The sequence below is a fragment of the Dyadobacter sp. HNCC25DJ186 genome, assembly GCF_056895235.1.
Window position 1 is genome coordinate 1 of record NZ_JBXHAS010000012.1, and the last position, 57,671, is coordinate 57,671.

At 42.8% G+C, this 57,671-nt stretch carries 46 protein-coding genes and 4 pseudogenes (1 of these 50 running past the window's edge); 23 read left to right on the forward strand and 27 right to left on the reverse strand.

Annotated features, from left to right (window positions below; genetic code table 11):
- On the forward strand, window positions 1-1,180 hold a 1,180-nt coding region (locus tag AC1XUO_RS25120; protein WP_483332595.1), incomplete at its 5' end, for a sensor histidine kinase.
- Window positions 1,181-1,505: 325 nt separating this feature from the next.
- On the opposite strand, the gene AC1XUO_RS25125 is transcribed toward AC1XUO_RS25120, so the two are convergent.
- The 3 genes from AC1XUO_RS25125 to AC1XUO_RS25135 all read right to left on the reverse strand — a co-directional run bounded on the left by AC1XUO_RS25125 (window position 1,506) and on the right by AC1XUO_RS25135 (window position 5,056).
- Window positions 1,506-1,682 carry a hypothetical protein gene (locus AC1XUO_RS25125; RefSeq protein ID WP_483332596.1) on the reverse strand — a complete coding sequence of 59 codons (177 nt, stop codon included), beginning with the start codon at window positions 1,680-1,682 and terminating at the stop codon, window positions 1,506-1,508.
- A 629-nt stretch (window positions 1,683-2,311) separates the two neighbouring features.
- The gene (locus AC1XUO_RS25130) at window positions 2,312-4,024 is read right to left on the reverse strand and encodes a S8 family serine peptidase (RefSeq protein WP_483332597.1); all 1,713 of its coding nucleotides are present in this window, start codon (window positions 4,022-4,024) and stop codon (window positions 2,312-2,314) included.
- Window positions 4,025-4,090: 66 nt separating this feature from the next.
- The gene (locus AC1XUO_RS25135) at window positions 4,091-5,056 is read right to left on the reverse strand and encodes a phage tail protein (RefSeq protein WP_483332598.1); all 966 of its coding nucleotides are present in this window, start codon (window positions 5,054-5,056) and stop codon (window positions 4,091-4,093) included.
- Window positions 5,057-5,200: 144 nt separating this feature from the next.
- Here AC1XUO_RS25135 and AC1XUO_RS25140 point away from each other — a divergent pair, with 144 nt between their 5' ends.
- The 8 genes and pseudogenes from AC1XUO_RS25140 to AC1XUO_RS25175 form a co-directional block, all read left to right on the forward strand.
- Window positions 5,201-5,962: a T9SS type A sorting domain-containing protein gene (locus AC1XUO_RS25140; protein WP_483332599.1), complete on the forward strand. Its 762-nt coding sequence runs from the start codon at window positions 5,201-5,203 to the stop codon at window positions 5,960-5,962.
- A gap of 795 nt (window positions 5,963-6,757) precedes the next feature.
- Window positions 6,758-7,876 carry a PAS domain-containing sensor histidine kinase gene (locus tag AC1XUO_RS25145; RefSeq protein ID WP_483332600.1) on the forward strand — a complete coding sequence of 373 codons (1,119 nt, stop codon included), beginning with the start codon at window positions 6,758-6,760 and terminating at the stop codon, window positions 7,874-7,876.
- 242 nt (window positions 7,877-8,118) lie between these two features.
- Window positions 8,119-8,430 (forward strand): hypothetical protein, encoded by a 312-nt coding sequence (locus tag AC1XUO_RS25150; protein WP_483332601.1) that lies wholly within the window; start codon window positions 8,119-8,121, stop codon window positions 8,428-8,430.
- A gap of 700 nt (window positions 8,431-9,130) precedes the next feature.
- Complete coding sequence (locus tag AC1XUO_RS25155) at window positions 9,131-9,295, forward strand: helix-turn-helix transcriptional regulator (RefSeq protein ID WP_483332752.1); 165 nt, start codon at window positions 9,131-9,133, stop codon at window positions 9,293-9,295.
- 194 nt (window positions 9,296-9,489) lie between these two features.
- Window positions 9,490-12,525, forward strand: a complete 3,036-nt coding sequence (locus AC1XUO_RS25160; RefSeq protein WP_483332602.1) for an ATP-binding protein — start codon at window positions 9,490-9,492, stop codon at window positions 12,523-12,525.
- Window positions 12,526-13,000: 475 nt separating this feature from the next.
- A complete protein-coding gene (locus AC1XUO_RS25165; protein WP_483332603.1) occupies window positions 13,001-13,450 on the forward strand; it encodes a response regulator in 450 nt (149 codons plus the stop codon).
- Window positions 13,451-13,585: 135 nt separating this feature from the next.
- Window positions 13,586-14,005: a response regulator gene (locus AC1XUO_RS25170; protein ID WP_483332604.1), complete on the forward strand. Its 420-nt coding sequence runs from the start codon at window positions 13,586-13,588 to the stop codon at window positions 14,003-14,005.
- A gap of 457 nt (window positions 14,006-14,462) precedes the next feature.
- Window positions 14,463-14,651, forward strand: a pseudogene (locus tag AC1XUO_RS25175) (transposase); the annotation flags it as partial.
- Between the two features lie 576 nt (window positions 14,652-15,227).
- On the opposite strand, the gene AC1XUO_RS25180 reads toward AC1XUO_RS25175, so the two are convergent.
- The 12 genes and pseudogenes from AC1XUO_RS25180 to AC1XUO_RS25235 form a co-directional block, all read right to left on the reverse strand.
- Window positions 15,228-19,022, reverse strand: coding sequence for an ATP-binding protein (locus AC1XUO_RS25180; RefSeq protein ID WP_483332605.1), 3,795 nt, complete (start codon window positions 19,020-19,022; stop codon window positions 15,228-15,230).
- A 261-nt stretch (window positions 19,023-19,283) separates the two neighbouring features.
- Window positions 19,284-19,409 (reverse strand): annotated as a pseudogene (locus AC1XUO_RS25185) (transposase domain-containing protein); the annotation flags it as partial.
- Between the two features lie 52 nt (window positions 19,410-19,461).
- Entirely contained in the window at window positions 19,462-20,136 is a 675-nt protein-coding gene (locus AC1XUO_RS25190) for an ABC transporter ATP-binding protein (protein ID WP_149243587.1), read from the reverse strand.
- A 26-nt stretch (window positions 20,137-20,162) separates the two neighbouring features.
- Window positions 20,163-21,407: an ABC transporter permease gene (locus AC1XUO_RS25195; protein WP_483332606.1), complete on the reverse strand. Its 1,245-nt coding sequence runs from the start codon at window positions 21,405-21,407 to the stop codon at window positions 20,163-20,165.
- Window positions 21,408-21,437: 30 nt separating this feature from the next.
- Window positions 21,438-22,535, reverse strand: a complete 1,098-nt coding sequence (locus AC1XUO_RS25200) for an efflux RND transporter periplasmic adaptor subunit (protein ID WP_483332607.1) — start codon at window positions 22,533-22,535, stop codon at window positions 21,438-21,440.
- A 2-nt stretch (window positions 22,536-22,537) separates the two neighbouring features.
- Entirely contained in the window at window positions 22,538-23,947 is a 1,410-nt protein-coding gene (locus AC1XUO_RS25205) for a TolC family protein (protein ID WP_483332608.1), read from the reverse strand.
- Window positions 23,929-24,306, reverse strand: a complete 378-nt coding sequence (locus tag AC1XUO_RS25210; RefSeq protein ID WP_483332609.1) for a DUF2147 domain-containing protein — start codon at window positions 24,304-24,306, stop codon at window positions 23,929-23,931. The genes AC1XUO_RS25205 and AC1XUO_RS25210 overlap by 19 nt, the downstream gene beginning before the upstream one ends.
- Before the next feature lie 196 nt (window positions 24,307-24,502).
- On the reverse strand, window positions 24,503-25,309 hold the full coding sequence (locus tag AC1XUO_RS25215; protein WP_483332610.1) for a DUF4249 domain-containing protein: 807 nt from the start codon (window positions 25,307-25,309) through the stop codon (window positions 24,503-24,505).
- Between the two features lie 8 nt (window positions 25,310-25,317).
- Window positions 25,318-27,642 carry a TonB-dependent receptor gene (locus tag AC1XUO_RS25220; RefSeq protein WP_483332611.1) on the reverse strand — a complete coding sequence of 775 codons (2,325 nt, stop codon included), beginning with the start codon at window positions 27,640-27,642 and terminating at the stop codon, window positions 25,318-25,320.
- Between the two features lie 54 nt (window positions 27,643-27,696).
- Complete coding sequence (locus AC1XUO_RS25225; RefSeq protein WP_483332612.1) at window positions 27,697-28,116, reverse strand: DUF6515 family protein; 420 nt, start codon at window positions 28,114-28,116, stop codon at window positions 27,697-27,699.
- A gap of 223 nt (window positions 28,117-28,339) precedes the next feature.
- Window positions 28,340-29,125, reverse strand: a complete 786-nt coding sequence (locus tag AC1XUO_RS25230; protein WP_483332613.1) for a LytR/AlgR family response regulator transcription factor — start codon at window positions 29,123-29,125, stop codon at window positions 28,340-28,342.
- Window positions 29,122-30,126: a sensor histidine kinase gene (locus AC1XUO_RS25235; protein WP_483332614.1), complete on the reverse strand. Its 1,005-nt coding sequence runs from the start codon at window positions 30,124-30,126 to the stop codon at window positions 29,122-29,124. The genes AC1XUO_RS25230 and AC1XUO_RS25235 overlap by 4 nt, the downstream gene beginning before the upstream one ends.
- A 223-nt stretch (window positions 30,127-30,349) precedes the next feature.
- Here AC1XUO_RS25235 and AC1XUO_RS25240 point away from each other — a divergent pair.
- Window positions 30,350-30,565 (forward strand): annotated as a pseudogene (locus tag AC1XUO_RS25240) (integrase core domain-containing protein); the annotation flags it as partial.
- Between the two features lie 350 nt (window positions 30,566-30,915).
- On the opposite strand, the gene AC1XUO_RS25245 reads toward AC1XUO_RS25240, so the two are convergent.
- The 7 genes from AC1XUO_RS25245 to AC1XUO_RS25275 form a co-directional block, all read right to left on the reverse strand.
- Window positions 30,916-31,167 carry a helix-turn-helix transcriptional regulator gene (locus AC1XUO_RS25245; protein ID WP_483332753.1) on the reverse strand — a complete coding sequence of 84 codons (252 nt, stop codon included), beginning with the start codon at window positions 31,165-31,167 and terminating at the stop codon, window positions 30,916-30,918.
- Between the two features lie 420 nt (window positions 31,168-31,587).
- Window positions 31,588-32,130, reverse strand: a complete 543-nt coding sequence (locus AC1XUO_RS25250) for a recombinase family protein (protein WP_483332615.1) — start codon at window positions 32,128-32,130, stop codon at window positions 31,588-31,590.
- 306 nt (window positions 32,131-32,436) lie between these two features.
- Window positions 32,437-33,069, reverse strand: a complete 633-nt coding sequence (locus AC1XUO_RS25255) for a YdeI/OmpD-associated family protein (protein WP_483332616.1) — start codon at window positions 33,067-33,069, stop codon at window positions 32,437-32,439.
- A complete protein-coding gene (locus AC1XUO_RS25260; protein ID WP_483332617.1) occupies window positions 33,053-33,448 on the reverse strand; it encodes a DoxX family protein in 396 nt (131 codons plus the stop codon). The genes AC1XUO_RS25255 and AC1XUO_RS25260 overlap by 17 nt, the downstream gene beginning before the upstream one ends.
- A gap of 5 nt (window positions 33,449-33,453) precedes the next feature.
- Window positions 33,454-33,918 carry an SRPBCC family protein gene (locus AC1XUO_RS25265; protein WP_483332618.1) on the reverse strand — a complete coding sequence of 155 codons (465 nt, stop codon included), beginning with the start codon at window positions 33,916-33,918 and terminating at the stop codon, window positions 33,454-33,456.
- A 1-nt stretch (window position 33,919) separates the two neighbouring features.
- Entirely contained in the window at window positions 33,920-34,240 is a 321-nt protein-coding gene (locus AC1XUO_RS25270) for an ArsR/SmtB family transcription factor (RefSeq protein WP_483332619.1), read from the reverse strand.
- A 290-nt stretch (window positions 34,241-34,530) separates the two neighbouring features.
- Entirely contained in the window at window positions 34,531-34,935 is a 405-nt protein-coding gene (locus AC1XUO_RS25275; RefSeq protein ID WP_483332620.1) for a DoxX family protein, read from the reverse strand.
- Window positions 34,936-35,045: 110 nt separating this feature from the next.
- Here AC1XUO_RS25275 and AC1XUO_RS25280 point away from each other — a divergent pair, with 110 nt between their 5' ends.
- Entirely contained in the window at window positions 35,046-35,384 is a 339-nt protein-coding gene (locus tag AC1XUO_RS25280) for a winged helix-turn-helix transcriptional regulator (protein WP_483332621.1), read from the forward strand.
- A 129-nt stretch (window positions 35,385-35,513) separates the two neighbouring features.
- Here the strand turns inward: AC1XUO_RS25280 and AC1XUO_RS25285 are convergent, their stop codons facing one another.
- On the reverse strand, window positions 35,514-36,089 hold the full coding sequence (locus AC1XUO_RS25285) for a recombinase family protein (RefSeq protein WP_483332622.1): 576 nt from the start codon (window positions 36,087-36,089) through the stop codon (window positions 35,514-35,516).
- A 172-nt stretch (window positions 36,090-36,261) separates the two neighbouring features.
- On the opposite strand from AC1XUO_RS25285, the gene AC1XUO_RS25290 reads away from it, so the two are divergent.
- The 3 genes and pseudogenes from AC1XUO_RS25290 (at window position 36,262) to AC1XUO_RS25300 (ending at window position 39,137) form a co-directional block, all read left to right on the forward strand.
- A complete protein-coding gene (locus AC1XUO_RS25290) occupies window positions 36,262-37,185 on the forward strand; it encodes a DUF4158 domain-containing protein (RefSeq protein ID WP_483332623.1) in 924 nt (307 codons plus the stop codon).
- Window positions 37,179-37,673, forward strand: a complete 495-nt coding sequence (locus AC1XUO_RS25295) for a hypothetical protein (RefSeq protein ID WP_483332624.1) — start codon at window positions 37,179-37,181, stop codon at window positions 37,671-37,673. The genes AC1XUO_RS25290 and AC1XUO_RS25295 overlap by 7 nt, the downstream gene beginning before the upstream one ends.
- A gap of 355 nt (window positions 37,674-38,028) precedes the next feature.
- Window positions 38,029-39,137, forward strand: a pseudogene (locus AC1XUO_RS25300) (Tn3 family transposase).
- Window positions 39,138-40,285: 1,148 nt separating this feature from the next.
- Here AC1XUO_RS25300 and AC1XUO_RS25305 read toward each other — a convergent pair.
- The 4 genes from AC1XUO_RS25305 to AC1XUO_RS25320 form a co-directional block, all read right to left on the reverse strand.
- A complete protein-coding gene (locus AC1XUO_RS25305) occupies window positions 40,286-41,386 on the reverse strand; it encodes a T9SS type A sorting domain-containing protein (protein WP_483332625.1) in 1,101 nt (366 codons plus the stop codon).
- A 17-nt stretch (window positions 41,387-41,403) separates the two neighbouring features.
- Window positions 41,404-43,974: a DUF6923 family protein gene (locus AC1XUO_RS25310; protein ID WP_483332626.1), complete on the reverse strand. Its 2,571-nt coding sequence runs from the start codon at window positions 43,972-43,974 to the stop codon at window positions 41,404-41,406.
- 204 nt (window positions 43,975-44,178) lie between these two features.
- The gene (locus AC1XUO_RS25315) at window positions 44,179-44,478 is read right to left on the reverse strand and encodes a hypothetical protein (protein WP_483332627.1); all 300 of its coding nucleotides are present in this window, start codon (window positions 44,476-44,478) and stop codon (window positions 44,179-44,181) included.
- A gap of 98 nt (window positions 44,479-44,576) precedes the next feature.
- Window positions 44,577-45,197: a LuxR C-terminal-related transcriptional regulator gene (locus AC1XUO_RS25320; RefSeq protein ID WP_483332628.1), complete on the reverse strand. Its 621-nt coding sequence runs from the start codon at window positions 45,195-45,197 to the stop codon at window positions 44,577-44,579.
- Between the two features lie 308 nt (window positions 45,198-45,505).
- On the opposite strand from AC1XUO_RS25320, the gene AC1XUO_RS25325 reads away from it, so the two are divergent.
- The 9 genes from AC1XUO_RS25325 to AC1XUO_RS25365 form a co-directional block, all read left to right on the forward strand.
- Window positions 45,506-46,171: a LuxR C-terminal-related transcriptional regulator gene (locus AC1XUO_RS25325; protein ID WP_483332629.1), complete on the forward strand. Its 666-nt coding sequence runs from the start codon at window positions 45,506-45,508 to the stop codon at window positions 46,169-46,171.
- Between the two features lie 56 nt (window positions 46,172-46,227).
- Window positions 46,228-48,339 (forward strand): sensor histidine kinase, encoded by a 2,112-nt coding sequence (locus AC1XUO_RS25330; protein WP_483332630.1) that lies wholly within the window; start codon window positions 46,228-46,230, stop codon window positions 48,337-48,339.
- A gap of 650 nt (window positions 48,340-48,989) precedes the next feature.
- Window positions 48,990-49,703, forward strand: a complete 714-nt coding sequence (locus tag AC1XUO_RS25335; protein ID WP_483332631.1) for a DUF4198 domain-containing protein — start codon at window positions 48,990-48,992, stop codon at window positions 49,701-49,703.
- Between the two features lie 93 nt (window positions 49,704-49,796).
- Entirely contained in the window at window positions 49,797-52,163 is a 2,367-nt protein-coding gene (locus AC1XUO_RS25340) for a TonB-dependent siderophore receptor (protein ID WP_483332632.1), read from the forward strand.
- Window positions 52,164-52,174: 11 nt separating this feature from the next.
- Entirely contained in the window at window positions 52,175-54,520 is a 2,346-nt protein-coding gene (locus tag AC1XUO_RS25345; protein ID WP_483332633.1) for a TonB-dependent siderophore receptor, read from the forward strand.
- Between the two features lie 6 nt (window positions 54,521-54,526).
- Entirely contained in the window at window positions 54,527-55,762 is a 1,236-nt protein-coding gene (locus tag AC1XUO_RS25350; protein WP_483332634.1) for a PepSY-associated TM helix domain-containing protein, read from the forward strand.
- Window positions 55,763-55,786: 24 nt separating this feature from the next.
- On the forward strand, window positions 55,787-56,098 hold the full coding sequence (locus tag AC1XUO_RS25355) for a hypothetical protein (protein ID WP_483332635.1): 312 nt from the start codon (window positions 55,787-55,789) through the stop codon (window positions 56,096-56,098).
- Window positions 56,088-56,369 carry a hypothetical protein gene (locus tag AC1XUO_RS25360; RefSeq protein WP_483332636.1) on the forward strand — a complete coding sequence of 94 codons (282 nt, stop codon included), beginning with the start codon at window positions 56,088-56,090 and terminating at the stop codon, window positions 56,367-56,369. Before AC1XUO_RS25355 ends, AC1XUO_RS25360 begins: the two co-directional genes overlap by 11 nt.
- A protein-coding gene (locus AC1XUO_RS25365; RefSeq protein WP_483332637.1) for a PepSY-associated TM helix domain-containing protein crosses the window boundary here: on the forward strand, window positions 56,369-57,671 show its 5' portion. It continues 257 nt past the right edge of the window; 1,303 of the gene's 1,560 nt are visible here — the first part of the coding sequence; the start codon lies at window positions 56,369-56,371; its stop codon lies beyond the right edge, outside the window. Before AC1XUO_RS25360 ends, AC1XUO_RS25365 begins: the two co-directional genes overlap by 1 nt.

Consider the following 57,671-nt stretch of genomic DNA (forward strand, 5'->3'; position numbering starts at 1 on the left):
TTACGAATTAAAGAGCTATCAGCAGGCCCGTGACTATGCCACCAGGAGTTTTGTATTGATGAAAGAGCTGAAGGCCGACTGGGATACGGAGCGGGCGGCGAATATTCTTTCAAAATGTTATGCAGCATTAAAAAATTACCAGCAAGCATACGAGTACCAGACGATTGCCCGCGCTTACAGCGATCGCATTCTGAACGAGAAAAAAGAAAAGGAAATTAACTATCTGCACTTGCAGGACAAAAAATCTGAGCATGCAGATCTGCTCCTTGAAAATGGAAAAAGCAGGCAGGTGATCAGAAACAACCGGATTGTAATCTCGCTTACGGCCCTTTTTTCCCTGCTGCTTATCTCGGCCTTGTGCTTTGTGGGCCGGAATGTCATCCGAAAAAATGCATTGAATGTGGAGCTGAAACATAGAAATGATGAAATACGGATACAAAAAGAGGAAATTCAAATGCAGCGCGAAGAGCTTATTTCCCTCAATAAAACAAAGGACCGCATATTTTCTGTCATTGGCCATGACCTTCGAAGTCCTTTCGCTTCGGTGCGGCAGATGTTAGAATTGATCAGAAGTGGTGATTTGAGCGAAGAGATGCAGGAAATTTTATTTGAAGATTTCCAACGGCAGATCGTTCTGGTCTCAGAGCTGATCGATAATCTGCTGCTCTGGGCAAGCAGCCAGCAGAACGGCGCGACGATCACATTTGACAAAATCAACCTGACCGAAGCGGCAGATAAAATACTGGCACTATACAAACCTGCTTTTGAACAAAAACAACTGACGGTGATACACGTCAACCCGGAGGATATCAGAATTGAGGCCGATGAAAACCACGTCAGAATGATTCTCCAGAATATTATCAGCAATGCCATCAAATTTACGCCCCGAAATGGGACGGTCAGCCTTTTTTATACGCGTAAAAATGACTTTGCAGCTATCCATATCCAGGATAACGGAACGGGCATGTCTGAGAAAAAATTGGGAGCACTTTTCAGGTCGTCCGGAGCAGCAATTACCGAACGGGGTACAGATATGGAACCCGGAACCGGACTGGGCCTGCTGCTGATCAAACAATTTGTGGAAGAAAATGAAGGAAGGATCGAAGTGAAAAGCGAAAAAGACAAAGGGTCTGAGTTTATTGTATATTTTAAAGCGAGCTCAAAAACCGTCGCAGGCTGAGTAAAACGAATTATGTCCGTGTGTGGCAAAAATCCATCACGTCAATTCGAACCCTTTTATTAAAAGATGCGCGGTTACTTTTACGGCTGGAAGAACTCAGGATCTTGCGCTAAAACTGATGAAAGTCAGCAGAGAAAATCAAACTACATAACCAGCACAGCCGCTCACTGTATGCTGCCACTGCGAAGATCAGCTATGGCTTCGTTCGCTTGTTCCAGATTGTATAAAGTCATCTGGGTTATAATTTTCACCTTTAAGACCAACGTTAAAAATTCCTTGGCACCCTGGCGAGTCAGGTTGGCAACGTAGCTTATTGTCCTTTCTCTCAGAGAATTTCGTAGGAAAATGAAGGGATATCGCTCATAGAGATTCCGCTGCAAACCACGCTCCCACCCTTATCCACATGCAGAATTGCTTTGGGGGTCAGCTCAACGGCCTGGGCAAAAATAATGGAATTATCCAGCGGTATAGTAAACTGGCAACTGGATTCCAGACCAAACATACAAGCTCGATCGTAAAGTTTTGCGCAATTAAAACACCGTCCGCTCAGAACGCGCAAAATGCTTTTCTTATCATCATTAGTGACCTGTGAGAGAGGCAGTAGCACCTCATTCGAGTCAATCATTTTAACAATCGTGCTAAAAAGCCCGCCTATGGCAGATCTGTAAAACGTCCTATCCTTTCATACACATAAAAAAATATGAAAAAACTAATGACAAAACCTGTAAATTCATCTGCCGGGTTTTATTGAAACTTGCAAAGACACCACCGCTTTAGAATTTGAAGGTATCAACAAGCTAGGACCCAACACTAAATCGCAGGCGATTAATCAAAAACTAAAAATAAAATTCCATCATTTCTGTTCAATCCTTTAATCCCGATAAGCTGCGACTCCGCTAAGACCTGCTTCAAATACATTGCACTTTCAAAGCCTTCTGCGGATATATTATAGATTTTCTCCGCCCTTTGATGGTGAATTTTTGCTGCGTATATCCGAAGCATATTGGCCATCCTGCCGGTCAGGTTAGATACCTATAAGGATGCCCTTAATACATCCATTAAATAGTTAAAAAAACAAAAAAACATCCGCACCATCACCGACCTGAAAATGCAAAGGAATTTTCGCCAGCCCTATTGCACCACGCCCGGGCTGGACTCAGTAGCTTGGTAATTTATTTTAAAACCCTTGTCATGATTATTCCTGCCGGTAATAAACCAGACCAGTACCTGGTTTCCGTCAATCACCAGAGAAGGCGGAAGCTGATGTCCGCTGAACCGCGCCATCATATTTTCCTGCTGGGTCCCGTTGCCTTTAAAAATAAGAACATTGTCCTTTATATTTTCAAGCGCAAACTGAGTAAAGTCAAGCCGAACATTTTTCCCCCGTGCAACGGTGATCTGCCACTTACAGCTGCAATTACCGGTATAATTGGCCTCACCACTGCCATCTTCGAAGGTTCCGGTGCTATCATTGAGTGCTATAATTTCACGGCAATAGAGCGTGGCAGAATCTTTTGCAATCGTATAGTACTTCAGCAGTATTGGACTGGCAGGTAATTTGCCATCCAGATTAATACTTAAATTGCCACTTGGAATCCGAAGTTCATCAGGAAATTCACCAAAGGGAATTTTTTTTATCGTTTCCTTATCAATGTCTGTAAAGTCCAAAAATTGAGAAGTGAGATTTCGGGTGTCACCATTCAACGAGAAAACCATTTCCACGTCTTTCCTAGCCATATCAAATTTCCAGCCTGATACACCCTCCTTTTTACTGATCAGCACAGATCCCTTTGCCCTTTCCGGGTCAAAATAACCCGTCATTTTTTTATTTTTTTCAGACAAGTAATCAACCACACGGCTCATATCAGGTACGCCGCTGCCGAGCTTGCCCAGGTAATCCGGGTTGGCTTTGTCGATATTGGTGGCCGTATTTTGCAGTAGCGCCATGATTTCTTCGGGCGACATTCTCGGGCTTAATGCTTTAATAACAGCTGCACAGCCTGTTACCAAAGCTACCGCCGCTGAGGTTTTTTCCAGATACATATACAGCGAATCGTTAGCAGCATAAGGCGCCAAAACAGTCTGCCCAACAGCCGACAGATCAACTTCTCTGCTGTAATTCGAAGAAGGCAATTTTATAAAACTGGTATCGACGGCCGCGACCAAGTGTACACCTGGCAAACCGCCGGGTTTCTGCACGGTTTCAGAGGAAAAATTACCCGAGGATCCCAGAATGAGAATACCTTTTTGTCTGGCCAGCTCAAAATAAGCCAGATATTTTTGATCAAAACTTCCACCGCTCCACGGAAGGCAGATGATATCGGCTCCCATATCAACCGCATATTTCAATCCTTCATAGCCCAGATCATAATTTCCCATGCTGGATTCGTCTGAAATCACTTTAATGGGTAAAATACGCAGGTTCTTTCTTGCGCGTTCTTTCCCCAGGGTCTGTTCTGCGGTGCGGATGATCACACCGGCAATCATACTGCCGTGCAGAAAATTGGCACTGGCTTTATCTGCCGGAAGACTTACCTTGCCGTCACCATCCGCTATATCCCAGCCTTGAAAGTCATCTGTGTATCCATTCAGATCATCATCTTTCAGATTATTTCTGATCTCTTTTACGTTGGTAAAATAATATCCTGACAGGGCATTGTGCGTAAGACTGAATGCATCATCAATAACAGCCACCAGTACAGGTTTGACAGTCGATTTCTGGCTGACAATCCTGGGATGTAACTGTGTATAGGCCTTTGTGCCCGCAGCAAAATATTGTTGGCTGGTCTGGGCACTGACCGATGAGGCTAGCAGCAGAACCAGCAGGTATAAATTTTTGCACATGAAGAAAATGTAAAAATGCTTGCTGCCGTCGAAATCAAACAGACAGCATAAAATCTTGACGGATGATCAGGGTGCTGTAAATGTGACAACCGCCGAATGACTGTGACTCGGCATATTTCCTGTTAATAACGTTATACTTTCCTTACCACCCGATTCGCCTATTTCGTAACGATTCAAATATGGACCCTGGCCGTAGTGTATGGCAGAACGCCCACGGAGATCGGGAAGTGCAAAAGTATTAATCCCATTTCCACCGTAGGTAGCACCTATGACAGCGTATAAGACAGTGTTTTGTTGTAGGTTTAGCAATCTTCCATCACAGAAGGCAAAACCATTCACCTCAAAATTACCTGCAAACAACATCACTTCGCCATAAAAGGGATCGGCTCCATTTCTTGATGGATAAATACCGTATAACGAAATCTGATAGTTCATTGCCAAAAAAGGATTTCTTATCGAAAATGGCTGGTTTCCACCCGATGACCCGGAAGTTACCGATATTGCCTTGTTGACCCAGGAAGTGCCTTCCCATACTTTCACATGATTCAGCCCGGCAAGGCCGTCCGTCAGTTTCACCTGATCGTTTTCAATGGTGATACCGCTGCCTCCGGTTAACGGCTTGGTGAGTGATTCTGCTGTTTTGGCTTGCAGTGCATAAGGGACGCTGTGCAGCTCCGAAGTGCTGTAAGGTAGATAGCTGGTTCCACCCTGCAAGTCCAGTGCAATTTGAATATAATAAGGTTTTAATGTCCAGTCGATAGCGGTGTAAGTTCCGCTCGTAGCAGTTCCGGTACCAATGGCAAAACTGATCAGCCCGTTTGCATTACTGGAAAGGGAGAAGGTTTCGCTATATGCTACGGTTCCAGATGCGCTGCCCTGAAGAATGGTGACTTTTACACCTATGGCCGTATTTGCCACGAGCTGGTCTGTGCTACTCCGTACAACGGCCTGGTAATTAATTGCATCTGGGGCCTGAGCGAACAGGTTCGCACCGACCAAAAGAAGTAATACAACTAAGGAAAGATTTTTCATGTAATTGAGTGGCGGTATTAGATGGATCAAGAGACTTATGCGAAAGCATAGATATTACTTCGCAAATGTTCGCATTTATAATCTACATTTACGCATTATTCTACATTATTTTCAGAATTATTTCTACTCTTAATAAATCCGTCCATGAAAAAAGCCTTTACCCTCAAAGCTGTTTTTTTAACAAGCAATCTTATTTCCCAGGCATTTGCACAAAATAGTATCAACTCAGACGGTGGAATGGGTACATCAGCAGAAGGTAATACACTCAGTTATTCCATCGGCCAGGTGTTCGACCAGGCCTATAAAGTTTCGGGCATCTCTCTGATCGAGGGCGTTCATCAGCCATCTGAAATCAGCCTTCCATTGCCTGTTACCCTGATCTATTTCAAAGCGGCATTGACAACTGAAAATCAGGTTCAGCTTTCGTGGAGTACTGCTTCGGAGACCAATAATGATTTTTTTACCGTCGAGCGCTCCGCTAACGCAAAGAAATTTTACAGCATAAAAACAGTGGCGGGCAATGGAGATAAAAGTCAAACCTCAAATTACCAGATCACAGATGCAGAACCACTTGCGGGGATTTCTTATTACCGACTGAAACAAACGGATAAGGACCAAACTTTTGCTTATTCAAAAATTGCTTCGATAAAATTAAATGATTTATCAAGAATAGTTTCGACGTACCCCAATCCAGCGACGGACCAAATCATGATAAGGCTGACAAAAGCCCCTTCCAAAAACTGCGGGTACCAACTATTTTATTTGGATGGGAAATTACTTCAGGCTGGAGACATTAAGGAAAACATCACGGTAGTTAATATTTCTCACTTAGCCAAGGGTATGTATTTGTTGAAAATAAAAGAAACAAACTATGATGTTCAGACTTACAAGATTGTAAAAATGTAATAATAATAAACTGTCATCTTTTTGCATAATAACAGCTCGGTTCTAAACTCTCGGACCCTTTATAGTCTCGTCCTGACTTAACTTTACGCATCTCTCTAATAGATTTCCATTCCAATAACAACCAAATTATTCACCGGAATACTGGGTGGTTTACGAAGGAACAACAGTCAGAATGTCTCACGAACCATTGTGCGGCCTGAAAAGGAACACGCAGAAAAAATAGAAATTGTAGTACTTATGTTGCAAATAAATTTTCGATGGCACAATATTTGTAGAATTACATTTAACACACTATAAGCTACTTTAAATTTGATAGTAAATCCCAATTTTGTCTGCTGAAAGTTGATAATTCAATCCAAAATTCGAATAACCGTTCTTTCTAGGTTTAGAGGTTAGAATTTGATAGAAATTTCTTCCATCAAGTCAATTATCAGAATATTTGGTTATCAGATCAAGATTGATTTTTACATAGTCGTTTACCTCAATAAGGTGTGGAAATTGAATCGTATACTGATCCTGGTAATATAAGTTTGTTTCATCTATCTTGATTAATCTATTACACTGCCGCACACACTATTATTTTGTACAATGTCCTTGTTGCGCATATTTTAAAGTTGATAGATTTCCCTTCAAAGGTTGAACGCATTGAATACTGAAAAACTTGTATTCGACTAACTAAGCAAGTTAGGAGTCTACGGACTTGGTTTCGACAGTCCATGCCAAATGCAGCCCAGCCGCATTGAAAGTTATTACTTTACCGGACCAATGCTACGTATATAGTTTATCAAAAATAAAATGATCCAAACCAAAAACGTTGATGAGAATCTGAATATGAGCGAACCAAAGAGAACGGAAACTTCCTATTTAAAAACTATAATTGAAAACAATTCATTCTACATCGTCAAGACAGATTTAGAAGGTAAATATACATACGTAAATCCTTTTTATTGTAAGCAGCTTGGTATAACGGCAGAACATTTTTTAGGAAAGCAGTCATTAAATTTAATTGTGCCAGGGGATCACCAGCAATTCATTTCGACGGTAAGTCAATGTTTAGACGATCCATGTAAGTCCCATTTTGTAATGTTAAGAATATCTACTCCCAGCAGGATCATTTCAACTCAGTGGGAGTTTAAATTACTTTTGGATGAAAATAAAACACTGATGGAGCTTTTATGCATTGGTCATGATATAACAATTTTGATAATAGAACAGCAAGAATTACAAAAATTATTGAATGTAACCGCCGAATTAAGCAAACGTCTTATCAATTTTATCTACATCGTCTCGCATAAGATCCGATCTCATGCAGCAAACATTACCGGCATTATTAACGTTAGCGACGATATTAACGACAGTAGGTTGGTATTAAAAATGCTAAAAGAAAGTAGTGACAGTCTTAATCAAACACTTAATGATTTAAACGAGGTCATATCTGTTCAATCTAAAATAAAACTCCCTCTTGAAAAAATAAATATCTATCAGGAAATCAACAGGATATTTAATAGCGTTGGGCAGCAACTATGTTTTTCTCCAGCGAGTATAGCTTACCATTTTGACAGATCGTGTGAGCTGACTACAAACCCGGCCTATTTCGAAAGTATTTTATTAAATTTAATCACCAACGCAAGAAAGTACATGTCTCCTCAAAGGCCTCTTTCAATAGAAATTGTGATTGAGAAGCAAGAACATTTTTTGGTTCTAACCTTTCAGGATAATGGTATGGGAATAGACATGGATAAACACCGAAATGATTTATTTTGTCCGTACAAAACTTTTCATCAAGATAAGGAAGCCAGAGGGCTCGGATTATATTTACTTAAAAACCAGATCGAAGCAATGAAAGGAAGAATCGAGATTGAAAGTTCGGTGAACAAAGGCACCTGCTTCAAATTGTTTTTCCAAATTTTATAAATAAATATATGATCTAAAAAAGTCCTCAGACCGAGATCTGGAAAAAGTAAATTAATGTCCTAATAAATTTTTATTATTTTATATAAATGGTGGATTTTCAGAAAAAGCAAAGATTGAATCCGTCACATTTCATAATTATTAATGATGACAAATTTAGTAATCCGATAGCCAAATTCAGTGTATAGAAATATAACCCCGAAGATGAGGTCTAAGTTTATACTGATCCAGAAGTTACTTTCACTATGCTCTTTGAAAATAGACCCTCGGAGTTAGAGTATACCAAAAAAGTTCAATTGCTGGATATAAATTTTCCACTACTCAGCGGATGGAATGTATTGGGCAAACTGACAGATCACGGAAAAGAACTCGGTCAACGCTTCCACCGTCACAATGCTTTCAACCATAATCATATCGTGATGAACTTCACCGAGCAAAGAATCATCCCTTCTATGTTTTTTATCCAAGCCACTAAACCCGAAGGAGTGGTAAAGTATTTGAATTCAGCTCAGGCAAACATTCAGATTCATTTTTTACAGCTAATGGACAAAATATAAAAGAATAGACTAATCACTCTCATTCCATAAGATCGATGGCATGAGCTAAGCTAATTATTACATACGAGAAATAACTTCCACCAGTAACGAAAATATTATTTATACAGTTAACTGTTGACGCAAAAATAATTTGACACAATTAAACAGATCAAATTCTAAACCACTGAATTGATCCCTTTTTTCTGAGCATGATTAAGATTTTATTTATTGAAAACAGTTACGTAATTAGAATTGGCTTAAAAAGTATTATTGAAGACCGCTTCGGCCTGCTAATATCCTTTCAAAGCATATCTTCAATTGGCAAAAGCCATCCCGATTTAAAAACAGATTATTTCGATCTCGTTATCATAGGCTCGATTGCAGGAATGAAAACGACACAAACACAAATTATTAAAAGATGACATAGCGGAATACGTATCTTGATATTTGATCAAGACATGCTTTGCTCGAATGCCATGAATTTCCTTTTATGCGGAGCGCACTGTTTTTTGACTTAGAGTGCTGGGTGCGGAGAAATTGCAGCTTCTGTCACATCGGTTCTGGCCGGTAGCAATATTTATCTCACGTAATGTTACCGCAAATGGCACATCAAACACTGATAGAAAATATCAGATTGAGCCAAAAAAATATGGGCAATTCCAAATCCTGGTCTACGATTTATAAATTAAGCAGCCGCTAAGTCAAAATCGCCGGAGGTATCATTCAAGATCAATCTTCCTCTACAATTGCAATCTCATTAGGCATTGCCAATTCAACTTTGTCAACACATAAGTCGATAATTTTTAAAAAACTGGAGATAGAAACACTGGCAGAATTGGTTAACAAATATTATTATGATTTCAGTAACATTATTGTTAAACCTTAAAATTTAGCTAATATACACTTCATTACTTGGCCAAGTAATGAAGTGTATATTATGTGAAAAATATTTAATGCGCCTTGTAAGTATGCTTCAAAAGTATATTAACTTCACAGGCAACAAATACATCCTGTCGAACCAAGAATTTGATAGTTTTCTAACTCTGACAGTATTTTACTTATATTCTCTACCCCTCATAAATGAATATTCCCATCATTCGTAACTTACAAATTAGTTTTGGCGTTTCCCTGCTGATTCTAATTCTTACTGGCTCTGCATCCTTTTTTAGCAATAACCTTCTGATTGAAAGCTCCGCATTAGTCGACAAAAGCAATAACGTCGTCCGCAATTGCGATCTGTTGTTATCCGAAATTAAAGACGCTGAAACCGGACAAAGAGGATATTTACTGACCCGTAATGAAAATTTCCTTTCACCGTACTACAAAAGTCTGATCGAATCAGCAAAACTATTGGAGCGATCTAAAATACTGGCATCGAATGATCCTGTTGAACTCGGGCTGATAATCAATCTTGAACGACTGGTGATAAGAAAACAACAGCTGTTAAAAGAAGGAATTATATCTTCCCAAACAAAGGATATGACAAATATGCATGCGCTGGACCAGGGAAAAGCTGTTATGGATAGCATTCGTACTGCAATATCGCTGATTCAGCATCAGGAGCAGGCATCACTAATTAAAGCAATTGCTAACAAAAGACGCCTTTCAGCAGCCAGTCCACTTCTTATTCTCGGCGCTGGGCTAATCTCGATATTCATCTCGCTGTTCTTCTATATAAAAATTCGAAAAAACGTTGCTAAAACTTACATACTGCAAACAAAACTAAGGGCAAGCAATCTTGAGACCGCGAACCGCATCAAGGAAATCAATGATATTACAACACAAATCAGTCAGGGTAGGTACGCAATAAGAATAGATCAAAAGCAAGATGAGAACTTAAATCAACTGGCATCCTCGCTAAATAGACTGGCAGATCAGCTGCAGAATTCTTTTGAAACTCTAGTGGAAAATGACTGGCTTCAAACAAAATTGATTGAGCTGAACCAGGTCATGCAAGGAGGAAAAGCACTTCATGAACTTTCTGAGGTTCTTGTTAAATTTCTTTTCGAAGCAACCAAGAGTCATTCGATTGCCATTTACTTGTTAGAAAATGATACACTCGAACTTGCCGCTTTTACAGGAGCTTCTAATCCTTCAAAAACCATTCGCATCGGTGAAGGTCTGGTAGGTACATGCGCCAGAACAGGTCAAAAAATCATTATCAATGATATCACTGAAAACCAGACTATTGTCAGTCATGCCCTTGGAAATTTAAGGCTATCTTCCATTTTATTGATTCCTGTCACCCATGAAGGGGAAGTAATCGGCGTGATTGAATTTGGCTCGCTAAATGGCTATGATACTCGCAGTAAGACATTTCTTTCAGATTGTGGCGGTCCAATTGGTGTTGCGATAAGTAGCGCACAAAACCGTCAGCTTGTCTATAACCTGCTTACCGAATCACAGGAGCAGAAAGAAGAATTGGAAGTCCAAACAGAAGAACTCCGGTTGCAAGCAGAAGAGTTAATCGAAAAGAGTAACCAACAAGAATTTCTAAATGCTGAGTTGGCCAACCAAAAAGAAAGGGAACAAATCGCAAGAATAGAAGCCGAGCAATCACGGATTGATGCAGAAAAGGCCAGCAAAACAGCCTCTAATTTCCTGGCGGTTATGAGTCATGAAATCAGAACACCCATGAACGGAGTTTTAGGAATGGCAGCGCTGTTAGCCGACACCCCGCTGAATGAGGAGCAGCAGGAGTATGTCAATATTATCAATACCAGTGGAAATGCATTGATTGCTATTATCAACGATATTCTTGACTTTTCTAAGATGCGCTCGGATCAAATGACAATTGAAAAGGAGAAGTTTAATCTTATAAATTGCCTGGAAGACGTAATTGATTTGTTTAGCAGCAAAGCGGCAGACCTTAACGTTGAGCTTTTATTGGGAATTGATGAGCATGTGCCGGAAACTGTAACCGGCGATAGCTTAAGATTGCGACAAGTTCTGATTAATCTGATCAATAACGCCCTGAAGTTTACAAGTAAAGGAGAAGTTGTGCTGCGTGTCAAAGTCGTCAGGCATCAGAAAAATCTTTGTTCGATAGAATTTAACGTAACTGACACAGGAATTGGCATACCCAATGAAAGAATAGAAGAATTATTTGACGCCTTTACCCAGCTCGATTCAGCCACTACAAGAAAATATGGTGGAACTGGGTTGGGACTGGCGATAAGTAAAAAACTTGTGACTTTAATGGGTGGCAAAATTTCTGTCAGCAGCCAGGAAGGAATTGGAACTGTTTTTAGTTTTACGTTACCTTATAGCGAAGCATGCACGCCTCCAGTTAAATTATCACAAGTAAGGGGAAAAAGGATATTACTGGCGGAAGACAATCTTGTTGCATCAGACATCTTGTCAAGCCAGTTGCAAGCATTCGGTTTCCATGTATCACCCATATTTTCCGCGGATGAATTATTTGCAACGCTTACAGAACAGCACAAGCCCGATCTGTTAATTACGAAACCCAGACTCGGTAATGCAATGATGCTCGAAGTTTTGAGCCGGCATGATATAGGCATACCGATTCTCATATCAACAAAAATCGGCGACCTAAGTGTTACCAAGCAAGCTGAACATCTCAATTACCGGGTGTTGAGAATACCAGCCAGAAAGGCAAATTTGTTCGAAATCCTCGAGACGGTTCTCGGAAATAATAAACAATTTAAATCATCTGGTTTACTTCCAAATGAGCCTAAATGGATTGAATCTTTGCCTGTCAAAAGCAAGATTTCAATCCTTTTAGCAGAAGACAACCTGATCAATCAAAAGTTATCAATTTCGGTTCTTGCAAAAATTGGATTCAATGCAGACCTGGCCATTACAGGAAAAGAGGTAATTGATAAAATGCATTTAAAAAATTACGATATCATTTTAATGGACGTCCTAATGCCGGTGATGGACGGCATGGAAGCAACGCGCCGCATTCGTAAAGAGTTTTCTCAACAGCCCCAAATTATTGCGATGACTGCTAATGTTCTTGAAGAGGATCGTAAAGCATGCCTTGAAGCCGGTATGAACTATTTTTTATCCAAGCCGTTTAAAATAGTTGAGCTGCAGCATGCCCTTGAACAAGCTATTCTAAAAATTGCCAGTGCGCGCACTTCCATTTAATGATTTTACCAGGTAAACGTTTCCGTTATTTTTTTTCCAGTTATTGAAACTTTCGAATGCGTTGCACCTGGATCAGGATAACCACGCTATATAACTTATGTGCCTCTGATGACTGTCATCCGGGTTGGCGGTAAATCGACTAGAACAAAAGCAAGCCGGTTGTAATAGTTATACAACAAATGAGCATTTGCAATCTGCTCAGAAATCGGGATTGTACCTAATTTTTACTATTAGACAACAAATATGATCTCTGTATATATTCCCCTTTTACAGCAACAATTTCCCTAAAACGAGATTGAAAATTAAAATTGCACCAAGTGTGATACACAAACAAACTAATCATCATAAGTTTTATCCTATCCACCACGAAACAATTGTACTCCTGATGATGGTACGGCTCAATTATAATGCGTGAATCGTGGTGTACTTACTAACTTTGAATTTTATATAATGTTTTTATATCTAAATGGTATAAATGTTTTTATATGATATTAAAAAAACTATGAATAAATCAGGGCCCATAATAATTATTGATGATGATTTAGACGATCAATTTTTGTATCAAGAAGTATTTGAAAAACTAAATTTTGAAAATGAAATATTGTTTTTTGACGATTGCGAAAATGCGATTAGTTTTTTTGAACAAACGGAAAAATATCCTTTTCTGATCATATCTGATATCAACATGCCCAAAATGAACGGGCTGGAATTAAGGGAAATACTGGCAGTGAGTACTAAACCGAGATTTAGATGTGTTCCTTGTATATTTTTTACCACATCAGCAAGCAGTAAAATGCTTAGTGATGCCTATGGGACTTCGGTCCAGGGATTTTTTAAAAAACAGCCATCCCTGGATGAAATGGAAAAAATTATTTTTTCAATAATTCAGTATTGGACTCATTGCGAGACACATACCGACAAATAACACCAAACACTTATGCCACAATTATGCCTTCGAAGAATGGCAAGCTCAAATTCTAAGTCTTGCGAAATTAATTTAACTGCATGATGATCGACAACTTTTAGTACATTTGTTTAGTTTCCAACTTACAAAACTTAGATGTCCCTAAAAGGTCCGATTATTTTAATTGATGATGATGAGGACGACCAGCATCTGATGAAGTGCATGTTGGAAGATCTTAACATTGATAATTCGTTACGCTTATTTGAAAATGGTGAAAAAGCTTTGGGTTATTTACTGACAACTGCTGAAAAACCGTTTTTAATTCTTTGCGACATGAATATGCCAGTGATGAACGGTCTTGAACTACGAAATCAGATTGATACGGATCCTTATCTAAAACATAAATCTATCCCATTTATATTCTTGAGCACTTCCTGCGATCAAACGTTAGTTACCAAAGCATATGAGGGGACGATACAGGGATTTTTTAAAAAGCAGAATGAATATTTATTAGGAAAAAAAAATCTTGATGCGATCATCCGTTATTGGCAAAGTTGTTTACACCCAAACAAATGAATTGCATTGATTCGGGTTCATTTATATCCAAAATAGCTATTCTTATTGTTACGTTGTATATTTCGGAGATGCTGACCACGTACCTGGCATACTGACCCCCTTAATTTAGGTTTTGATCTGAGAGATTCTGACGGGCTGACAATTTTACCGGTTTTCTTAAACTTTGACCTTTTAGTTCGATCCGGTATGAGGTATGAACTAATCGATCTAATATCTCGTCGACATTATGCTAATGTTAACATAATGCGGATGCTATCATGGACAGACTGTCAGTTTCTGTCCACAGAATAGCACTTACCGGAAAATCTTTGAGAAAGAAAAAAAATCATTAAGTTTAATAAAATATCACTCTCGCTTAGTGCGATCCAAGTCGGTTTACTGGAGTACTTTGCTCAGGAATAATCGACGTATTTTGCCCAGGAATCTTGGCGTACTTTCATAGGAATATCTAGGATTAGCAATTCAATCGGGAATCAAAGAAATAGCAGGGTTTGCCAGAGGATTAGAAGCTGATTACATCGCTGTTCAAAACGCTTTCGATTTACCTTGGAGCAATGGTCCCGTTGAAGGTAGCGTTAACAAGTTAAAAACTCTAAAACGTCAAATGTATGGCAGAGCAGGCTTCGATCTTTTAAAAAGAGATTGATACTTGATTTTGGTTAACCACCAAAAGCGGGGAAGAACCAACATACTCCGGTATATCCAGCTCCATATTCTCCAGGATATGCCCCAATAAAGCTTTGCATTCCGGCGTAAATAAATCTAAACCTCCCCGATATCCGCGGGATTCTTCCGGTTGTACCGGGACAAATCGCAAACATCATAGTAAAACAAATGGTAGACAGAAATTTGGAATTTGGCGCATCTTCATATGCAAATCCGGAAATTTAAATGGCGGCTTCCGACTGGATGAATCGCAACATTTACAGACGCATGGAAGTGTGCTTTCCTATTTTTAGTCAAATCTAAAAAAAAGCTGCGGCTAGAAATGATTGATATACAGTGGGCAGATACACAGCAAGATCGTTGTTGTTGATGACAGTTAGGAATATTACTTTAACTGATAAAATTGCCGTCGTTGATGGATAGTATTTTTTGCACTTTTATCCGGCAAGAATATGAATAGCTGGTAATCATGTCATTTATAAACACCTGTACATCTCTCACCCAAAAAGGCTTTTCAAACGTATTCACATTTGTGCGTTGAATGCCACAATCGCCATTATTGTAGAGGAAGGTAGACATCAAAGCTTGACCCAAGCCCCTTTTGACTTTCTGCTCTTATAAAACCCGCGTGGTTTTCAACAATCCTTTTACAGATCGATAGGCCGATGCCGGTGCCCGGAAAATCATTCTGGGAATGAAGTCGCTGAAATATAATGAAAATGCGGTCTGTAAACTGCTGGTCAAAACCAATTCCATAGTCTTTAAAAGTAATCTTTGCATACCGGGTATTTCGTTTTAAGAACAAATAATCGCCTTGATCGAAGCCCACGCTTTGGTAATGGATCTCCAGGCGTGGGTTTTCACCAGAAAACTTAATTGCGTTCCCTATCAAGTTGTAGAAGAGTTGATTCATTTGAGAAGGCACGGCAGGCAGTGTAGGTAGCGCTTCGGCAATGATTTGGGTATTGGTTTCGTGGATAAGTTGCTCAAAATCTTCTTTGATAAGGCTTATGATGGTGTTCAGATCTACGAGCTCAAAAACAGCCTTCTCGACCCGCAAACCCGCAAAGCTTAGCAGGTCCCGGATCAGGTTGGACATCCTTTCAGCAGAAGACGTGACCTTTTTAATATAATCAAAAGTCGTTGTATCTGATTCGGCTACCCGGTTTTTGACCAAGCCTGAAAATATCTGGATTTTCCTTAGCGGTTCCTGCAAATCATGGCTGGTCACATGGGCAAACTGTTCGAGTTCTTGATTGGATTTAACAAGCTGCTGATTGATTACTTCGAGTTCTGCCGTACGCAGAGAAACCCGGCTTTCAAGGGTTTCTTCCAAGGTTTTCTGGTCATGAATGTCGGTGCTAGACCCGACCCAGTTTTCGATCATCCCCGATTGGCTTCGCTGAGCAATACCGCGGCTTAGATGCCACCGGTAAACTCCATCATGCCTGCGAATACGATGCTCATAGATAAAGTCTTCACCTGACTGCAGGGCTTTTTCCCATGCAACCAAACTGGCCTGCTGTTCATCAGGATGCACCAGAATGATCAGGCCTTTTGCAATTAATTCTTTCCAGCTGAGACCGGAATACTTATATATAAAATCGTTATAAAAATTTTTGCCACCAGTCTTGTCGATTCTCCACACTAGCTGTGGCATCGTATTAGCAAGCATTTTAAACCTTTGCTCACTTTCACGAACCAGCTCCAGGGCCGTTATCATCTCGGTCACATCGTTGGCTACAATCATCACGCCACTGATCAAACCGGTCAGGTCGTGCAGCGGCTCCAGGGCCAAGTTAACAATTAGCTTCGAAACATTTCCGTGACGTGCTACTTCCAGTGTCCATTCTCGTAATAAGCGCCGATTGCCGGTCTCAAAAACATCTTTGACGATTATCTCCAGTCCGTCGCCAGGTGACTTTTTAAATGCCTGGTCAAACGGTAGGCCGCTGACTTGTAAGCTCGTTTTGCCCCAATACCTGAGCATCATCGAATTGGCTACCTCAATGACCAGCTGTGGGCCTCTGAATATAGCAATAGCAACCGGCGCATGCATGAAGATACTTCTCAGTTCTGCTTCGGTTTTTCTTGTAAGCTGATTGATCTTTATTAGGGAATCTACTTTTGAAAGCAATTCCTTTGCTGAAAAAGGCTTAACCAGGTAATCGTCTGCACCCCAGCCTAATCCTTCTACCCGCGATTCTCCCCCTGCCCTGGCCGACAATAAAATTACCGGTATGCGGCCGCCAGGCAGTACCCGCACCTGTTGCAGGAGCTGCTGACCATCCATTACCGGCATCATCACATCACTTATAATTACATCGGGCCTCGCTGATAATATTTTAGCAAGGGCATCCTGGCCATGGATGGCAAAATCTACACTAAAGTACGGCGAAAGCAGCTTTCCAAGGTAAGAACGCATATCAGCATTGTCATCTGCGATGAGCACCTTGACATGTTGCTGGATTTCAAAGTCTGGAATATGCTGCTGCACTGCTCCACTTTCAGGCGCATGCTGAGCCTGTCCTGCATCATCCATTTCAAGCAGGCTCATTGCTTCCCGGATAAAGGTATCCTGCTGCAAAGAACTTATTTGTCTTGATGACTGGACAATCTGCTCTTTTGGTAGATGGTCTTTACCTAACGGCACTTTAACGGTAAAGGTGCTCCCTTCCCCAAAAGTACTTTCGACGTTAATCTGCCCATGGTGCAGATTTACCAGCTCGGCAACAAGGGAAAGCCCGATCCCGGTGCCCTCATGGGTACGGCCGTTTGAATTTTCAACCCTGTGAAACCGCTCGAACATATGCGGTAATTCATCTTTCTGGATGCCTACGCCTGTATCGCTCACCTTCAATACGGCAAATCCGGCATGGAAATGCAAACCAACCGTAATGCTCCCGCTTAAAGTGTATTTAAAAGCATTTGACAACAAATTCAACACAATCTTTTCCCACATGTCCGTATCCACATAAACATCTGGGCCGTGCTGGTTAATATCAAGGACCAGCTCCATACCTGCACTTTCGATAACCGAACGAAAATTGGAAGTCAGGTCAGCCGTTAGTGAGCCGAGCTCGACGCACTGAAAGGAAGCTTTCACGCGTCCTGCCTCAATCCGGCTGAAATCAAGCAGGTTGTTGACCAGCTTTAAGAGCCGTTGGGCATTGCGGTGCATAGAATCACGGTCCTCTTTGCTCAGCTTACCTTCAAGGTGAGGATTGTCGGCTACTCGCTGCAAGGGCCCCAGGATCAAAGTCAGCGGGGTACGGAATTCATGGCTGACATTGCTAAAGAATGCCGTTTTAGCCCGGTCGATCTCTGCAAGCTGATGGGCCCGTTTCTGTTGCTGCTGATAAGCGTCAACATTCGAAAAAGCGGTAGAGACCGTGTTGGCAAATAATTCAAAAAAGTTTTGGTACTGCTGGTCCAGCGAGCGCGCTGAGCTGACACCAACAATTAGATACCCACTTGCTTTGTCATTTCCCGTAATCAGGATCGGGAAGATAAGCGCGGTATGCGGTGCCTGTTGAAAGGGTCCACTTTGAAAATCGCCAAACCGCTCAGTCAGTCCATCGATCTGGACTGCTCGTGGATTATCTGTTGAGAGCTGGAAAAGTGGCCAGCAATTATCATCATCAGAATCCATTTCAATCACAGCAAATTCCATGAGCCCATCTATAATGCCCGAAGAAACTTTAAGGAAAGCCTGATGCGTACTTTGATTTACATCGTATAGCTGCATAAACGGAACATCATAGCTAAACAGGGATTGTACCTGATTTAACTTTTCATAAATTTCATCGTTCGTTTTCGCATTACCCGTCTGGATAGCAAGGTCGCGGAGCACCTGGGTGCGGCGTGAACTCAGGATCTGTTCAGTCGTTTCGGTGATCGGGTGAAAGATCCCGCCCACGTTTCCGGATTCATCCCGGATCGGCGCGAATGAAAAAGTAATAAATGCTTCCTCGATATAGCCATATCGGTCTAAAAGCATTTGCTGGTCTTTGATATAGGTGCCTTCTCCTGCCAGTCCCCGGTCAAAGGCCGCCCCAACAACTGGCAAGGCTGTTTCCCAGCAAATTTTAAAATTTTGACCCATAGACTCGGGGTGCTTTGCCCCACAAATTGGTCGGTAACTATCATTGTATATTTGGATCAGCTCGTCTCCCCAGGCAATTAAAATAGGAAATGTTGAAGAAAGGCAAAGGCTTACACTTGTTCTCAGGCTCTGCGGCCATTGGCTTATTGGTCCAAGGGCTGTTTTTGACCAATCCATCGAGCGGATCAGAGCACCCATTTGCCCGCCACCCGATAAAAATTGCTCATCATTTTCTGTTGAATGCATTACTAAAAGATCCTGTAGGAGAGTTTTACCGACAACCAACTAAGCGCCTTGTAAAGATAGCGATTTACTTTAGCCGTTTCAATTTGTAATTCTGAAAACGGTGGTCTTTTTTTTGCAAAATTGGATAAACAAGGCAAAGTTTGATACAATCAGCGTATGATTTCATTTCTTCGCAACTACCCAACACACTCTTAAGTAATACACCTCTGCAGTCGGCAATCCCCATTGGTATTGGTTATGCAGTTAATACAACAGGATCGGTCATCGGTTCGTTTTCCAGCGGTTTGAGAAAAGATCTGAAAATTCACCTTCGTAGTTGGCGTCATTCATTTTCCCAAGAATGTCCATCAGCCAGTTTTGTGGGTTGACATCGTGCTTTTTACAGGTTGCAAAGAGAGACTAGATCATACCAGCGTTTTGCGCTGTGTCGATCACCCCTTCAACGCACGATCCTTCCATCCATCATTTCAATGATCCTGTCCGATTTTCGGGCGAAGTCATTGTCATGGGTTACAGTGACGATTGTTTTCCCCTGCTGCCGGCAAAGGTTTTGAAGTAATTCAAAAACGATCGTGGTGTTCCGGCTGTCGAGGTTTCCGGTTGGTTCATCACCCATGATGATGGCCGGATTGTTGATCAGTGCCCGGGCAATGGCCACCCGCTGCTGCTGTCCGCCCGAGATGCGTCCCGCTGATTTCAGTGCCTGATCGCCCACACCAAGCAGGGTAAGTTTTTCAATGGCCTGATGCTCTATTTCTGCATGGGACAATTTACCAAGTCGCAGCGCGGGAATCATCACATTTTTGAGACAGCTAAAATCGGGAAGCAGGTAATGAAACTGGAAAACAAAACCAAGGTGTTCGTTCCGGAAGCGGGCAAGCTGATCGTTCTTTTGACCGGTCACCTGGCTGCCTTCCAGGGAAAGACCTCCTTTGTAAGCAGTATCCATTGTCGATAAAATGTATAACAGAGTGGATTTACCGCAACCGGATTTCCCGGTGATCGAAACGAACTCGCCCTTATTGATCTGAAACGAAATGTCTTTCAATACCTGAAACTCGTCGGGCAAATAGAAATATTTATTGATTGCTTCTGCTTTGATTGCTATGTCCATACGGTGTTTTGTTCATTGAATTGAGCTTATCCGCGAATAATCTCTACCGGATCCACTTTTGATGCTTTGACTGCGGGAACGTATCCGGCAAAAAATGAGGTGATCAGCCCGAACGAAAAGCCCTGTACGTAATGTTTGATATCGAAGGTCATCGGCAAATATTCCAATGTCCCTTTGCCTATGTAAACGTTCGAGCCTGCTACCGAGCTGAGCCAGCCAAACAGCAAACCTGCCGAGCCACCGATAAGCCCTATAAACAGCGCCTGATAAATAAAAATGCTGACAATGTGTTTTCCCGCAAACCCGGTCGCTTTCAGGATAGCAATCTCCTTCATTTTTTCGTAGATCATCATATTCAGGATGTTGTATATCCCGAAACCCGCTACGATTAAAATGGTGATCACCACCGAATTTGCGATGATATCTCGGATCATGCGGGCCGCTATATTCTGTTCGTTGGCTGACTGCCAGCTTTCACAGTTGTAGCCGGTAAGATTGGTCAGCTGGGTGGCCACCTCTTCGGCGCTGTTATAGTTTTTAATGTTGATGTAAATATCGGAAATGAAACTTCGGTCCTTTCTCAAGAGCTGCTGTACCACGGCCAGGCTCGCATAAGCCTTGCCTTCATCCACGGCTTTGATGGTGGTTTTGAAAATGCCTGTTACCTTCAGCCTTTTCATCGTGCCCGATGCGGTGCTGACCGTCAGGTAATCGCCGCGGGAAAGGTTGAGGTCGGAGGCGAGAATTGCACCGATCATGATGCCGTCCGGATTCGCGTCCAGGTCCCTGACCGAGCCCGCCGTCATTGTGGAAGCCAGGTCAAACATTTTGTCCTGCTCAATAATATCGGTTCCATTAAGATTCCCGTTTTTTTCAACACCGGCATGGCTGTAAATGACATTGGCCGTAACAAGTGGAAAAAGAGTGAACACCTCTTTGTGGTGCTTTATGGCTTCGATAACAGCATCCGGATTTGAAATACGGTTATCGGAAAAGATCAATTGAGGGTTTGAAATAATTTTTTTCGAACTGTCCCTGAGGTTTTCCGTCAGCATGTGTGGACTGCTTAGCTCATGTCCCCGATACAGACGGATATGTGGTGTGGCACTGAAGGTCATCTCTTCAAAATATTCGTTGGTTCCGCTGATCAGCGAATTCATGAGGATGAACATGCCAATGCCGAACATAACACCGAGGGAAGCAATGATCGTTTGCTTCTTTTTTGAGATCAGGTACGTCAGTGCGATTTCAAGATTGATACTGGTCGTCATGCTGTTTCGAATGCTTAAAGCAGATATGGGTTAGTACTGCAGTTGAATACGGTCATCGACGCTCAGCCCGTCTTTCACCTCCACCCACTCGCTGGAAACAATGCCTGTTTTTATTTTATGAGGCAGGAATTTCTTTTCAGTTGCCAGCATCACCTGACCGTTTCCGTTAAGGCTGCTGCGTGGTATGAGCAATGCTTTTTCCTTTTTACCAATGATGATATTGGCCTGTATAAGTGTACCTGCAATGACCCCGGGAGTTAGCTGGCTGAATGTAGCCTCCACGATAAAGGACTGTGTATTTTCATCAAAATAGGGGTAGATTTTTGAAATGACTGCCTGGTAGGCCTTCTCCTTTTCTGTATTCATTTCGACCAGTACCGTCTGTCCTGTCCTGACCTTGGAAATACTGGATTCATCGACATTGAGACTTACCACTAGCTTTTCACTTTCACCAAGCAGGGCGATCGGATCTGCTTTTTTTAGCATATCTCCTTCTTTTTTTAAGATTTTGTAAACCTTATAATTTCCTGGCGATTTGATGTTAAAATAAGAAGCATTAGAAACAGCTGTTTCATACTGGCTCTTACTGCTGATCAGCGCCTGATCCAGGCTGAGTTTCGTTGCGGCGATATTCTCCCGGATCGAGCGAACCGTGTTTTCTGAGTTATCGTATGAAAGCTGTACGTTGTCGAGCTCCACTTTTGAAACCGATCTGGTAGCATACAGTCTTTTCATTCGTTGTAACTGAATCTCATCCAGCCCGCGTTTTTGCTGGGCCGATTGCAGCTGTGCGTTCAATTGCAGTAACACGGGCGAATTGTCGGCGGCATTCTTCTGCGATATCCGCATGTTTTGTGCTGTCGAACGCTGCTGAATCACCGCATTGGTGTTGTCCTGAACAAAGAGAATCTGACGTTCTTTCACCAAATCCCCTTCCTGCACGAGCGACTTTCTGAGGTAACCTTCGCTAATGGCGGTAAGTGTAAACTGGTTTCTGGCTTCCAGCTGCCCAGGCGCAAATACGGCCTCGGTGATCGGAGCGACAATGGGCGAGACCAGTTCCGGTGCCTTTTTACCAAAGCACCCAGACAAGGTCAAAAGCACCAGGATTGAAAAATACTGTTTCATTTTTATAGAATTTTCGATCTGATCTGCATTCGGTACTGCTGAATCAGGAAATCTGACATGGATTGGAAAAACTCATTTTGGTTGGCTACGTAATCGTTGTAGGACCTCAGCCTTTCGTCAAGCGAGATCACGCCTTCACGCAATTTCTGACCGGCATGGAAATCGTTGCTGCGATAGAGTTCAAGAATTTCCTTCGATTTGTTGTACTGGTCCCGGCTCGTTTGATAGTCCAGCATCAGGTTCTGGTCTTCCAGTTCATTTTGTTTGGTAACAGACTCATACGATATCGTCTTGCTTGCCAGATCGAGCCTGCTTCTTGCGACCTGGGCGTTCCTGCTGCCGCCTGCCAGTAAAGGAATATTCAGCCGTAATCCATAGTACTGCTGCGGCAGTGTATTGGCATTTTTAAAATCAAACAGCTGGTCGCCAGCCACCTGGGTGTTGCCCTGATACACCAGCGACAACACGGGCCAGTACGACGCTTTTGCAGCCTGGAAGTTACTTCGTGCAAGGTTCAGCCGGGCAAAAGCAATGTCGCGCTCCGGATCAGCACCAAAATCGCCCGATGCAACCGGTGGATCTGCCAGGATCTCATGAGACAAAATCAGACTGTCGGCATATCCCAGGCCAAGCAGCTGTTTTATCGTATTTAACGCAAGTTTGCTGTTGAGCATGGCGGCCTGCAAGCTTTTTTCTGAGCGCACTGCGCTGATCCTCGCGGAATTGACCGCAATTTCACTGACCTGTCCCTCCTGCCATTTTTGATTTGCAATGAAGAGGATAGAATCGGTTGTAGCCTTGTTTTCAATACCTAATGCGAGAATCTGATCTGCCAGAAAATGGGTATAATATGCATTTGCGATCTGCTCATAGACTTCTTTTTTCGACTCCTTCAAACTCAGACGGGCAATTTCTTCATGGTATCGGGCCGCTTTTACCGAAAACCAGTCCCCGGCGTTGACCAGGTTCCATTGCAAGTTCAGGCTTCCGTTGTAAATATATTGCCTGCCAAACGTAGCTTCGGTGAAGGTTCCTTCTGGCGCAGCCGGGTTAAAGAGACTGTTCGGGATCAGCGTCGGCTGGATGAGTACGTTGTCTGTAAATCCGCCGTTCAGACTTACTGTCGGCAGGCGGTTCCGTTGAGACTGAACCGTATTGACCGATGCCGTTTTCATATTGGTCGCCGCCAGTATTAGAGACACATTGTGTGCGTCGGCATACGCCCACAGGCTTTCCACGGTCGGAAAATGGCGTTGGCCATGAGCCGCGGCATAGGTCAAAACCATCAGAATAATGCCAGCAAGCAGCCGTAAAAAACTACTGTTAGACCCGCTTTTCATTCCAAATTTCGCCTGCCGTGGCCCGAGATTAGTTGCTGTTTTCAGACTCAACATCATTTGCTTCTTTTCCACAGTTTCTTCTGGCTCATAACTCCGACTTTTCCTGTAATTTCAAGTTCGTCAGCACGCTTCATACTGATACTGATGTCCACGTCGCGGTCACGTGCAGGCATATACGATTTCCCGGACCAGTGATCGTTCTTGTAGGTAATATCTTTAAGTACAATATCTCCGATCTGTGCTTTACCGGAGGAGTTTTTCAGCCATATAATTTTACCAAAAAAACTTCCTTTGTCTTCATAGATTTCAATCTTGCGATCGCCATCCGGGTTGAGCCATTTTCCGGTGATTTCAGTTTGGCCATAGCCAGCTGTACCCAAAAGGATAAGAAAACCCGCCGTCAAAAATGCCGATTTGCTGATTCGTTTCATTGCTATGTTACTTGTGTGATTGATATGCGAAATTAGTGCTTGTCCCGGGGCCGCATCTGCCAAAACTGAATGAAAAGGACATATTGCTGATTGAACGGGACGGAATGGTTGGTGGGTTGGTGTTGCCTTTCGTCGAAAAGCATTCCAGCTACTGACGTAAGGAAACCCGGTGTTTTACATAATAACAAAGCACTTGTCAGGGTACCGTTATTTCACGTGTCTCACTGGTGTGTGCGCTGAAATACCCCAAGGCACCGCCCTGCATGTTGCTGACCGGATTCGCCGGTGATGCAGCGCTTCCGTCGCCCAGGGCATCGCGGTCAAGACTGTACCAGTACAGGTACGCCGCCTGATCAGTGCACTGCATTTCCACGCGGATTTTGTCACCGGTCAGAATGTCATTGTCATCATCTGCCGGGTAACGGAGCGGGGCGGAGACCTGGTTGCCATTTGTTCGTTCGTCATTACGAATAAAAATGGTTTTCTCTTTAACCCCGTTTTTGAATTGAACAAAACGGTAAAAGTTGATCTCGCTTCCGGGATCTGTATAGCTAACGTTGGCAAGGTACCGCTCCCTGTTTGAAATATTGGAACCGTCCTTTTCGACAAATAATGAATCCATTTTTACCCGATCAGGCATGATGGAGGATGCCGTATACTCATTTCCGTTTATTTTTACATGAAGATGATAAGTCATTCCGGGCTTTCCCAGCAGAAGAGTATCCTGATAAAATCCCTGCTGCGTTTCTGTTAAAGGAAAGACATTTCCCTCCGCGTCGGAAATGGTGACGATGGCTCCGGAAATACCTGGGTAGGTACCGGTGTTTTCAAAATCGGTCGTTTGGGAGATCACCACCTGGGCACCCTTTTCCTGATTGGTGATCTGCCCTTCAATGACATACTGCTGATCGGCCGGATCCAGTTCAACATCGATCACCTTTTCACAGGAATATAGAAAAGATGTGAGCAGCAGCAATGTGGCCATATATTTTAAGGTTGACATATCTTCGGTTAAAATTTGAAATTGTAGCTGATCGACGGAATAAATTTGAATAGTGCCGTTTGGACGGCCTCCGTTCTGCCAGGGACCGACTCGCTGTCCCTGAATTCGATCGTATAGGTATTTTCCCTGCCATAAGCATTGTACAGGCTGAATGCCAGCTCCTGTTTCAGGTGTTTGCGTTCGCGCAACTTCATGGTAGCACCCAGGTCAAGGCGGTGATAGTCAGGCATCCGGTAACCGTTCCGTTCGGTATAGTAGTAGGCATTCTGCCCATCCACCTGATATTTGCCGGCCGGAAAAGTGATCGCGTTCCCAGTGTAGTAAACCCAGTTCGCAGACAACGTCCATTTTTTGTTCAGTTGGTAAATACCCACCAGGGCAACATCATGCGTACGGTCCTGGCGTGCGTTGTACCAAAGGTTGTCATTGATACCATCCATTTTACGCTCCGTTTTGGACACTGTGTAACTAATCCAGCCGGTCAGTTTGCCCGACTTCTTTTTCAGCTGCCATTCGGATCCATAGGCGCGTCCCGTGCCGAACAGCAGCTGGGTTTCAATGGCATCGAAATTGCTGAATATGTTGGCCCCATTGCGGTAATCGATCTGATTTTGCATGGTTTTGTAATAAACCTCCGCACTGAGTTCGTAGCGATTTTCGGCTAGGTTTCTGTAATAACCCAGTGAAACCTGATCGGATATTTCGGGCCTGATGTTGTTGTTACTCGCGATCCACTTGTCTGTCGGGTTGGAGGCAGTGGAATTGGATATTAAATGCAGATTCTGCACGTTCCGCACGTAAGACGCTTTCACGGAAGCACGCTCGCCCAGCTGATAACTGGCAGACAACCTCGGTTCGAGGTTCAGGTAGGTTTTGGCGATCTGGCCTTTGTCGTAATGCAGCGTATCGGTTATCATTCCTGCCGGGGTCACGGTATAAAAATCACCTTCTCCGATGGCACTGAACGCATTGAGCCTCAGACCATAGGTCAGGTTCAGTTTGGGCGATAGCTGCCAGCTGTTCGAGGCAAACAAGGCATTTTCCCAGGAAAATCTTTTTTGTAATTCCGAAGCATTGATACTCGATGTACCGGTGGGCGTCACCTCACCCGGTGTGATTGTATGATGGATTGCATTCACGCCGAACCGCACCGTGTTTTTGTTGTTGGGAAACCACTGAAACTCCTGTTTGAGGTTGTAATCTCGGATCTGGGAAAAGATATCAAACTGGTTTCCGCCGTTCTGAATGGCTACATTGTAGTTGTAATTACTAAAAATCAGTGAAGTATTGGAAAAAAGCTTGCTGTTGAAGATGTGGTTCCAGCGCACGGTGGCCGTCGCATTTCCCCATTGCAGGCCGAAGGTTTCCCCCATACCCATATCATCTTTTCCAAAGTAGCCCGAGACGTACAAGCGGTCCTTTTCGCCAAGACTGAAATTTAGTTTGGCATTCAGATCATAGAAATAAAGACGATAATCCCTGTACTCGCTGGAGGCCTTCAAAAACACATCGGCGTAGGTTCGCCGGGCGGAAAGCAGAAATGAGGATTTGTCCTTCTGGATCGGCCCCTCCACATTCAGCTTGGCCGAAATAAGCCCTATCCCGCCACTCACCTGATAATCCTGGTTGTTGCCCTCATTCATTTTGATGTCCAGCACCGACGAAAGCCTCCCGCCATACTGAGCGGGCATTCCCCCTTTGTAAACAGTCATATCCTTAATAGCATCAGCGTTGAACGTGGAGAAAAACCCGAGCAGGTGAGACGCATTGTAAACCGGTGCTTCGTCGAGCAGGATCAGGTTTTGATCGGTAGCTCCGCCCCGTACGTAAAAGCCGCTGCCGCCGTCCCCCGCAGACTTAATCCCCGGCAACAATTGCAGGACTTTGAGCGGGTCCCGCTCTCCGAACAAGACAGGAACAGCACTTACTTCCTTGATATTCAGCTTTTCTGCACCCATTTGCGTGCTGGAAACCTTGTCATTTTTGTCGGCAATGATTACCACCTCGTTCAGCGTGGTAGCCTGGTCAGACAGAATAACGTCCAGTTTCTGATCGGAAACCAGTGATATTTCAAATGCCTTTTCGCTGAAACCAACCAGAGAGTACATCAGAGTGTATGTTCCTGGCGGCAGGCTCAGCGAGTAAAAGCCATATTCGTTGGTTACCGTACCGGTGGCAGGCAGCTGATTTACCCTTACCGTGGCACCGATGAGCGTTTCGCCGGTTGCTGCATCTTTCACAGTGCCGGCAATGGTAGCTTGTTTTTGTTGTGCAAAAGAACTCCCTGCCGCCAGCAGGAGCAGGCAGAGCGTCAGCTTGATGAATGGGGTCATAAATGAAATAATATGTAGTGTAAAAAACGCCGGATCAGGGCTGATAATTAACGTTTAGTCAACCTTGCCGACAACCACATAACTTTCATTCCCATTTTCGGAAACCGACTTTTCATAGTAGGTATCGTTGATTTTGTAATATTTCTTACCAGCGATGTAAACGCTTTGTGTGCCTTCGGGCAGGGCGGATAATTGTGAAGGGTTGTTATTTATGCTCAATTCTTCTGGCGGCTCCGCCACCTCATACGCGCCGGGCGCACGCTGAACATAATATACGCCACCGACATAAAAATAGGGAACCCTACCTAGTGTAATGCTGGTATAGCCAACAGGTAGGACGTTCACGCGGAGGCCGACAGGTGGCCGCACCACAACGTACCCCCGCCCATACGGTTTGTAATATACGCCGCCATGATAGTGATACCGAACACCGGAGTGTACGACGATTCTCGAGTCGCGCGGAGGCCTCCGCATTACCGTCACCGAAGACTGGGCATTTGTATACATTGAGAAGGCGATCAGGGTCATGACCAGCAACACTTGTAACGTTTTCATGGAATGTTGTTTTAAAATTTGAAATAACTAAAACCAATGGGCTGATGAAGCTTTGACTTCTTCTCAAAATTAAAACAGGACATGACGGCATTTAGGACTAATCGAAATGAAAGGGACAAAAAAGCAGCTGAACGGACCAGCATCAATGACCTTCCATCCACCGCAATAGTTCGGACGACTTTACTTTGGATACGATCACCGGCTCGGGGGTGATAATAGACAGTTTTAGAACCAGGCGTCTTGTAAAATAGTGTTCCGCATTGACAATGCTGTTGCGGTTAATGATAAACTGCCGGTTGGCGCGGAAAAACCGGGAAGGATCTATAAGGTTTTCGAGCTCGTCCAGAGTTTGGGTTAGTACATATTTTTGTCCTGAAAATGAATAGGCGCTCACCAGGCTGTTTTCGTAGTGGATGTAGGCGATTTCCGTTATTTTCAGTGGGATGATCTTGTCCTGATGGTGTATCAATAATGTCGATTTGTTCGAAGCTGAACCTAACTTTTGCAGCATCTGCTCCATTTTTTTTGTCAGTATCTGCTCATATCCGCCGCCGTCGGCCTGGCCGAATGCAGCCTTCATGCGGTCATATTTTTGAAGACTGGCTTCCAGTTTTTTTTCATCAATGGGTTTTAGTAAATAATCAATGCTGTTGGTTTCAAAGGCGCGGATCGCATACGCATCGTAAGCCGTACAAAAGATGACGGGTACGCTGGGTTTTATTTGTTTAAAAATCTCGAAACTGAGGCCATCCGCCAACTGGATGTCGGAAAATATGAGGTCCGGGGCGTCGTTTTCTGAAAACCATTTCACGGCACTTTTTATGGATGGCAGTATAGCCAATATTTCAACGCCGTCGTCAAGCACTTCCAGCTGGGCTTTAAGCTCCCTTCCGGTTTTTATTTCATCTTCTATGATCAGCACTCTCATTTCAATAGGGGTAGTTTTACGATAAAACAGGTACTTTTCTCAATGATCTCAATCTCCCGGCTCGAAATCAGCCGGTAACGCTCCTTAATATTATTTAGCCCTTTTCCCGTACTTTCTTCCACAGACATTCTTGGGAGTACGTTGTTCTCTACGCAGAGCATTTCCGATTCCAAATAGATACGGATCGTAAGCGGTGCATCCTCAGAAACGATATTGTGCTTCACTGCATTTTCGACCAGAATCTGTAACGAATACGGAGGAATGCTCAGGCCTAGGATGGTCTCTGGAATTTCAATCTTCACACGCAGCCCGTGTTCAAAGCGCTCTTGCAAAATGTAGAGATATGACCGTGTAAATTCCAGTTCCTTTTCAAGTGCAGTCAGATGTTCCTGCTCGCTGCCAAGCAGATAGCGGTAAACACTGGCGAGTTGCATCACGTATTTTTTTGTAGGCGCATCAGGGGCAATCGTCCGGAGCGTGCTCAACGAGTTAAACAAAAAATGGGGATTTACCTGTTGTTTCAGCAGGTTGAGCCGCGCTTCCAGATTTTCCTGTTTGAGCTGTTGATTCTCTATTCTGGAATTCTGGTTGTCTGTGACCAGTTTAAGATAGAACGAAATGAAATATTCCAGTCCGCCTACCAACAATCCCCGGAACGCCATGATCATCAGGCGGCGCTCATCGGAAAGACCATTTAAATTCATCCATGGCAGACTGGCACTACGGATATCCCGCAGCGGGTAAAGAATTACAATGGAAACGGCTGAGCAGGCCGCCAGCGCAAGCACCGTTTTCAGCGTCGTACCACGGATACGGTCTGACTGCAGTATTACCTGATTCGCGATCCAGCAGATGAAGGCTATCAAAAACGTCAGCATGGCATTCCTGACCATGAGCCGGCTGTTTTCGTCGGTGTCAAAACGGATCACGCTCGGGATGAAAGCGATCAGGGCAATGAAGATTGAAATCACCAGTCCCGGTAATAAGTTGTATTTTTTCATGCTCTAAAATAAATTAAAGAAATTGAATATTATGCATGCAATCGGTAGCCATGAAAACGAAAGAGACAAAACTGAACATCAAACGGCCACTATAGTCGATAAACGGCCGACTGATCTCAGCAGGCTAGTGAAGGCAAAGCTGTCGGATTACCACTCTATACAACAGCGTGCGTCGTTATCCGGCGTGTTACCTACGCACATCATGACCGGGTCGCCGGTGCGATATCAGCTATATTTGACAATAGAAGATATAGATCAAACAAAAACGAAAGCAAAGAGCCCCAGAAGAATGGAATTTGCGAGCGTTTTCATAAAACAATTCTTGAAGAGTTTTACAGTATAGCTTTCCGCAAGAAAGTTCATAGTTCCTTCGAGCAGATACAGCATGATTTGAATTCCTGGCTTGAAATACAACAAAGAAAGACCACATTCAGGGCGATATTTCTATGCAACTACCAACATATCAATAATTTACGGGTTCATTGTATCTGACCAGAGTCAAGTTACTAGGCCAGTCAGTTGAAACATCAGATCATCAAAAGCCTTGTTTTTCTTAGTACTTTTCCATGCCAACCCTCGAAGCTGTCAAGGGCGGCGAAGATTGAGCCGTTCACTGACCCTTGACAGAGAGGGCAAAGGCATATCTTTGTATTTAAGAAAAAAGGTGTAGTTGGTGTCAGATCATTTTCAGATAATTCACTACTGTCAGATTAAGTAATAGCTAGTGCACCAAATAAGTCCGATCCCCCTCTGATCGTGCCAGAAGGGTAGTTTTAAGACGGCAGTGACTTACAAAGTTGAATACCTTTTCGGCTTGACACCAATATACTGCTCAAAAACCCTTGAAAAGTGGCTCAGATTTGTGAATCCCACCTGATAACCCACCTCAGAAACCGCCAGGCGTTTTTCCCTGAGCAATTGGGCTGCTTTACTCATTTGTCCCAACTGATAATACGCAAAAACCCCCTTGCCAAATGTCTGCTTAAAGAGCTTTCGCAGCTTGGGTTCGCTCATACCTGCTTGCCTGGCCAGTGCCGCTATATTTGGTGGTTGATCAGGATGTGATTGGAACTTGTCAAATCATGGTAATTCACCAAAATTGTCGAAGAACCACTTTCATCGGAATCTCCACTTATAGCAAAGTCGGCAGGATAAATACTAAATATCTCATTTTTAGCTATACTGCCAAGCTTAGTCTTTATCTTTTTTTACGAAGATCGGCAGGTACCTCACTCAGAATTTTTTCAGAACTTGATGGCCAAGATCTGGAAAAATTTCATCGAACGTCTGCTCGTATTCGTAAATAGTTTTCTTGTCTTTAAGGTTTAGTAGCTTCTCAAACTTCTGGATTGCTAAGGCTGAATATTCTTCCTTGGTCACGATTGCTGGATATTTGGCCTCCATTAAAGATACGGGGCGAATGTTCCACGAGATTAAGTTAACTATTTAAAATAGAGCATATTAAAAAAAATTATTTTCTTCTATAAATTTCTCTTTTGTCCCATTGCGGTTCACGTAACGGTAAACCGTTAACCGGCCTACACCAATGATCCCGGCGATTTCTTCGGCAGTTTTCTTCTCCTTGTATCGCACCACTGCCGTTTCTGCTTTTTTAGTAGCATCTGGACTAAGTCCTTTCCTTTTTCCACCCATGCGTCCCCTGGCACGCGCAGCTGAAAGCCCTGCCTTTGTACACTCCCCGATAATATACCTTTCGAATTCAGTCAATGAAGAAAAGATGTTCAAAAAGAACCGGCCCTGCGCGGTCGAAGTATCAATAGCGTCTTTCAATGAAACAAATGCAATTTTTCTTTCTTCAAATTGGGCAATCAGGTTAACCAGCTCCCGCAAGGACCTTCCCAAACTTTCAAGCTTGTAGACAACAACCTTATCACCTTCCCGGAGCATTTCCAGCATCTTTAAAAGCTGTGGTCGTTCTTTGCCTGATGAGAACTTCTCCTGGAATATTTGGCCTGGTTTAAAGAAAAGGGGCAAAAACTCCACGAATGGATATTAGAAGTTTGATAATAAGTATGTTACGGTGATAATTATTATTTTTCATCACAAATTCCTCTTAGTTTCATTGCTTACCCAGGTAATGGCATAAAGTCGATGGCGGACGACGGCAGCAATTATTTGGACAGTTTTTAATATGAGCTAACGTTTCGGGGCTTTGCGAAGGCTGGGCTTAGAAGTACGAATGTTCAAGTTTAGCACTATGTTCATCAGAAATCCAAATGCTCAAATCAGCACTGAAGGCCAGCTTTTGCAAAACCCCTGTTATGGGCTGGGCTTTTTTGCACATCTAAATTAATCATTTATTCCTTTTCCGTTTAATATTTTGTCAAGTTGTTTCTCAATTCTAGAAATTCGTGTCGCAGATTGTTTGGGTTGTGCAAAGTGAAGCAAATAGCCCCTTTGTCTGCCTGGTGTTAGGGAGTAAAATGCGTCTTTAAAGTTTGGCAATTCTTGAAATTTGTTTTCAAGTTCTTCTGAAATTTCAAATTCAGCGGTTGTTTTTAGTTGAACTTTTAAGCCCGATTTTTCAATTTCAATGGCTTCAAGAATGTATTCTCTTATTTTGGATTCTAAATTAACGACTTCTTCAAGATTCTTGAAGCGTATTTGTCTTGCGGTTTGACTGTTTTCTGTTTGTTGAACTAAAATAGAATATTTGTCATTTAGCAAAACGCCTTTTGGAAAAAGTAAAGCGCCAAATTCGTTGAATACGTGCAATAAAACTATGTTTTTGCCTTCAATTGTGTAACAAGGGTGCATCCATTTGAAATCTTCATTTAATCCACAACTAAGAATCAGATTTCTTAAAAATTCTAATTCACTTCGCCAATTTTTAATTTTACAGGCTGGTGTTGCTCCAAGTTTACATTGCATACAGCCATCTATCAAATATTTATCAACCTTTGGATTAAGCTCTGTTTTCATTGTTGCTAATTTGAATTTTACGGTTTATTGGTCTCAAATACCAAGATGCAACATTGAGGCACAAAAAGACAAAAACTGGAAAGGCTTTCATCAGTTCTTCGCCACTAGCTAAATGTGAGATAACACCGCCCGACAAAAGAAAGAACAAACCAGCGTAAGCCCATTCCTTAAGCAATGTACATTTTGGAATCAGAATGGCTACAACTGCTAGCAATTTCCAAACACCCAAAATTGTAAGAAGATAGAGCGGATAGCCCAAGCTGGTTAACCCATCAACATTAGGTTTTGCTTTAATCAGTTGAGCAATTCCACCACCTAACATTCCTAAACAAAATAAACCTGTTACGATCCAATAAGCTATTTTTTTTGATTTGGTCATTTTATTTATTTTTTATTGTTAAACATTTCTTGAAGTCTGTTGTGTGCCATATTCAGTCCATTGGCAAAAGGAAGTTTTAGTTGTTCTGCTCTATGCTGCTCTGATTTATAAACAATTTGCATAGTCAGTTTGCTCGTATTATCACTTATTTCTTCAAATTCTAAAAATTCAAGTTGAACCCCAACTGGCATATTTTCGATTTCAAAAGTTCGAGTAATTTTTTGATTGGGTAAAACTTCGTGAATGGTTCCATTTGCTTTAAATACAGCATTACCATTGTATGAGGTTTCAAACTGGTAACTTCCGTGATTCTTGTTTTCGAGTTTAATCACTTTTGTTCCCATCCATTGTTCTATCAGCTCAGCTTCGGTATAAGCTTTGAAAAGCAATTCTAATGGCAAGTCAAATTCTCTGGTTATGATGATATCTTGCTTGCCTTCTTCAGCTGAAATTTTCGTTTTTTGTTCCATCTTATTTGTTTTGATATTTTTTCATTACACTTTCAAGCTTATTAAATCTATCATCCCACATTTGTCGGAATGGCTCAATAAAGTCTGCTATTTCTTTCATTTTCTTTGGATTGAAATGATAATAAATTTCTCTTCCTTGTTGTTCTTGTTCAAGCAGTTCACATTCTGTAAGGATTTGTAAGTGCTTTGAAACAGTCGGTCTTGCCGTGTTAAAATTTGATGCAATAGCACCCGCGGTTAATGATTGTGAAGCAAGTAAAAGTAAAATTGCCCGTCTTGTCGGGTCGGCTATTGCTTGAAATACGTCTCGTCTTAATTCCATTATGAAGTCATTTGACTACAAATATAAATGTAGTTATTTGACTACGCAAATTTTCTTTATAATTTTTCTGCGTCAGCTAGGAATTGTCAGAAAATGTGAATGGATTTTATTGTGCTGTCGGGTTCTGTTAACCTTGCCCATAACGTTTTGCGGCTTGGCGTAGCAGCGGGCTTTTCAGCACTAAAGTTCATAAGAAGCACACAGTTCAAATTTAGCACAAATTTCTATTAGGAGAACGTTCGCCCCCATTACGCCAAACCGCTGTTAGTGGCATACCCGAATGTTGTCCGCTATGAGTTTTTAGGTGTTATTGGTGCTTTTGTTTGTCTGCCATAAGCAACAAATACAGCGAGTAGAGCCATAAAAATATTAAACCCGATGTCTTTTGGTTCACCTCGTGAAATATGAAAGACACTTGCGACTGTCATTAAAACAATAATTCCATAAGCTGCGAAAATTGTCAGTTTAGCTTGAATACGAAGTAATGTCGGCAATACAATTCCAAGTCCGCCTAATAAGTCCACAACACCGGTTATTAGAACAAGGTTTGTGTTGTCTTTTACCCAAGGGAATGGCAAATCTTCGGGTTTAAATATTTTCGTAAAACCTGCCCAAATAAAAGTTGCGGCTATAAGCCCTTGTGTTATCCAAAGGATAATGTTCATTGTTTTCGATGTTTTCTGTTCACTTGTCATATCTTTTTTTATTTGTCGGCACAAATTTAATTACCTTTGCTATCCAAATGATATTACTTCCTGTTTGGAAAGCACTATCCGAATTGGAAGTATCGTAAAGTTTTAAATTTATGTTGTCAAAAGGTGGTTGTCCGAAAACTATGTTGTCTATAAAAGATGCGCTTGAAGCCGTTGAAGGAAGATGGAAGTTGCTTATCTTATTTTCGTTGTCTGAAAGTCCTAAACGTTTTAAGCAAATATCAAGAGAAGTTAATGGTATTACCGATAAAACTCTATCCAAAGAGTTGAAAAGTCTTGAAGAGAATAAACTTGTCATTAGGGAAGTTTATAGCACTTTTCCACCAACAGTTGAATACTCCATCACTCCACACGGTTTGTCGCTTGAAAAAGTGATAGATGAACTTCACTTTTGGGGTTTGGCTCATCGAAAAAAAGTGATCGGGAAATAATTTTCTTGTCCGTTTATTTGATGTTGAGCGATCGTCCCAAGGGTTGCCACTAACTCTTAAATATGTGAAAGTTTTGTCGTAGTTTTTGTATTGTTTGGTATTTATTCAATGTTGTTGATTAGGCGACTTCTATAAAACTCTTTTTTGCCCCATTGCTTCCAGGTAACGGTAAACCGTTGACCGGCCTACACCAATAACCCCGGCGATTTCTTCGGCAGTTTTCTTTTCATTGTAGAGCATTACTGCTGTTTCAGCTTTCTTAATAGCTTCCGGGCTCAAACCTTTCTTTTTTCCACCCATACGTCCTCTTGCTCTGGCATCTGAAAGCCCTGCCTTTGTACGCTCCCGGATAATGTCCCTTTCAAATTCAGCCAATGAAGCAAAGATGTTCAGAAAGAAGTGTCCCTGTGCTGTCGAAGTATCAATAGCGTCCATCAGTGAACCGAATTCTATTTTTCTTTCTTCCAGTTGGGCAATCAGGTTGACCAGCTCCCTTAGTGACCGTCCCAACCTGTCAAGCTTGTAGACAACAACCGTATCGCCTTCCCGGAGCATTTCCAGCATCTTCAAAAGCTGTGGCCGTTCTTTGCCTGATGAGATCTTCTCCTGAAATATCTGCTGGCATTTTGCCAGCTTCAACTCGTCAATCTGCATATCCAGTACCCGGTCTTGGACAGTCGGCCGCTGCCGTCTAGACCCTTGCATATCCTATTTTCATACTTTGGAATCCCACTAATCTGGTAATTTTTCAAAAATAGGATTTTATTTAATGAGATGACAATTTGGTATTGGTATTTAGTACGAAAACAATACATTTCATGGTCATTTCAAAATCCCGTAGAACGTTCGTTTACCGGGATTCTATTTTTTACAATTTATGAGATTATTAGAAATTTTAGACAAGGGCCAGCAGAATGAATTTGATAACCCGCCCAAGTTCGATTACGGACAAAGAAAATTCTTTTTTACCATGCCCAAGTGCGCAGAAGATGAATGCAGGACTATGCTGAGCCCTGTTAATCAAGTTGGGTTTGTAATTCAGGTTGGTTATTTTAAGGCAAGTGGGCGGTTTTTCAATGCAAAGAATTTTAACAGGCCTGATATTGAATTTATAGTACGACGTTTGAGTGTAGCCATTAACTGGAATGATATTGAACAAACGTATGCACGTAGCGTTATTCATCGACACCGGCAGACGATTTTAGAAAGTTTTGGTGTCGAGCCCTTTGATGACAGACAAAAGGAAGTGGCTTTGACGGAGGCTATTAAATTTGCCAAACGGCAAATGCGGCCTGCTGCTGTAATCGGCTCCCTGGCTGAGCACATGCGCACCCACCGGATCGAACTGCCAGCTTATTATACTTTTTCGGTTATCTTTTCTGATGCTTTCAAATGGATGCATAACGAGCTGGAATTGCTCATAGAAGTGCACCTGTCAGAAAAAAATAAAGAACAGCTGGATGCGCTCCTGTCGGTTCAGAAGGATCCACACACAGACCAGCCCGTCAGGTTCTACCTGATCACATGTATTAAGCGCAGCCACCAAACCATGAAACCCATGGCCATTAAAGCCAATATTGAAGATTATTTATACTTAAAGACCCCGTATACTGATCTAAAACCATTATTGGCACTTTTAAACTTGTCAGATAAATTGATAGAATACTATGCCCAGTTTGTAATCCGGTCACAGGTTTTTCAAGCTTCAACCCGGCAGGAAAACCTTAAATATTTGATGATCATATGCTTTATCGTCTACCAGTATATTTTTTGGGGGATTTGCTGGTCGAGATCATGTTAAGGGCGTTACAACAGATTGAAAATACCTCTCAACGCGAGCTCAAAGAAGCGATCTTTCAAAAACATGTTGAATCCCAGGAAGAGATGGAACAGTTTATTAAAGTGAGTGCTCAGATGGTACTGGAAGCTAAGGATATTGAACGGGTTGCACTTGATTTCTCCCAGACCAATGACCAAAAGGTAAAGCATTTTATCAAGTGGGTGAACGGAGATGTATTCAGGCGCTTTACAGATAGCAAAAGTACTATTGAACAATTAAAGAAGAACGGTTACGCAAGTAAGGACGATACTTATTACCAGATTCTGGAAGAAAAATCACGAAAACTTCAGACATGGGTAGCAGACATACTACGACATGTCAATTTTAAAGCGAAAAGCGAAAAACGAAAACCTTATCCAGGCTCTGGAAGAATTCAAAAGGAGGAATGGCCGCCTGCCGGAAAATCCACTGGATGGCTTTTTGGGCAAAAAAGAACAACATTATTTTAAAAATTCTTCCTCCCGAAGCTCTTTTTACAAGGTTTTACTGACCCGGCATTTAGCCCATGGAATCAAATCGGGACAGGTAAATCTGACGGGTTCTTTTTTGCACAAGCCATTTTTAAAATACCTGATTGAAGAATCGGTGTGGGTAAATCAAAAACAGCAATTACTGAAAAGTGCTGGGCTGCAATGGATCAGTGACTTCAAAAGCCTCCTAACCGATCTACAGGGAAGTCTTGAAAAGGCATTTGCCCATACTTTTCAGCGGATTGACAACGGACAAAATAAATTCGTTGAGACCAGAAAAGATGGTAAACCACGCTTTATAGAACCTAAAACGCCCGATAAACCTGGTATCGATATGGATCTTTGGCCGCCTGAAGGATCCATTCCGATCATTGAAGTTTTGAATACTGTAAATGCCAAATGCAATTTTACAGATGCGTTGCAACACTGGAAACAAAAAAACAAACCAAATCGGCCCAACGACAAGGTTTTTCCGGCGGGATTTATGGCCTATGGCTGCAATATAGGGATTGGCCCTATGGCCCGTAACTCTTAGAATGTATCGGCCAATACGCTTGACAACACCGTCAATTGGTATTTTACCCTTGAAAACATTCAAGAAGCCAATGACGCTATCCTGATGTTGATGGGGAAACTAAAAATCAGTGAATTATTCCGGAAGGCCCCCAAGATCCTGCATACTTCCAGCGATGGGCAAAAGTTCTATATCCAAGTAGATTCGATACATGCCAATTATTCTTATAAATACTTTGGCAACGAGAAAGGAATTGTGATTTACTCCTCTATTGATGAAATGCACCGGCTTTTCTATTCTACTTCATTTAGCTCTTCACAACGGGAAGCCACTTACGTAATTGATGGTCTGATGCACAACCAGGTTGTTGAATCCGATATCCATTCAACGGATTCGCATGGATTTAGTGAGATTATTTTTGCATTGACTCATCTATTGGGGATTCTTTTTGCTCCCCGTATCGAAGATTTCCAGAGCCTTATTTTCTATATTTTCCCCGGAATGAACGTGGAATCCCTTAAAAACTAACATATCAAATTGGGTAATCCGATCCAAACTAAGCTGATTGAAGAGCAGTGGGACGAAATATTGAGAATGGTTGTCACTATTAAACTCAAACATACCACTGAATCCACGTTGTTGAAAGACTTAGTTCCTATTCACAGCAGCACCGGCTTTACCTGGCACTTCGTGAGCTTGGGCGGGTAGTAAGGACTTTGTTTTTGCTGAAATATATGGACGATGAAATGCTCTGGAAGAGAATAAACCAGCAGAACAACAAGACTGAAAATTCCCATCAGTTTGCAAAGGCTGTATTCTATGCGAATGACGGGGAAATACGGTTTGCTTCCCGCCAGGAGCATCTGATCACGGACTCTTGTAAACGTTTAATTCAGAATGCAATTGTTTGCTGGAATTATTTATACTAGTCCAAGGAACTGATAAAAGTATCCAATAAACAGCGTAATGATATGGTTAAAGCCATCGAGCAGTCATCGCCTGTCAGCTGGACACAGATCAATTTGCACGGCAAATTTGACTTTTCAGAAGACGCTTTAAAGGGATCCGTAGATTTCGACCTGGAAGAGATTTTAAACTTTGAAATCAATAAAAAAAAGCAGAAATGGGGAAATTTGTTTTTTTTAACCGTAATACACTGTATTATATATCATTAAGTCGACTTCGTGGAACATTACCCCCATTTCTTTAATGAAGGCCATATTTGACAAAAAAATCTGAGTTAGGATACCAAAATTACAATATTGATGCACCCCATAGAGATCAGTGTCGAACAGGAACGTCACAAAAGGAAGGCATATGAACCGCTAAATAGCCCGGAAGGGATAGACGGCCGCAAAAAACGATGTTTTGATCTCGAACCTGTGTTCGGAAATTTTAAAGAGAACCACTGCTTCGCCACTTCATGCTAATGGGAAAAGAAAAAGTGTAGATCGAATGGGGATTGTTGGCCATAGCACAAAATATTAGCAAAAAAGCAACCTAAGGAGGGCTGTTTTTTTCTTTTTTCTAAAAAAAGCCCGTTTGAATCGAATGTAGATAATTTGTAATCATCAATTGAAAAATATCCATCCCAAAATAAAGAGGATGCCTCATTTTAAATCTGAAACACCCTCTGGTCAATAATCAACTAACTGAACCACAAGTTTGAGGCAGCAATATTGAAAACAAACCTGATCATTAAAATCAGCCTATACTATAATAATAACTCCATAGTAAAATGTTTTAGATGTTTTAAAATACAGATCCAACCTCCAATGTTTTGATGTGTGTGTGTGTGTGTGTGCAAAGTGTCCGAATGGATTAGCATAAACTTCTTTTTCATTTGATGCATGAATAATCCAATCATGTGAAACAGGAAATTTTGAATGTAAATGATCTTAAATGAGTCCCCTAAGCACAGTATCCGTTTTGTTGTCCGTAAGGCTAATCTGCAAGACAAATAGACTCGGCCAACAATATACCGGCTATAGATATACGCATAGGCCATTTTTTAATTTAAGCCTATTATATGCCTGCATGCCATCCTGATGGCATGCAGGCATTCATTTTTGTGAGTTTATTTGTTAACGATTATTTTTTGTGACGAACTTAATCCATTTGCACGTTCAATTTTCACCACATACATACCGGCCGCAAGACCTTTTGTATTTACCTCGCCAGTTGCATTTGCTTTTGATTGATAAACCCTGCGCCCGGTAAGATCCGTAATTTCAACCGTCTTCACACCAGCAAAATCACGTATAAAGAATTTGTCTGAAACCGGGTTGGGATAAACCGACAAGTCGGATGAATCAAGCCCTTCAAATCTCACACTCTGGATACGGCTGTACGCAAATGTGGCATCCTTATCGACCATTTTTAAACGATACAGGTTCTCACCATTCACAGGGGTAGTATGGGTGAAACTGTAGTTTTTCAGGCTCGCGCTTTCTCCGTGTGACGTTAGCCTGTCCACTTTCGCCCATTCCCTGCCCTTCAGGCTGTGCTGGATCTCGAAATAATCGCTGTTGGTTTCCTCAGTCGTCGCCCAGTTTAACAACGCGGTCGAACCTTCCTTGCTAGCTGAAAACGATACCAGTTTTACCGGAAGTACTCCATCCGTATAGCCAAAAGAACGCTGACTGTTACTTTCAGCCGAATTATCAATGTCTCCACCCGCACCAGGCGTTACGTTCAGGTTAAATCCATCCCCATTGAATGAAGATGCATCCGATGGTGTTGACGCCGCAAGGATGCTGCCTGAAAAACTGATCGGCCCACCAATCGTCGTTGAAAAATTGGGTTTACCGGGAATAGCCTGGCTCTGAATACCTCGTATGACCCAGTTGTCATTCGCCGGATCGGAATCATCACAATTTCCGGCGCATTCGGCCGTCCAGGTAAAATAGACTGAACCAGCTCCCGTAACAGAAGGATTGCCATTGACATCCATATCCGGTTTAATTTTAACCAAACTGAACGTTAACATCGTCGGCGCATTCGGATCGTTATTTGAGATCGCAATTGTAGACTGATTCTGAAACGTGGCTGTCACCGTAACAGGCCCGTTTACCAGCCCAGGGGAAGGTGAGACATCAGGAGAGGACACCGTGGGATTCTGCGCCATCGCACCCACCCCTGCTAATATAAAAGCTGTAATGATTGAAATATTCTTCATAATGGAATGTATATAGTTTAATTACCTGATGAATATGTTACCGATTCACTGTCATTGTTGTTGAGGTAGTTGATCTCGCCACCGGACCCGTCATAAATACTCAATACGACATTTTCTATACCGGCCTGCCCGTTGGCATTATAGGTAAGAGAAAAGCCAAAAGCAGAAGAGGAGCCCGAAGCAATAGAGGTTGTATTTGTTGTGCCCCCAAGCTGAAACGCGTAGTTAGAACCGAACAAACCAAGGTATGTCCACCGGTTATTCTGTACGGGCAACCCGTTGGAAGTCGTCTGCGATGGATTAAACGTGTTCAGCGTGTAATGCGCCGAAGTTGGAAGCAGCACGATCACATCACCGCTCGTTGTTACGTTGTTGATTTCAAGAATAACAGCACGGGCTGTGATTACTTTGCTCTGGCCTACGACTGTCGAGGGCGACAGTACCAGCGTTGGCGTCAAATCAGGTCCATTATCGATGACTACACCATAGTCTTCTACTTCGCCATTCGAAGCTGCCCCCGCATCACCCATCGGGTTTGCCACTTCACTGGCTGTTGAACCAAGACGGAGACGAATGTAGCTCTGACCGGCAACCAGTCCTGATAACCCGGTCCAGGTAAGCACCACAGAGGTAGCTCCGTTGGGTACTGTCACCTGTGCCCGTTCCGATGCTTCAAAGACGTTATTTCTGTTAAAATCAACCCAACCGCTCAGTGTGGCATTGGCTCCTGTCGTATTGGTTACCTTAACCGTAATACTGTATGATGTAGCCGATATTTTCAATGAAGGAACCGAGCTCAGACCGTCTTCATCGTCCGGCGAACCGCTACTGTCGTCTCCGGTGGCAAGCGTGTTAGGCTGAGCATCATCCTCCGCATCTACATTCGTGCCGATTTTAAGATTGGTGCTTAGCACGTGAGAAGGCCCACCGCTGTTCAGGGAAGTACCTAAAGCATCTGGCGCATCACCAAGATCTATTTGGAAAGCTCCAACAGTTGAGCAAGAAGCACCATCATTTGCCGTATTGGCTTCTTTCGTTGAAAGTAGCGTGGCTACGTTGGTGTCCAGATCAATACGGTAATACCTACCCGAACTATTCGAGAAGACATAGAAGTTATTATCTTTATCGAAAAATACTGCGCCGTAGAACCCTGTGCCACTCGAAATTGAACCACCAGACACCGCTGTACCTGATATGGCCGTATTAAGTGTAACCGGATTGATCGTAACAATTTTATTAGCGTTGGTAGTCCCATTATTAATCAATCCATAGAATAGACCCGTACTGGGATTGTATGCCATGTCAGCAACAAAGACGCCGGCATAACTTGTACCATAAGGAGCTGTATCAAGGATATATCCGTTCTTGGGCTGGACAAGTTGCAAGTAGGTGCTCCTGGAAGGATCAATATCCACCACATAAATATTCACATCGCTCGAAGTGGTTATGTACAGATAACCTCCCGGAATTACTTCCCCCACGAAGTAGCCTTCACCAGGCATATTGGGGATGGTGAATGAGGTGGTCTTTCCTGTTGCATCAACCCTTACTACTTTATAATTTGTAGCATCCCATCCCCAAATGAGATTATCTGCTGTATTATAACCAATTGCATTAAGGTTTAAACCTGTATTACCCTTAGAAGTTCTGGTACCTGTGAATGGATTATATTGATACAACGTGCCAGTCCCTTCGTCATTTACCACCTGATATAAATAAGAGTCACATGAAAACGTCACTGGCTCCGTAAACGGCATGGTTACGGTTCCGATCGACGGGCTCTGCTGTGCTGCCGCATCAATCGAACTATATGTAAAGCTTACCGTTACAGCTCCATCCACCGGATCAAGCGTAAGTAGCGCATCGTTAAAATTGTTGATCACCTGGCCGGCAGTTACCGCTGTGTTGTTATAATAAAGCGTTCCGTTGGCCGCCAGGGTCTCAATCTTGATGGATCCAGTACCTATGGTCCATAAATTACCATCTTCGGGATCCGTTGCACTAGGAGCAATCACAGGAACTCTGTAATTTCCTCTCGGATTTTGCTGAGAGCCTGCTGTCACAGAAGTTGCAACAGGAAGTTGCTCAATACCAAAATTACGGTTCGACAAATTACCGGATGCTGGCATCGTAATTGTCCAGATACCTGTTTTGTTGGTCTTATCGGCATTGGCAGCAGTAGCTGCATTAACGCTTGAATTAAGACCTGTATTTACCCAATTGGCAGGAAGTGAAGCGTTTGTCAGCACAGAACCTACCGGCATCAGCGTATTGGTCAGGATCATTCTGTAAGCAGCACCATTGGATGCGCCGGTAAGGGTAAACAGTCCGCCTGTACTAACCCCTATTCGAGAAATAACCTGATTTGAGCTTACATCCACCAAATTAACCCACAAAGGATAGGTAGTGCCATTGACAAAATCCTCAGAGGCTTTGACGGCATTTCCGTTTGCATCCTCCCAGACAATGCCGGAAATATTAGCGGCCTGGATTTGAGTGCCCCCTATTAAAATCAAAACCAAAGCAGTCAATAATTTAAAGCGGCCGGATAACCATTTCTGGTCAATATGTACATGTTGTTTTTTCATGATAGTGCTGTTTATTTTCTAGAATTGCTGAATACCTTAGACTCACGAACCCACCGCCGCCAAAAGCTGTGGAGCTTTCTCGACCGGCAGTAGTATTATGTCTAAATGCAGTACTTTTCTCTCCACTGTTAGTAGTAATGGCTATACATACGAGCCGGACGATGACTGGCCTTTGGTTGCGACCCAGCCGGTACCATCCCAATACTAAACGCCTATTCCTTTGGATATAATTGGATAATTTGCCGTCCCTGTTATCGAAGCAATGGTGTTGTAAACGGTATAGCCTCCTGTAGGCGACGAAGCTCCATTGAGCCGCCATGTTGTGGTGGCCGAAAGTGAAACCTTGGGTAATAACAAGGCTCGATTTGAGCTTTCAAGGTCTAGTAATGCACCCGGGGCAGGACCATTTCCCGGCACAATGGTTCCATCTTTAATTTTATCCTGCGCTGCCAGCGTGCCGCTTACGAGCATCGCACCAAGCATAAGTTGGATATGTTTTTTCATTTGTTTTTGATTAAGTGTATTTTATAAAAAAATTGAACTGTTAAATTCTGCGTTTATTCGAAAAGACATAATAACCGGAATAAGAGCAAAAGCCTGCTTTATGCAAGCCTTTCACTTAGATCTATCACATTTCGAACTTTCAGTTTCTTGTAAATAGTTGTTTTGACTGTACTTATTGTAGAAGCCTGCAATCCAAGCTCTCTGGATATCTCAGAGGTTCGGGCTCCCCTGGCCAGTAAGATGGCTATTTGATTCTGTCTTGCAGTCAATCTGGCGAGGGATTTATCATTTGTTTGATTACTTTTTATTTCAACCAGTAGTTTCAATAAAGCATCAATATCAAAAGGATTCACATAAAATCTACCATCCAGAACTACGCGTATGCATTCCAACAAGAATGTTAATTCACTACTCGCCGTGAGAACGCCATGTCCACCAGACTTGATAAAATTCATTCCTTCCTCTGGTGAGGCCGTAGAGTCGTAGACAATAACCTTGCTCCCTGTAACAATGGACCTAATTTTTTTTATCACTCCATTTTTATCCTGAGAGCTGCCAATATCCAAAAAAACGAGATCGTACTCTTGATGTTTAACTTTTATACACTGGTCAATATTCTCAAATTCGTATATTTGAATGTTATCTATATTTTTTTCCAGGTAAATTTTCAATCCGAACCTTAGTAATGGGCTCTTTACTATAGTGGCTATTCTTAACATGTGTGTATAGTGCAATAATCTTGGTGGAACGATAATGGGAAAACGTACTGCTTTACTTTCGGAATAGCCTATTAAAATCCGATTCCTGAGTCAAAGATTATAGCCATTTTACAATTTCGGAAATCACCTGTATTAACTAGACTAACTCTTGCTATGCTATAGCTTAAAATAGACATATTTTTGTCCATTGTTGAAATTTAATGAGTACGTAATGTTACTAACTACTTATTAATGCGTACCAACCATACACATTTACGATCTATATCATAAACAGGTGTGAGTTATGGAAATAAAATCCTATTTATTTTATGAAAAATAATAGTAGTAATACTATGGCTGTTATCTATGATGATCACAGAATGTTTGCCGAATCATTAGCATCTTTAATCGAACGAACAAACTGTTTCCAGTCCGTTCATACCTTCAGTGAGGAAAAGGAGATAATGAAATTTTTAATGAAAAAGGGTAACCAAAATCAAATATCCTTTTTTGTTGATTTTTATCTTGACAATAAGCATTGTATACCCATCGTCAATGAAGCAAAGAGAATAAATAAAAAAATCCAAATAATCATTGTTAGTAGCGTAAAAAATGCAGATACGATACAATATATCAACTCTTTTGAACCCCATGGCTTTTTAAGTAAGAAAGCGGGTTTTGAGGAGGTCTTGGCTTGCATACATGCACTACAGGAAGGCGAACGCTATGTAAGCCCATTTGTGGAACAAATTCTCTCTGATTACCCCAAGCATGTACATGTACGGTTCACCCCCAGAGAAACAGAATTGCTACAATACTTTTATCAGGGTCATTCCATCGTTTCAACTGCGCAACAGATGTCATTAAGTATGCATACTATTGTTGGACACCGCCGGCGAATGCTGCAAAAATCAGGATGTAAATCAATGGCAGAGCTGCTGGCATTTTGCAGAAAGAACGGCTTTGTAGGAGACCAAGATACATTTTTAAGGTAAATGTATATTCTTTAATTCTTCACTAAACTTTTTAATTAATTCTTTGTAAACTGGTCATGGCAGCTTTTAATGTGGAGTCCCGCAGATGCAAAATATCTAAAGCATTTGTGTTTAAATATTTGCTTGCTTTATTTCTAATGACCGTGTCCGCACTTTCTTCCCATGCACAGATAAGCAAACACCTTTACGCTAAATTGCCCGATTCAATACGCCCGCAAGACCGCCTTCATCTTAAAATTGCGGAAGTAAAAAAAATACTGGACTGTACCTATAAAATCAAAAACTGGACGCGAAAAGAGTATAATGAGACCGATTCACTTTGTATACAGTTCGCCCCAAATTATTATAAGATCATTCGTGAACCTGACAGGAGAGACTATCTTTACAGCGTCTGTCTATTTCTGGCTCAGGGAATAAATTTTCATTCTGGAAAGTACAGCCTTCGCGGAAATGGGAAAAACTATCAATACCCTTTTCATCAAATTGGGATGAAATACAGTAATGAATTTATAGTCCATTATCGATCCGGTCCATATGTCGATTATGGAAAGCTTACTAACGTTTTAAGCACCAAGGCAAATTATTTTGTACAAACAGATTCATTTTATCATGCTTACAACACGCATCTTTTAGCATTGGAGACAGCAAAAAATCTTAGTAGGCAACATGTGCCAGCTAAGTACACTCAGTTAGCCCGATTTTTCGAGTATTTTGATCGTCCCGAGATGACCCTGGTTTATTGCGATAGTGCATCGGGCGCACTCTCCAAAACGACACCAATATATGCCAGTCGGCCAATACTTGAAGCATTTATAATCCGCATTAGACAAATAGCAAACTTTTCCATGTATCTGAAAACAACAGATGAAAATTTCGCTCGTAAGATACACGAACTGCATTATGCAAGTAAGTCTTTAAGGCCCCAAATCAAACGCTACCTTTCAGGTTCATATATTCTTTTGTCCGGAATCGCCTATCATCGTAGCCAATACAAGAAATCATTAGCTTATGTGGACTCTGCTTTCGCTATCTTCCCTAACGCTGAGCTCCTTGATTTATGGGAAATGGCCATGGTATACAAAGGGCTGAGTCTGAGAAAGCTTAAAAACGCTTCCGAAAGCAATCAAATCTTTGCCAAACTGAATCTTGACGACCTGAAGAAACCTATTGTGGAGAAAGTTCTATTGCAACTTTATCAGGAAGAAATAGAATTGGGCAATTTAAAAAAAGCTATGCGCTACCGCGAAAGGCTATATAATTTTCGTGAACAAAGGTACAAAATTGATGTGGAAGGAAAGGCGATAGAAATGGAACAACTGTTCAAAGTAAGGAAGCGAGAGCAGGAGATTTCCCAACTTACAGCGCTGCAGAACAGGAATAAACTAATATTCGGCTTTGCCAGTCTTGTCATTCTATTGGTCATTTTTATTCTGGTGACCCGATACAGACGTTCCGTTTTAAAGACCCAAACCTTAGTCAAGCAGTTGGAAACCGAAACGCAATTACAGGTTATGCATCTTGAAATTGCCAGACAGGAAGAAAGAAAAATATTGGGAAGAAACCTTCACAATGGTTTTTCATCTTCCTTAGCAGCTGTACGGAATCAACTAGAGCTGGCAATGTTGGATAATAAAGACATTTCAACTCAGAGCAGATTGAGCTTTATACACCAGCAAATTAATGATATTTATGACCTTTCGCGCTCCACAAGTCATGATTGGTATCATGGACATATTCAGCATTTAGAACAATCATTTGAAATACAGATAAAAATGCTTGCTGACAGTGCCTTGCCTGACAATTATTATCAAAAGACAATAACCGTAGAAAATGACGAAATCAATATTAATCTTACGATGAGAATTGATTTGCTAAGAATGATCCAGGAATTACTAACCAATATAGTCAAGCATGCAAAGGCCCGATCTGTAAATATTTTGATCTTTCATGACTCGGACTCACTTGTTTTGAGCGTCCATGATGACGGTGTTGGATTTAAAGCGGAAAACTCCAGGTCAAACAACAAGGGACTCGGATTACAATCGCTTAGAGAAAGCGTGAGCGAAATGCGTGGCACTTTTAAAATATCCTCGGATCATAAAGGGACTGAGGCTATCATAAATATTCCTCTGACCTTTGTTTCTGAGCGAAATATAGTTGACTTATAACTTGCTGAATAGCCGTTCCCATTCAACATGGACTTGGTATTCGCTCAAATTATTAGATTTAGTATTTGCCGAATTCGTAGATCGAAATCCTCGCTTACCTGGTCAGCAACGCCAAAATAATTCTATTTGGCTGCACCAAATCTCCTAATAATAAGTTCAGAATATCTCCCTATTTCTATTTTTTTACATTGACCTTTTACAAAGTTGACATTTGTCAGAAAATTAAGCAACAAACGGAAAAATATTCATTTGTTGATAATTTTTCCGCTATATGTTCCATAGGTTGGAGAATTCGGACGGGTTGACCATATGATTCCGTGGCAGATTGAACATCACCGGGCTATTACAGACCATACGTTAAATTATGATCAATCCTTTACTTAACTGGTCAACTTCCACCGAAATTACCTGTCATCAATTTCCGAACTAGGGTGGTCATTGGCTCCGAATCCTACAGCGAATGATCTAATCAGACTTCCGCAAATTGTTTTCTGAATACCGTCAGCACAAAATCTTCGATGTAGTACCATTTGCTGGGTCATAATTTTTTTACAAAGTTCCTGAAAAATGTTGCAAAGCTACTTTCAGTAATATACTTTTGTTTAATTATAATTAGTCTAAATACAATATATCGCAACTGTATCTTTCAAATGAAAACTACTTTCTCTCTCCTTGCCCTGCTACTGATATCCATAACCAACCTTTGGGCCCATGCACTGTGGATCAAAACCAATACCACAGGTAAAGCAGGCCAGAAACAAACCATTAAAATCATCTATTCCGAACCAGGCGACAAACCTGAAAAGCTGGCTGACTGGTATTCGGATGTCAAAGAATTCGAGCTTTGGCTTACCACACCGGATAAGCAGAAAGTAAAACTGGCCACTATGGCAGGTTATGATCATTTCACCTCTGAATTCACTCCTGAGAAAGAAGGCGTATATAACCTATCGATCAGTAAGGCAGCGAAAGAACTGGGCGGCTCGACGATTTATCAGTTCAACGCGAGCGCCATAGTGAAAGTAGGCAAATCGCTTGCGGGCAATGACCCGTCTTTCAATGGTAATGAAATCAAGGTTTTCGCTGACGCCTCGAAAACATACAAAGCAAACCAGCCTTTGAGCCTGACGACGCTATTAAAAGACAAACCCACCGGAAAACTACATGTAGGTGTCGCTTCCCCAAGTGGTTGGAATAAGAATATAACCTCGGATACAAATGGTATGGCATCATTTACACCAATCTGGACCGGTACCTACAAAATTGAAGCATCGACAAGCGAGAAAGCAGAAGGCGATCACTTTGGAAAACCTTACAAGTCGATCTGGAGGTGCGCGACCCTACTTGTAGATGTGACCAAATAACCCTTTACGATTCAGCCGGGCAGGTATTGATCCAGCTGCCCTGGCTGAAAATATTTACTACTATTAAAATTTTTCCACTCCACTTACCCAAATATGAACAGATTATACGTCCTTTTTTACCTGTTTCTTTTGGCAGCAGGCCATGTTTATGCGCAAACCGGAAACATCAGGGGCCAGATTCTTACCTCCGACGGACAGTCCGCCGAATTTGTAACTGTTGGCATCAAAGACCTTCAGATCGGGACCGTTACCGATGCCAAAGGTCATTTCCGTATTAAAAAAGTGCCTGCTGGTAATTATACCTTGTACGTGCAACTGATCGGATACAGGGCGATCGAATTAAATGTTGAAGTAAAGGGTGAAACAACGGTCCCGGCTATTTTCCTAACGGAAAGTTCTCAGGTATTGCAGGAAGTGCTCGTTAAAGGAAACACCAACCGTTTCGCCCGGAAAGAATCGGAATATATTGCCCGGCTTCCGCTGAAAAACATTGAAAACCCGCAGGTGTACAATGTGGTTTCCAAAGAAATCATGCAGGAACAGATTGTGACCGATTACAAAAGCGCCTTCAAAAATATCCCAGGTGCCAATTCAGGCGTAGCGCATTCGAGCAACGGACGTTATATGAATGTAACGAGGGGTTTTAACCTGGGCAATGCGGCCAGAAATGGCGTTGGGACATCTTCCGTTGCGGAAATTGATCCGGCCAACCTGGAAAGAATTGAGGCGATCAAAGGTCCGTCGGGAACACTTTATGGAGCGAGCCTGTCCACTTTCGGAGGACTTTTTAACCGGGTGACCAAAAAACCTTTCGATGTTTTCAAAGGACAGGTGTCATTTACCACCGGAACCTGGAACCTTAACCGGTTGACTGCGGACATCAATACGCCATTGAACGATGAAAAGACGGTTTTATTCAGAATCAACACGGCGCTGCACGGTGAAAAAAGTTTTCAGGATGCGGGTTTTTCCAAAACCTACCTGGTGGCCCCGACCTTGTCCATCAAGGTGAATGAGCGCCTGTCAGTACTGTTTGATGCTGAACTTTATGGAAGAAAAGGAACCAACATTTATGGCAACACCATCGCGTCTACCAATGTGAAAGCATCCAGCATCGACCAGCTGAAAATCGGGTACAGACAATCATTTACCAACAATTCGATCATTGCCACTACACGGACACAAAACCTCTATTCGCAGATCAATTACAAAATAAGCAGCCAATGGACTTCGCAGACCAACATTGGTACCAGTCTTGTTGAATTTGAATTTCCTGCGATGACACTTAACACCATCACAGATTCTACTGTTACCCGCAACATCTGGGACCAGTATACCCGACAGGTAGCCACGCAGGTCCAGCAGAATTTTATCGGTGATTTCAAAATTGCAGGATTCCGCAACCGCATCGTGGCCGGACTGGATTACAGTTCCGTTAATTTCGATTTCCCAAATACGCGCGGCGCAGTTTACGATACGGTCAATTTTATCAATCCCGGCAAGCGTTATGCGGCGATCAGCATCAATGAAATCAAAAATAAAGTGGCAACCGTCACCGTCAACAGCGGAAGCTCGGCAAAATACAACTACATCGGCGCTTATGTTTCTGACGTTTTCAACCTGGCCGAAAACCTGATGGTCATGCTGAGTGTGCGCGTGGACCGGTTTGATAACAAAGGTTCTTACAGCTATACTGCCAATACCACTACCGGATTATACAAACAAACGGCATTATCTCCGAAATTCGGCTTGGTATATCAGCCTGTAAAAGAGAAGGTTGCCATTTTTGCTAACTATATGAACGGCTACCAGTTTGTAGCACCTGTGAACCAGCCCGACGGCTCTGTTTCCAATTTCAAACCTCAGTTTGCCAACCAGACAGAGGCCGGTGTGAAACTGGATGTGCTGGATAACAAAATCAGCGCAACAATCAGCTATTACGATATTAAAGTAGTCAACCAGGTGCGCAGCGATATTGAGCGTGATCCTGTGAATGGAAACCGTTTCCAGATCCAGGACGGAAACCAGAGCAGCAGAGGTGTTGATTTTGAACTGATCATCAATCCTTTCAACGGGCTCAATATCCTGGCTGGTTATGCCTACAATGCCAGCAAACTCGCAAAAGCGAACGAGAACGTAAATGCTCGCCGTCCGACCAACTCCGGGGCAGAAAACACGACGAATTTGTGGGCGAGCTACCGCCTCACTTCCGGCGCGGCGAAAGGCCTGGGCTTAGGTGCAGGTTTCAATTACAGCGGCAAGCAGTTTGTGATTAACAACACGAGCCGAGAATTTACAATCCCTGCTTACACCGTCCTGGACGCAACCGTTTTCTATGACCAGCCTGGTTACAGGATCGGCTTAAAACTGGACAATCTCAACAATGAAAAGTACTGGAACACCTCGCTGCAGCCTCAGACGCCCAGACGCTTCTCAGCCAGTATTACCGTTAAATTTTAACATTACTCCACATGAAATACTTTTTTTCTATTCTGATTTATTTGCTTTGTATTAATGGGTTAAAAGCTCAGCAAACAGCAAAATCTCATATCAAAGGTCACGTAATTACCAGTGACGGCAAGCCCGGCGCATTTGTAACGGTACAGATCAAAAACACAAAGTTTGGAACCCTTACAGACGAAAGCGGAGATTACCAGCTTCGTAATGTGCCTGCAGGAAAACACGTTGTGGTTGTGAGCATCGTAGGATTTGAGCCCGCAGAACTCGACATTGAAACCAATGACGGCAAAACCCTGACGGTCGAAACAATCCGTTTAAAGGAGGATGCAAAAACATTGCAGGAAGTTACTGTGACGGGCAATATCAATAAGTTCGGACAAAAAGAAACCGGGTATGTGGCCAGGCTTCCTTTGAAAAACCTTGAAAATCCGCAGGTTTATAATGTGGTATCCAAAGAGCTTGCCATTGAACAGATAGCCGTGGACTACAAAAACCTGCTCAGAAACGTGCCCGGCGCGACGGTTTCTTTCGGAGGTGTAAATAATGGAATCACCTACATGGTGATGCGCGGATCGTGGGTAACCAGCCAGATCAGAAACGGTATGGCAGCGCAGCTAGGTGCGGGAATTGACCCTGTCAATGTTGAGCGCGTGGAAGCGATCAAAGGGCCGTCGGGAACCTTGTTCGGATCCAGCCTGATCTCTTTCGGCGGTTTCACAAACCTGGTTACCAAAAAGCCCTTCGAAAAAACAGCGGGTGAAATTGGGTATTCTACCGGAAGCTGGGGGCTGAACAGGATCACCCTGGATGTGAATACGCCTGTTAATGAGGATAAAACCTTGCTTTTCCGTATCAATGCGGCCGGACACCGGGAAAATTCGTTTCAGGCGTTTGGTATGGCGCGGGCTGTGACCGTAGCACCCAGCCTGAGCTACAAAGCCAGCGAGAAGCTCACCCTGCTATTTGAAACCGAATTTTACCGCACCCAGCGCAGTACAATGCCTGCCAACTCATTTGCAAACGTAACTTTTAAAAACATTAAAGACATGCCGCTCGGCTACCGCCAGTCGATCAACAGCAATGATCCGCTGTTGCAGATGGGAACCAGCAATGCATACATGCAGGCGCAGTACAAAATTTCCAAAAACTGGACTTCGACCACCCAGTATGCGGTCGGCAACGTGCGCTATGATAACGTCAATTACTTTTATCCGGCAGTCTGGACGAGCGATTCCACCGTGTTGCGCAGGCTTTCCTCGGCCCGCAACAGTTTCAGCACTTCCACACAGTTTCAGCAGTATTTCACCGGCGATTTTATGGTCGGAAGCCACAGAAACCGTATTGTTGCCGGAGTCGATGTGTACGGTCTTGTCAACAAAAACCAGGCATACGGAACCATTACCTATGATACGATCAATGTAAGACGCTCGATTAAACCCATGTCGCTTGCCCGCATCGACGAACTGGTGGCACGGGTCGGTTCGGTTAATATTACTGAATCCAAGCAACAGACGCTCAGCGCCTACTTCTCGGACGTGCTCAATATTACCGACAAACTGATGGCGATGATCAGTGTACGGGTGGACCGTTTCAGCAACAAGGGAACGTCTACCAATGGTGGTGAACGGGTCGGGGACTACGACCAGACAGCCATCTCTCCAAAATTCGGTCTGGTGTACCAGCCGGTGAAGGACAAAGTTGCCATTTTCGCCAATTACATGAATGGCTTTCAGAACATTGCGCCTATCACACAGCCAGACCAATCCATTTTCACGCCAAAACCACAGTCGGGAAACCAGTGGGAAGTAGGTACAAAACTGAATTCATACAACAACCGGATCGTCGGTTCGGTAAGTTATTACAACATTGATATCACCAATGTAATCCGCCCCAATCCTGCCAATACTGCGTTTTCCGTCCAGGACGGTTCGAGTGTGAGCAAGGGTATTGAGGCTGATATTACGATCAGCCCGGTCAACGGACTGAATGTGGTACTGGGCTACGGTTACAATCAATTGGAATACAAAAAATCAACTGCTGCAAACGAGGGGCTGAAATATGGCTTTCCAAAACATGCGGCCAACTGGTGGGCAAGTTACCGTCTTTTGTCCTCTCCGCTGAAAGGCCTGGGTATTGGTATCGGTGGTAATTATCTGACCGCAATTTACGAAAACAATGAGCTCGGTGCGCTGACGATCCCTTCGTACACGCGCTGGGACGCGACACTTTTTTACGATCAGCCGCGCTACCGTCTGGGCCTGAAAATGAATAACCTGACCGATAAGAAATATTGGGGAATGAACTTTGACCCGCAATCGCCCCGGCAGATTCTGGCGAATGTCTCATTTAAATTCTAAAACAGCATGAGTGCAAAGAAAATAATTGGCTTGCTGCATCTGTGGCTCGGACTTTTGTCCGGGCTGGTGGTGTTCATACTGGGAATTACCGGCTGTATTTACGTTTTTGAGGATGAGATCAAAAAGATTGTGTACTACGAAAGGCTGTATATCACACCGGATAACACGGCCCGTCTGCCGGTAAGTGTGCTGCTGGATAAAGCCCAGAAGCAAATTGGCGAAGCATATCCGCTGACCATTTTTGAAACCCCGAATGATCCGGCGGCGACTTACCGTTTTTTTACTTATAAAATCAACGAGGACGCCAATACCTATTTTACGCAGCGCGAATATGCCTACAATATCTATGTCAACCCATACACCGCGCAGGTAGTGAAGATCGAGAATGCGAAGTACGAGTTTTTCACATTGGTACTTTTTCTGCATTATGATCTTTTTCTTGCCAGAATCGGCAAACAGATCGTGGGCTGGAGTACGGTTATTTTTATCGTACTGCTGATCTCCGGGCTCGTATTATGGTGGCCGAAAAACAAATCTGCTGCGCGTCAGCGGTTTTGGTTTCAATGGAAACAGAGCACCAAATGGAAACGAAAAAACTATGATCTGCATAATATAGCAGGTTTTTACTTCATGGGTATTTGCCTGATCATCGCCCTGACCGGGCTGGTCTGGGCATTTGTGTGGTTCAACGATACGGTTCAATTTCTTGCAAACGGAGTAAAAGCTACGCCGAAACAAGAGCTTGTTTTTTCAGATACCACAGTAACCGCAACTTCACTGCCGATCGATATCGTGCTCGCAGACCTGCAAAAAAGGATACCGGAAGCAAAATCTTATTCATTTTTTATACCAAAAGAAAAAAGTGCGGTGTTAAGCGCAACTGCCTTATTTGCAGGAACCGACCGCTACAAATTTGTCACTAACCAGTATGATCAGTTTACGGGAAAGTTTTTGCGCAGCCGCAGATTCGAACAAAAAGGCCGGGGCGAAAAGCTCAGAAATATGAATTACGATATTCACGTAGGAAGCATACTCGGGCTACCGGGAAAGATCATTGCATTTTTCGCCAGTCTAACCGCTGCCAGTCTGCCCGTTACAGGCGTTGTGATCTGGTGGGGACGACGTAAAAAAGGAAAAAATAATGCTGCAACCGGCAAAAAAGACCTAAAAAAATCTTCGTCTGGCTCACCCCAGACCAAACCGGCATTCACGGCAAAGAAGAAACAGATACTTAATTCATAACAACACTCGTCAAACAGATTTTTCATGCTGCCATTTTATTTCATATTACTGGGAACATATCTTTTTTACGCCAGGTCAAAATACTTTCCGGCTGGAATATTCAGACCGCTTTTCGCCGGCTCAAACTGGCTTGGCCTTACTTTCCTGTCAATAGGCTCTGCCAATTTTGTCCATTCCGATGGCTGGGCAGCAGGCCTGTTGCTGACACTGGCCGCGGCTTCACTGGCGATGATGACGATCCAGTTCTTTGCGGTGATGGGAACAAAATATTTCTACGGGCTGATGGCTCTGATCCATTGTTTGGTACTTATCGAATTGATTTCCTATGCCCGCTAAAAAAGAATACCTGTCCACAAAGCGTCAACGTGCCCTGAAAATCACCGCCGGACTCATTGGCGGATATTTCCTGGCCGTGACTTTTCAGATGATGATCAGCGTGCTGATCCCCTACCGCACCGAAGTCATACTAACAGGCGCATTTTCTGTATTTATGCTCTGGGTTGCTTTAATGATAGTCGCATTTCTGGCCCGCAGCGGCTGGCTGATCTGGGGAATATATCTTTTCTGCACCCTGGTTTGTGGTGCAATTATCTTTTTACTTAAATAATGATGAAACTCAAAGGTTTACCAGCCAGACTCTACAACATCACTTTCCATACCCACACAGTATCCGGAATAGTGATCAGCTTTGCTTTGTATGTGATCTTTTTCGCAGGTGCATTCACGCTTTTTAAAGACGAATTTTACCAGTGGGAAAACCCGGCTGCCAGGCAATCCCTGCCCAAAGCCATCGATTACGATGAAATTCTGCACAAAATAAAACAGAACAACCCCTCCTTTGACCTTTCCGAAGACATTACGATCCGCACCGAAACGGCTAAGACACCGCTTGTTAAAATTTACGGCCATATGATCGTGCCGAAAGGCCGCCCTGAGCAGCACTATAACACCACTTATTATCCACAAACCGGCACCTTCAGCCAGGAGGAAAAAACCACCGTCGGCGAAACGCTTTACAGGCTCCACTTTTTTGATCAGATTCCACTGATCGGCAGATACCTGTCTGGATTTGTCGCCTTGTTTTTTGCATTTGCAGTCGTCACCGGCGTGATGATCCATTGGCAGAATATCTTTACCAAATTCAATGGTTTTTCCCTCAAAGGCTCATTGAAAAATATCTGGACCAACACGCACACGGTTTTCGGGCTGCTGGGTCTTCCGTTTCAACTGATGTACGCCATTACCGGGGCATATTATATGCTTTCATTTCTGGTTCTGCTGCCGGTTGTGGTTGTTTTCTTTGGCGGAAATCAACAGAAAGCCCTGCAGGTGATCCTGCCAGACCGTGTACTGGTAACCACCGATAATGCGATTGTGACGAAAAAGAATCTGAAAATAACCAATCTTCTGGATCATATAAAAAACGAACATCACAACCTGGAATTAAAATACCTGCAAATCAAACATTACGATCGTCAGGATGGCAAACTTCTGGCCGCTCTGGATAACAGTAAAACATTCTCAGGAAGCGGTTCCGTAGCCATCGCGCTGCGCGACGGAAGGATCTTGGCTGATAACCTGCCCGGCAAAAATGGTTATGCACAATCCATCCTGCCCGGTATTGCCAGGCTGCATTTTGCCACTTTCGGCGGACTGGCGCTGAAAATTATATATTTCTTCCTTGCGCTTTTTACCTGTTTTGTGATCATCAGCGGCGTGCTTTTATGGAAAGAGGCCCGCAACAAAAAAAGTTATACTGACCAGCAAAAACGGTTTCACCACAGGACTACCATGTGGTACCTTGCGATCAGTTTCAGCCTTTTTCCGGCAGTAGCGATCCTTTTCAGTGCAGAGCTTCTGGTACCCGGCTTGGAAAACCATGTATTTTGGGTACGAACGGTATTTTTCG

Coding starts and splice junctions, on each gene's coding strand:
- AC1XUO_RS25325 (WP_483332629.1), top strand. CDS start 45,506: ATGAAAAATAATAGTAGTAATACTATGGCTGTTATCTATGATGATCAC.
- AC1XUO_RS25355 (WP_483332635.1), top strand. CDS start 55,787: ATGCTGCCATTTTATTTCATATTACTGGGAACATATCTTTTTTACGCC.
- AC1XUO_RS25190 (WP_149243587.1), bottom strand. CDS start 20,136: ATGGACATAGCAATCAAAGCAGAAGCAATCAATAAATATTTCTATTTG.
- AC1XUO_RS25360 (WP_483332636.1), top strand. CDS start 56,088: ATGCCCGCTAAAAAAGAATACCTGTCCACAAAGCGTCAACGTGCCCTG.
- AC1XUO_RS25340 (WP_483332632.1), top strand. CDS start 49,797: ATGAACAGATTATACGTCCTTTTTTACCTGTTTCTTTTGGCAGCAGGC.
- AC1XUO_RS25140 (WP_483332599.1), top strand. CDS start 5,201: ATGAAAAAAGCCTTTACCCTCAAAGCTGTTTTTTTAACAAGCAATCTT.
- AC1XUO_RS25160 (WP_483332602.1), top strand. CDS start 9,490: ATGAATATTCCCATCATTCGTAACTTACAAATTAGTTTTGGCGTTTCC.
- AC1XUO_RS25170 (WP_483332604.1), top strand. CDS start 13,586: ATGTCCCTAAAAGGTCCGATTATTTTAATTGATGATGATGAGGACGAC.
- AC1XUO_RS25180 (WP_483332605.1), bottom strand. CDS start 19,022: ATGCATTCAACAGAAAATGATGAGCAATTTTTATCGGGTGGCGGGCAA.
- AC1XUO_RS25280 (WP_483332621.1), top strand. CDS start 35,046: ATGTTGTCAAAAGGTGGTTGTCCGAAAACTATGTTGTCTATAAAAGAT.
- AC1XUO_RS25230 (WP_483332613.1), bottom strand. CDS start 29,125: ATGAGAGTGCTGATCATAGAAGATGAAATAAAAACCGGAAGGGAGCTT.
- AC1XUO_RS25150 (WP_483332601.1), top strand. CDS start 8,119: ATGCTCTTTGAAAATAGACCCTCGGAGTTAGAGTATACCAAAAAAGTT.
- AC1XUO_RS25235 (WP_483332614.1), bottom strand. CDS start 30,126: ATGAAAAAATACAACTTATTACCGGGACTGGTGATTTCAATCTTCATT.
- AC1XUO_RS25260 (WP_483332617.1), bottom strand. CDS start 33,448: ATGACCAAATCAAAAAAAATAGCTTATTGGATCGTAACAGGTTTATTT.
- AC1XUO_RS25345 (WP_483332633.1), top strand. CDS start 52,175: ATGAAATACTTTTTTTCTATTCTGATTTATTTGCTTTGTATTAATGGG.
- AC1XUO_RS25265 (WP_483332618.1), bottom strand. CDS start 33,918: ATGGAACAAAAAACGAAAATTTCAGCTGAAGAAGGCAAGCAAGATATC.
- AC1XUO_RS25290 (WP_483332623.1), top strand. CDS start 36,262: ATGAGATTATTAGAAATTTTAGACAAGGGCCAGCAGAATGAATTTGAT.
- AC1XUO_RS25335 (WP_483332631.1), top strand. CDS start 48,990: ATGAAAACTACTTTCTCTCTCCTTGCCCTGCTACTGATATCCATAACC.
- AC1XUO_RS25215 (WP_483332610.1), bottom strand. CDS start 25,309: ATGTCAACCTTAAAATATATGGCCACATTGCTGCTGCTCACATCTTTT.
- AC1XUO_RS25295 (WP_483332624.1), top strand. CDS start 37,179: ATGTTAAGGGCGTTACAACAGATTGAAAATACCTCTCAACGCGAGCTC.
- AC1XUO_RS25305 (WP_483332625.1), bottom strand. CDS start 41,386: ATGAAGAATATTTCAATCATTACAGCTTTTATATTAGCAGGGGTGGGT.
- AC1XUO_RS25220 (WP_483332611.1), bottom strand. CDS start 27,642: ATGACCCCATTCATCAAGCTGACGCTCTGCCTGCTCCTGCTGGCGGCA.
- AC1XUO_RS25165 (WP_483332603.1), top strand. CDS start 13,001: ATGTTTTTATATGATATTAAAAAAACTATGAATAAATCAGGGCCCATA.
- AC1XUO_RS25315 (WP_483332627.1), bottom strand. CDS start 44,478: ATGAAAAAACATATCCAACTTATGCTTGGTGCGATGCTCGTAAGCGGC.
- AC1XUO_RS25225 (WP_483332612.1), bottom strand. CDS start 28,116: ATGCGGAGGCCTCCGCGCGACTCGAGAATCGTCGTACACTCCGGTGTT.
- AC1XUO_RS25330 (WP_483332630.1), top strand. CDS start 46,228: ATGGCAGCTTTTAATGTGGAGTCCCGCAGATGCAAAATATCTAAAGCA.
- AC1XUO_RS25310 (WP_483332626.1), bottom strand. CDS start 43,974: ATGAAAAAACAACATGTACATATTGACCAGAAATGGTTATCCGGCCGC.
- AC1XUO_RS25270 (WP_483332619.1), bottom strand. CDS start 34,240: ATGGAATTAAGACGAGACGTATTTCAAGCAATAGCCGACCCGACAAGA.
- AC1XUO_RS25145 (WP_483332600.1), top strand. CDS start 6,758: ATGATCCAAACCAAAAACGTTGATGAGAATCTGAATATGAGCGAACCA.
- AC1XUO_RS25130 (WP_483332597.1), bottom strand. CDS start 4,024: ATGTGCAAAAATTTATACCTGCTGGTTCTGCTGCTAGCCTCATCGGTC.
- AC1XUO_RS25350 (WP_483332634.1), top strand. CDS start 54,527: ATGAGTGCAAAGAAAATAATTGGCTTGCTGCATCTGTGGCTCGGACTT.
- AC1XUO_RS25285 (WP_483332622.1), bottom strand. CDS start 36,089: ATGCAAGGGTCTAGACGGCAGCGGCCGACTGTCCAAGACCGGGTACTG.
- AC1XUO_RS25195 (WP_483332606.1), bottom strand. CDS start 21,407: ATGACGACCAGTATCAATCTTGAAATCGCACTGACGTACCTGATCTCA.
- AC1XUO_RS25125 (WP_483332596.1), bottom strand. CDS start 1,682: ATGTTTGGTCTGGAATCCAGTTGCCAGTTTACTATACCGCTGGATAAT.
- AC1XUO_RS25210 (WP_483332609.1), bottom strand. CDS start 24,306: ATGAAACGAATCAGCAAATCGGCATTTTTGACGGCGGGTTTTCTTATC.
- AC1XUO_RS25275 (WP_483332620.1), bottom strand. CDS start 34,935: ATGACAAGTGAACAGAAAACATCGAAAACAATGAACATTATCCTTTGG.
- AC1XUO_RS25200 (WP_483332607.1), bottom strand. CDS start 22,535: ATGAAACAGTATTTTTCAATCCTGGTGCTTTTGACCTTGTCTGGGTGC.
- AC1XUO_RS25135 (WP_483332598.1), bottom strand. CDS start 5,056: ATGAAAAATCTTTCCTTAGTTGTATTACTTCTTTTGGTCGGTGCGAAC.
- AC1XUO_RS25255 (WP_483332616.1), bottom strand. CDS start 33,069: ATGAAAACAGAGCTTAATCCAAAGGTTGATAAATATTTGATAGATGGC.
- AC1XUO_RS25320 (WP_483332628.1), bottom strand. CDS start 45,197: ATGTTAAGAATAGCCACTATAGTAAAGAGCCCATTACTAAGGTTCGGA.